This window comes from Acinetobacter sp. RUH 2624 (assembly GCF_000162375.2).
In the GTDB taxonomy this organism is placed as follows: Bacteria; Pseudomonadota; Gammaproteobacteria; order Pseudomonadales; family Moraxellaceae; genus Acinetobacter; species Acinetobacter nosocomialis.
This window is the reverse complement of sequence record NZ_KI391939.1, coordinates 191,952-249,622: the sequence shown is the minus strand read 5'-3', so window position 1 is coordinate 249,622 and position 57,671 is coordinate 191,952. Positions and strand designations below refer to the sequence as shown.

The 57,671-nt window shown below is 39.8% G+C and carries 53 protein-coding genes and 1 pseudogene (1 of these 54 only partly in view); 17 read left to right on the top strand and 37 right to left on the bottom strand.

The genetic code is table 11. From position 1 onward, the window contains the following. Positions 1–249, top strand: the final stretch of a protein-coding gene (locus HMPREF0014_RS07905) for an MFS transporter (protein WP_004888255.1). It extends 1,050 nt beyond the left edge of the window; the window shows 249 of its 1,299 coding nt (coding positions 1,051–1,299); its start codon lies beyond the left edge, outside the window; it ends in the stop codon at positions 247–249. 61 nt (positions 250–310) lie between these two features. Here HMPREF0014_RS07905 and HMPREF0014_RS07900 read toward each other — a convergent pair whose 3' ends face one another. The 14 genes from HMPREF0014_RS07900 to HMPREF0014_RS07835 form a co-directional block, all read right to left on the bottom strand. Then, entirely contained in the window at positions 311–1,507 is a 1,197-nt protein-coding gene (locus tag HMPREF0014_RS07900) for a hypothetical protein (RefSeq protein ID WP_002054411.1), read from the bottom strand. Between the two features lie 155 nt (positions 1,508–1,662). After that, positions 1,663–3,303 carry a thiamine pyrophosphate-binding protein gene (locus HMPREF0014_RS07895; protein WP_004888256.1) on the bottom strand — a complete coding sequence of 547 codons (1,641 nt, stop codon included), beginning with the start codon at positions 3,301–3,303 and terminating at the stop codon, positions 1,663–1,665. A 38-nt stretch (positions 3,304–3,341) separates the two neighbouring features. Continuing rightward, a complete protein-coding gene (locus HMPREF0014_RS07890) occupies positions 3,342–4,808 on the bottom strand; it encodes an aldehyde dehydrogenase (RefSeq protein WP_004888264.1) in 1,467 nt (488 codons plus the stop codon). Positions 4,809–4,821: 13 nt separating this feature from the next. Next, a complete protein-coding gene (locus HMPREF0014_RS07885) occupies positions 4,822–5,613 on the bottom strand; it encodes an aspartate dehydrogenase (RefSeq protein ID WP_000735778.1) in 792 nt (263 codons plus the stop codon). Positions 5,614–5,628: 15 nt separating this feature from the next. Then, the gene (locus tag HMPREF0014_RS07880) at positions 5,629–6,423 is read right to left on the bottom strand and encodes an SDR family oxidoreductase (RefSeq protein ID WP_006581214.1); all 795 of its coding nucleotides are present in this window, start codon (positions 6,421–6,423) and stop codon (positions 5,629–5,631) included. A gap of 15 nt (positions 6,424–6,438) precedes the next feature. Continuing rightward, complete coding sequence (locus HMPREF0014_RS07875; RefSeq protein ID WP_004888267.1) at positions 6,439–7,263, bottom strand: alpha/beta hydrolase; 825 nt, start codon at positions 7,261–7,263, stop codon at positions 6,439–6,441. 36 nt (positions 7,264–7,299) lie between these two features. Next, a complete protein-coding gene (locus HMPREF0014_RS07870) occupies positions 7,300–7,821 on the bottom strand; it encodes a cupin domain-containing protein (protein ID WP_004710136.1) in 522 nt (173 codons plus the stop codon). A gap of 23 nt (positions 7,822–7,844) precedes the next feature. Next, positions 7,845–9,068, bottom strand: a complete 1,224-nt coding sequence (locus tag HMPREF0014_RS07865; RefSeq protein ID WP_004888269.1) for an MFS transporter — start codon at positions 9,066–9,068, stop codon at positions 7,845–7,847. A 42-nt stretch (positions 9,069–9,110) separates the two neighbouring features. Next, positions 9,111–10,322, bottom strand: coding sequence for an FAD-dependent oxidoreductase (locus HMPREF0014_RS07860; protein ID WP_004888272.1), 1,212 nt, complete (start codon positions 10,320–10,322; stop codon positions 9,111–9,113). 29 nt (positions 10,323–10,351) lie between these two features. Further along, positions 10,352–11,281, bottom strand: a complete 930-nt coding sequence (locus tag HMPREF0014_RS07855) for a VOC family protein (protein ID WP_000627784.1) — start codon at positions 11,279–11,281, stop codon at positions 10,352–10,354. A gap of 11 nt (positions 11,282–11,292) precedes the next feature. After that, positions 11,293–12,057, bottom strand: coding sequence for an SDR family oxidoreductase (locus tag HMPREF0014_RS07850; RefSeq protein ID WP_004888275.1), 765 nt, complete (start codon positions 12,055–12,057; stop codon positions 11,293–11,295). After that, positions 12,050–13,117, bottom strand: coding sequence for an aromatic ring-hydroxylating dioxygenase subunit alpha (locus tag HMPREF0014_RS07845; protein WP_004888276.1), 1,068 nt, complete (start codon positions 13,115–13,117; stop codon positions 12,050–12,052). The genes HMPREF0014_RS07850 and HMPREF0014_RS07845 overlap by 8 nt, the downstream gene beginning before the upstream one ends. 16 nt (positions 13,118–13,133) lie before the next feature. Continuing rightward, the gene (locus tag HMPREF0014_RS07840) at positions 13,134–13,433 is read right to left on the bottom strand and encodes a recombinase-like helix-turn-helix domain-containing protein (protein WP_000847096.1); all 300 of its coding nucleotides are present in this window, start codon (positions 13,431–13,433) and stop codon (positions 13,134–13,136) included. 27 nt (positions 13,434–13,460) lie between these two features. Continuing rightward, entirely contained in the window at positions 13,461–13,766 is a 306-nt protein-coding gene (locus HMPREF0014_RS07835) for a non-heme iron oxygenase ferredoxin subunit (protein WP_000118514.1), read from the bottom strand. A gap of 273 nt (positions 13,767–14,039) precedes the next feature. On the opposite strand from HMPREF0014_RS07835, the gene HMPREF0014_RS07830 reads away from it, so the two are divergent. Then, positions 14,040–14,852 carry an IclR family transcriptional regulator gene (locus HMPREF0014_RS07830; protein WP_004888277.1) on the top strand — a complete coding sequence of 271 codons (813 nt, stop codon included), beginning with the start codon at positions 14,040–14,042 and terminating at the stop codon, positions 14,850–14,852. 45 nt (positions 14,853–14,897) lie between these two features. Here the strand turns inward: HMPREF0014_RS07830 and HMPREF0014_RS07825 are convergent, their stop codons facing one another. From HMPREF0014_RS07825 to pnuC, 4 genes are read right to left on the bottom strand one after another with little or no spacing between them, the layout of a single operon-like run. Continuing rightward, positions 14,898–15,197: a hypothetical protein gene (locus HMPREF0014_RS07825; RefSeq protein WP_004888278.1), complete on the bottom strand. Its 300-nt coding sequence runs from the start codon at positions 15,195–15,197 to the stop codon at positions 14,898–14,900. A 22-nt stretch (positions 15,198–15,219) separates the two neighbouring features. Beyond that, a complete protein-coding gene (locus tag HMPREF0014_RS07820) occupies positions 15,220–15,687 on the bottom strand; it encodes a hypothetical protein (protein WP_004888279.1) in 468 nt (155 codons plus the stop codon). A 21-nt stretch (positions 15,688–15,708) separates the two neighbouring features. Further along, a complete protein-coding gene (locus HMPREF0014_RS07815; protein ID WP_004710153.1) occupies positions 15,709–16,308 on the bottom strand; it encodes a hypothetical protein in 600 nt (199 codons plus the stop codon). Positions 16,309–16,354: 46 nt separating this feature from the next. Further along, positions 16,355–16,945: a nicotinamide riboside transporter PnuC gene (pnuC, locus tag HMPREF0014_RS07810; protein WP_004888280.1), complete on the bottom strand. Its 591-nt coding sequence runs from the start codon at positions 16,943–16,945 to the stop codon at positions 16,355–16,357. Between the two features lie 247 nt (positions 16,946–17,192). Here pnuC and HMPREF0014_RS07805 point away from each other — a divergent pair, with 247 nt between their 5' ends. Next, positions 17,193–17,981 (top strand): crotonase/enoyl-CoA hydratase family protein, encoded by a 789-nt coding sequence (locus HMPREF0014_RS07805; RefSeq protein WP_004888281.1) that lies wholly within the window; start codon positions 17,193–17,195, stop codon positions 17,979–17,981. Between the two features lie 106 nt (positions 17,982–18,087). Here the strand turns inward: HMPREF0014_RS07805 and pgaD are convergent, their stop codons facing one another. The 5 genes from pgaD to HMPREF0014_RS07780 form a co-directional block, all read right to left on the bottom strand. Then, positions 18,088–18,507, bottom strand: coding sequence for a poly-beta-1,6-N-acetyl-D-glucosamine biosynthesis protein PgaD (pgaD, locus tag HMPREF0014_RS07800; protein ID WP_004888282.1), 420 nt, complete (start codon positions 18,505–18,507; stop codon positions 18,088–18,090). Between the two features lie 85 nt (positions 18,508–18,592). Further along, a complete protein-coding gene (pgaC, locus tag HMPREF0014_RS07795; protein WP_004888283.1) occupies positions 18,593–19,849 on the bottom strand; it encodes a poly-beta-1,6-N-acetyl-D-glucosamine synthase in 1,257 nt (418 codons plus the stop codon). Positions 19,850–19,862: 13 nt separating this feature from the next. Continuing rightward, the gene (gene pgaB, locus HMPREF0014_RS07790; RefSeq protein ID WP_002054296.1) at positions 19,863–21,857 is read right to left on the bottom strand and encodes a poly-beta-1,6-N-acetyl-D-glucosamine N-deacetylase PgaB; all 1,995 of its coding nucleotides are present in this window, start codon (positions 21,855–21,857) and stop codon (positions 19,863–19,865) included. Positions 21,858–22,093: 236 nt separating this feature from the next. Beyond that, complete coding sequence (locus HMPREF0014_RS07785) at positions 22,094–22,435, bottom strand: FKBP-type peptidyl-prolyl cis-trans isomerase (protein ID WP_002054441.1); 342 nt, start codon at positions 22,433–22,435, stop codon at positions 22,094–22,096. An 87-nt stretch (positions 22,436–22,522) separates the two neighbouring features. Then, complete coding sequence (locus HMPREF0014_RS07780) at positions 22,523–23,053, bottom strand: YaeQ family protein (RefSeq protein WP_002054386.1); 531 nt, start codon at positions 23,051–23,053, stop codon at positions 22,523–22,525. A gap of 189 nt (positions 23,054–23,242) precedes the next feature. Between HMPREF0014_RS07780 and dctA the strand changes: the two genes are divergently transcribed. Continuing rightward, positions 23,243–24,505 (top strand): C4-dicarboxylate transporter DctA, encoded by a 1,263-nt coding sequence (gene dctA / locus HMPREF0014_RS07775; RefSeq protein WP_004888284.1) that lies wholly within the window; start codon positions 23,243–23,245, stop codon positions 24,503–24,505. Between the two features lie 40 nt (positions 24,506–24,545). On the opposite strand, the gene HMPREF0014_RS07770 is transcribed toward dctA, so the two are convergent. Beyond that, positions 24,546–25,544 (bottom strand): GTP-binding protein, encoded by a 999-nt coding sequence (locus tag HMPREF0014_RS07770; RefSeq protein ID WP_004888286.1) that lies wholly within the window; start codon positions 25,542–25,544, stop codon positions 24,546–24,548. Between the two features lie 502 nt (positions 25,545–26,046). Between HMPREF0014_RS07770 and HMPREF0014_RS07765 the strand changes: the two genes are divergently transcribed. Beyond that, a complete protein-coding gene (locus HMPREF0014_RS07765; protein WP_002054416.1) occupies positions 26,047–26,244 on the top strand; it encodes a hypothetical protein in 198 nt (65 codons plus the stop codon). Positions 26,245–26,374: 130 nt separating this feature from the next. Here the strand turns inward: HMPREF0014_RS07765 and HMPREF0014_RS07760 are convergent, their stop codons facing one another. The 4 genes from HMPREF0014_RS07760 to HMPREF0014_RS07745 form a co-directional block, all read right to left on the bottom strand. Next, on the bottom strand, positions 26,375–26,872 hold the full coding sequence (locus tag HMPREF0014_RS07760; protein WP_006581210.1) for an acyl-CoA thioesterase: 498 nt from the start codon (positions 26,870–26,872) through the stop codon (positions 26,375–26,377). A gap of 279 nt (positions 26,873–27,151) precedes the next feature. Next, positions 27,152–27,766, bottom strand: coding sequence for a MarC family protein (locus tag HMPREF0014_RS07755; RefSeq protein ID WP_002054351.1), 615 nt, complete (start codon positions 27,764–27,766; stop codon positions 27,152–27,154). An 11-nt stretch (positions 27,767–27,777) separates the two neighbouring features. Then, a complete protein-coding gene (locus HMPREF0014_RS07750) occupies positions 27,778–29,844 on the bottom strand; it encodes a choline transporter (protein WP_004888290.1) in 2,067 nt (688 codons plus the stop codon). A 117-nt stretch (positions 29,845–29,961) separates the two neighbouring features. Then, complete coding sequence (locus HMPREF0014_RS07745) at positions 29,962–31,584, bottom strand: BCCT family transporter (RefSeq protein ID WP_004888292.1); 1,623 nt, start codon at positions 31,582–31,584, stop codon at positions 29,962–29,964. A 265-nt stretch (positions 31,585–31,849) separates the two neighbouring features. Between HMPREF0014_RS07745 and betI the strand changes: the two genes are divergently transcribed. From betI to HMPREF0014_RS07715, 7 genes are all read left to right on the top strand, one after another. Next, positions 31,850–32,473: a transcriptional regulator BetI gene (betI, locus tag HMPREF0014_RS07740; RefSeq protein WP_000166965.1), complete on the top strand. Its 624-nt coding sequence runs from the start codon at positions 31,850–31,852 to the stop codon at positions 32,471–32,473. Further along, on the top strand, positions 32,466–33,938 hold the full coding sequence (gene betB / locus HMPREF0014_RS07735; protein ID WP_004888293.1) for a betaine-aldehyde dehydrogenase: 1,473 nt from the start codon (positions 32,466–32,468) through the stop codon (positions 33,936–33,938). Before betI ends, betB begins: the two co-directional genes overlap by 8 nt. Before the next feature lie 95 nt (positions 33,939–34,033). Next, positions 34,034–35,692, top strand: a complete 1,659-nt coding sequence (betA, locus tag HMPREF0014_RS07730; RefSeq protein WP_004888295.1) for a choline dehydrogenase — start codon at positions 34,034–34,036, stop codon at positions 35,690–35,692. Between the two features lie 511 nt (positions 35,693–36,203). Beyond that, on the top strand, positions 36,204–37,844 hold the full coding sequence (gene mqo, locus HMPREF0014_RS07725; protein ID WP_004888296.1) for a malate dehydrogenase (quinone): 1,641 nt from the start codon (positions 36,204–36,206) through the stop codon (positions 37,842–37,844). Between the two features lie 91 nt (positions 37,845–37,935). Further along, on the top strand, positions 37,936–38,406 hold the full coding sequence (locus HMPREF0014_RS0206110; RefSeq protein ID WP_006581207.1) for a hypothetical protein: 471 nt from the start codon (positions 37,936–37,938) through the stop codon (positions 38,404–38,406). Between the two features lie 216 nt (positions 38,407–38,622). Further along, positions 38,623–39,501 (top strand): homocysteine S-methyltransferase family protein, encoded by an 879-nt coding sequence (locus HMPREF0014_RS07720; RefSeq protein WP_004888298.1) that lies wholly within the window; start codon positions 38,623–38,625, stop codon positions 39,499–39,501. A 5-nt stretch (positions 39,502–39,506) separates the two neighbouring features. After that, a complete protein-coding gene (locus HMPREF0014_RS07715; RefSeq protein WP_004888299.1) occupies positions 39,507–40,841 on the top strand; it encodes a basic amino acid/polyamine antiporter in 1,335 nt (444 codons plus the stop codon). Between the two features lie 54 nt (positions 40,842–40,895). Here HMPREF0014_RS07715 and HMPREF0014_RS07710 read toward each other — a convergent pair whose 3' ends face one another. The 9 genes from HMPREF0014_RS07710 to HMPREF0014_RS07670 all read right to left on the bottom strand — a co-directional run bounded on the left by HMPREF0014_RS07710 (position 40,896) and on the right by HMPREF0014_RS07670 (position 51,974). After that, the gene (locus HMPREF0014_RS07710) at positions 40,896–42,809 is read right to left on the bottom strand and encodes an alpha/beta fold hydrolase (protein WP_020992194.1); all 1,914 of its coding nucleotides are present in this window, start codon (positions 42,807–42,809) and stop codon (positions 40,896–40,898) included. A 148-nt stretch (positions 42,810–42,957) separates the two neighbouring features. Next, a complete protein-coding gene (locus HMPREF0014_RS07705) occupies positions 42,958–43,665 on the bottom strand; it encodes a YoaK family protein (RefSeq protein ID WP_004888302.1) in 708 nt (235 codons plus the stop codon). Positions 43,666–43,856: 191 nt separating this feature from the next. Further along, the gene (locus HMPREF0014_RS07700; RefSeq protein WP_004888305.1) at positions 43,857–45,533 is read right to left on the bottom strand and encodes a DUF2235 domain-containing protein; all 1,677 of its coding nucleotides are present in this window, start codon (positions 45,531–45,533) and stop codon (positions 43,857–43,859) included. After that, the gene (locus tag HMPREF0014_RS07695; RefSeq protein WP_006581205.1) at positions 45,534–45,959 is read right to left on the bottom strand and encodes a hypothetical protein; all 426 of its coding nucleotides are present in this window, start codon (positions 45,957–45,959) and stop codon (positions 45,534–45,536) included. It abuts the gene before it with no gap. A 202-nt stretch (positions 45,960–46,161) separates the two neighbouring features. Then, on the bottom strand, positions 46,162–46,593 hold the full coding sequence (locus HMPREF0014_RS07690) for a hypothetical protein (RefSeq protein ID WP_004888312.1): 432 nt from the start codon (positions 46,591–46,593) through the stop codon (positions 46,162–46,164). Between the two features lie 14 nt (positions 46,594–46,607). Then, positions 46,608–47,036, bottom strand: a complete 429-nt coding sequence (locus HMPREF0014_RS07685; protein ID WP_004888313.1) for a hypothetical protein — start codon at positions 47,034–47,036, stop codon at positions 46,608–46,610. Positions 47,037–47,044: 8 nt separating this feature from the next. Continuing rightward, positions 47,045–47,950 carry a DUF4123 domain-containing protein gene (locus HMPREF0014_RS07680; RefSeq protein ID WP_004888314.1) on the bottom strand — a complete coding sequence of 302 codons (906 nt, stop codon included), beginning with the start codon at positions 47,948–47,950 and terminating at the stop codon, positions 47,045–47,047. After that, positions 47,951–50,581, bottom strand: coding sequence for a type VI secretion system Vgr family protein (locus HMPREF0014_RS07675; RefSeq protein ID WP_004888315.1), 2,631 nt, complete (start codon positions 50,579–50,581; stop codon positions 47,951–47,953). It abuts the gene before it with no gap. A 502-nt stretch (positions 50,582–51,083) separates the two neighbouring features. After that, the gene (locus HMPREF0014_RS07670) at positions 51,084–51,974 is read right to left on the bottom strand and encodes a LysR family transcriptional regulator (protein WP_004888317.1); all 891 of its coding nucleotides are present in this window, start codon (positions 51,972–51,974) and stop codon (positions 51,084–51,086) included. Between the two features lie 187 nt (positions 51,975–52,161). On the opposite strand from HMPREF0014_RS07670, the gene HMPREF0014_RS07665 reads away from it, so the two are divergent. The 5 genes and pseudogenes from HMPREF0014_RS07665 to HMPREF0014_RS25865 all read left to right on the top strand — a co-directional run. Then, positions 52,162–53,106: a dihydrodipicolinate synthase family protein gene (locus HMPREF0014_RS07665; RefSeq protein ID WP_000050871.1), complete on the top strand. Its 945-nt coding sequence runs from the start codon at positions 52,162–52,164 to the stop codon at positions 53,104–53,106. A 172-nt stretch (positions 53,107–53,278) separates the two neighbouring features. Next, positions 53,279–54,664 carry an MFS transporter gene (locus tag HMPREF0014_RS07660; protein ID WP_004888319.1) on the top strand — a complete coding sequence of 462 codons (1,386 nt, stop codon included), beginning with the start codon at positions 53,279–53,281 and terminating at the stop codon, positions 54,662–54,664. 79 nt (positions 54,665–54,743) lie between these two features. After that, positions 54,744–56,090: an OprD family outer membrane porin gene (locus HMPREF0014_RS07655; RefSeq protein ID WP_004888321.1), complete on the top strand. Its 1,347-nt coding sequence runs from the start codon at positions 54,744–54,746 to the stop codon at positions 56,088–56,090. A 636-nt stretch (positions 56,091–56,726) separates the two neighbouring features. Continuing rightward, positions 56,727–57,011: a hypothetical protein gene (locus HMPREF0014_RS07650; protein ID WP_004888322.1), complete on the top strand. Its 285-nt coding sequence runs from the start codon at positions 56,727–56,729 to the stop codon at positions 57,009–57,011. 273 nt (positions 57,012–57,284) lie between these two features. Beyond that, positions 57,285–57,671 (top strand): annotated as a pseudogene (locus HMPREF0014_RS25865) (transposase); the annotation flags it as partial.

The following is a 57,671-nucleotide window of genomic DNA, read 5'->3' as shown; positions in this document are numbered from 1 at the left end:
TGCTCAGGTACTGTCGGCATGGTGTCGAGCAGTATGGTTAAAATGTTCCCCGCGCCTGTTCGCTTCTCTGGCATTTCGTTTTCTTATAATTTGTCTTATGCAATTGTTGGTGGTATGACCCTACCTTTAGTTCATTGGCTCAGTCAATACAGTGATATTGGTGCGATGTATTATATTTTCGCGCTAACAATTTTGGCCTTTGTAACTGCCTTTGTGTTTTGGAATAAGTTTGAAAAAAACAGGTATTAAAAATTTTCACTTATTAAATAAAAAACCACGCCGATTGCGTGGTTTTTTAATACTGCTTACTTTAGAAAGTAAACCCGATATTAAAGTTAATACGGTATAGCCATTTATCACTGTTAGGTGAAGTGGCAGAGGTATACCCTGTTGAGTTGGTCGAGCCACCAATAATGTTGGAGTTTTTACCCCACGTATAGTCTGCCCAAACCATAAATGGCGAAGCAATAAACATCATGCCTGTAGTGTTCATTTGCGAATCTGACCAATCATCACGTTTTTTATCGAGATAACTATAGTCATTATAAAACTTAATGGCTTTTAGTTTGCCCATATTGGTCACAGGTAACGTATAAGCAAGGTTTAAACTGGCAATCGTACCTTCTGAAGCAATGAAATAAGCAGGTGTAAAGCCATTATTACCCATTAAAGTCATGTCATTATTTACACCATCTGGGTTTTTAGCATCATATTGATAGTGAATGACAGAACTTTGTAAATTAAAGCGATTGTAGTTGTTTTCGGTATGTAAACCGACTGCATAATATTTGCCGTCTTTATCGGTCACTTTGTTATGTAACTGTGCAATCGCGCCAGAAACACCAAACTCCTGCTTACCAAAATCGGTTTCTAACTTGCGAACAATGCGGGTATTGATTTGATTGCGCTTTTCATTTTGATAGGCTTTTTGAGATGGAAATGCATTTCCTGCCAAATCATCATAAGTTGCACTCTCAGGTGAATAACGCAAGTTGGTCTCTAACATTTGCGGGTAGTAACCGAGTTTTACATCCCAATCTTTGTCGTGATAATTCCAGTTAAGTCCCGGCGCAATGTTATTTCCATACCCTAAAAAGAATGGAATGTGATAGGTCCAGCCATTTTGCGGATAGGGATAAATTGTAAAAGGTTTATAAACCAGACCTGCTTCAATGCTGTTATTGGCATTTAAGTTATAGCCAACGTATGCCTTTTCAATAGATGTTTTCTGCTGATCTTGAAATAGATAGCTGGCATTGATGTAAGCATCATCAAACTTACCTTTTAAATCGACTCTGAAAATATCAAAATAGAGCTTACCGAAACCGCGGTTTGGGCCTTCCCAATCTTCATAGCGCTGATTTAACCGAACCACCCCACCTAACTTTAATGAGTCGGTGCCGTCATCACTTTTCCATTCAAGCAATGAGTCTTTTGCAAATGCATTGACGCTTACCCCCATCGTAAGCTGCGCAATGAATGCCATGATCAATGAAGTCTTTTTCATCTCTACATCCTTGATTGAGTTCCAGCGTCCTGCTGGAACTTTATTTGTTTTACCTGTAAAACTTCGTTTTTATTGTTTTTTAGACAAAAAAATTTATCTAAAAAAAGGATGGCTTAGCAGCTCCCATCGCATATGTACTAAACCATCCAAACTGGTTAATACAGTTTCTTTTGCGGTGGACCCGCGAAGTTTAATGGTCCAATCGAGTTCATATCGAGCTCGATCACTGTTGGCCCTTCAAAAGCGACAGCCTCTTGAATAACCGTTTTAAACTCTTCTGCACTACCCACTTTCCAGCTTTTCACACCCATTGATTCACCAAGAAGTTTGTAGTCTGGAGTATGCAGTTCGTTGAAATACTGGCGACCACCGAAGTAGTTATTTTGAATGCCACGCATTACGCCATAACCACCGTCATTCATAATCATTAGGACCATATTGGTGTTTTCTTGTACCATAGTTGCAATTTCACCAATGCCAAGCATTAAGCCGCCATCGCCGACTAAACCAATTACTTTTTTGTCAGGGTTAGCAACTGAAGCACCGATTGCTGTTGCAAGGCCTAAACCAATTGCACCCGCAAGTGAGTGGATGTTTTGGTTTGGTGCTTGTACAGGGAATAAACGACTGCCCCATGTACTACCCGACATAGTGATGTCACGTACAAAAATACCGTCTTGCGGTAAAGCCGCACGCAAGTGATCACAAATTAATGCATACTGATCGATTTGCTTGCGCAGTGCATCAATGGCAGCTTGTTTAGCCGCCACTACAGCAGCATCGTAATCGGCATCAACTTTTGAAGTACCTTGAAGTTGTTCTAACACACGTGTTAAGACATCTTTGGCATCGCCACAAATGAAGTTACGAATTTTGTAATTACGTTGCTGAGCCACTGGGTTGGCATCCACCTGAATAATGTTTTCAGGGAATTCAACCGAATAAGTTTTGGTTTCATTACTACGTAAACGAGAACCCAACACAACCATTAAGTCAGCATCTTTTAATAATTGCTCAACGCCTGCCGAGTTATGGAACGCACCTAAACTACGTGGATGATCATCTGGCAAAACCCCACGAGCATGAGTCGATGAAACAACCGGAATACCTAAATCTGCAATTGCTTTAACTTCAGCAACGCTATTTAAAGTTCCACCACCAATCCAGAAAATCGGACGTTTTGCTTTTTTGATTTCGTTTACCAGAAGATCAATTTCTGCTTGCTCTGCCTGTGGTAACTCAAGTGCTTTGACTGGTCCTAAGTTAAGTGGCAAATCAATTTCTGCTGCCTGCACATCAATCGGCAGCTCAACACTTACCGGTCCCATTGGAACTGTGGTTGCTACACGGATGGCTTCACGAATCACACCAACAGCATTGTCTGGGCTGGTAATACGGAACGCCGCTTTGCTTGATGCTCGTAAGAATGTAAGTTGGTCTTTGGTTTCATGAATGAAGCTTGCATCACGGTCAAGATATTCACGCTCAACCTGACCAGTTAAATGCAATACAGGGCTACTCGCATTCATTGCTTCAATCAGTGAACCCACCGCATTACCTGCCCCAGCACCCGTACTGGTCAGCGCTACACCTAAGCCTTTAAAACGTGAGTGTGCATCTGCCATGGTGACTGCACCCGCTTCACCACGTGCTGCAACAAAGCGCATTTTTTCACGGCGCCCAACTGCATCAGCAATAGGTAAATTGTGGATGGAAATAACACCATAAATACTATCAACTTGGTGCGCTTCTAATACTCTTGCGATTGCTTCGCCTACATTTACACGTTCAGTCATGTCTGTTCCTCAAAATTTGTTTTCAGTCCTTGAATTTATTAATCGCACCAAGGGTTGGGCTGTTCATTCAGCCCCATATAAATACTCTTTTGTTGCATGTACGATAAAATGCCCAAACGGCCTTTTTCGCGCCCAATCCCACTGTCTTTAAAGCCACCAAACGGCGCACTAATCGAGAATTTTTTGTAGGTATTAATCCATACCGTTCCCACTTCTAAAGCACGTGCAATTCGCCAAGCTTTGCGATAGCTTTCAGTCCAGATACCTGCGGCAAGACCAAAACAACTGTCATTGGCTTGGGCAATTAAATCTTGCTCATTGTCATATTTCATAACGACTAAAACAGGGCCAAAAATTTCTTCCTGACAGGTTTGAGCACTGTTATTTAAACCCGTAATAATCGTTGGTAAGTAATAGCTTCCTTTGGCATAGTCACCATTCGTAAGTGCCTCACCACCAATCAGAACTTGACCACCTTCGCTTTTGGCAAGCTGTACATAGCGATCAACTGACTGCAAATGCTTGTCATTGACCAGTGGTCCTAAATGCACACCAGCTTGTTCTGGATGGCCCACACGTAAGCCTTTAGTAATTTGAACCAAACGCGTTAAAAACTGATCGTAAAGACTGCTATGAATAAATAAGCGAGAACCTGCGATACACGCTTGGCCTGCCGAGCTAAAAATACCGTACGCGACACCTTTAGCTGCCAGTTCGACATCTGCATCCGGTAAAACGATGGTTGGTGACTTACCACCTAACTCAAGCGAAGTGGTAATGAGTTTATCTGCGGCAATGTGTGCCAAATGACGACCCGTGGTTGTTCCACCTGTAAAAGAAATTTTACGAACCAATGGGTGCTGAGCAATTGCATCACCAATCACAGAACCGCGCCCAACTAGCACGCTGAGTAAGCCTTTTGGTAAACCTGCTTCTTCAAAAATTTTGGCAAGCTCTAAAGCAATCAGTGAAGTTGCTTCTGCTGGTTTTAACACCACGGCATTTCCTGCTGCCAAAGCTGGAGCAAGCTTTTGAACTTCACTCGCAATTGGAGAGTTCCAAGGGGTAATGGCTGCCACAACGCCCACTGGTTCATGCACACTCATGGTCATAAAGTCTGGAGCACGCTGAGTGGTGAGCTCATCATTCAACGTTTCACATGCCGCAGCAACATAGCGTGCAGTTGCCGCCGCGCTCATCACTAAACCACGAGTTTCGGTTAAAGGCTTTCCATTATCGCGGGTTTGTAGTTTCGCTAATTCATCTACACGCGCTTCAATAATGTCTGCAACTTTATAAAGAATACGTGCACGCTCATGCGGCAAGCTGTTTCTCCAGCTCGGTTCACGCCAAGCCTGATCTGCCTTTTCAATTGCTTCATTTACATCTTCAAGCGTTGCTGTTGAAAGCTCAGCGTTTACCGACTGATCTGCCGGAAACAGGCTTTGAATGACTGCACCACGGCCTAATCGCCATTCACCCGCAATATAAATTTCCTTTGCCATGATCAAATCCTTCTTAAATCTGTATTGCTTCTACACTATTGCGACAAGCACGAATCACGCTAAGCGCAGCCAAAGTTGATGTTTTCGGGTTACTTGGCAACGGTACTCCCACCAGTTCAATGGTCATTTGTCCAAAACCACCTTCTGCTACAATGGTGTGTTTATTTTTGTTGATGGTTGGATCAACAGTTAACTCAACCATGGTTTCATCCATTCCAAGCCCTGCAAGTGCAATGGTTGCTGCAACATTGGCGTTGGCAGGAAATTTCATGGCAGCTTCACGGGCAGTTCCTGTAAAAAAGACCGTAGGTTCTGAAACATGGTCTAAATCGACTAATTGCTCTGCATAACTGCCCTTCCAACTTTTTGGACTTTTACAGCCTTTATAAGTGACCTTTTGCAAGCCACCTTCTTTAGCAGCAGAAATACCGTCAATACCTGCGATAGCCCCTGCAAGTAAATGCAGATGGGCATCATTTTTTTCGGCAGTTTGCTTAAGCTGAACCAAAAATTCACTATCAGCCAAAGTACCCACCGAAATCAGTCCAATGGTCCAGCCTTTCGCTAAAACTTTTTGAGCATGCTCTTTCACTGCTGCTTGACCTGCCACCTCAATGACATAGTCTGGCGTACCATCACATTGCTCAATATCTGAAATCACCTGAATGTCAGATGAGACTTGTGATTGAACTTTCTCAATGCTGCGAGATGGCACTACAATCCATTTGAGTTGCAGATCTTGAGGCAAATGGGCATACACTTCTGCTGCCATTGCGCCAAAACCAATCATCATCAACTTTTTCATGACAGCACCTGATATTTATAAATGTTTGTTAAAACCACCTGAGACATCTATTGCCGAACCTGTGGTGTAAGATGCCAATGGTGATGCCAAGAAAACTAAAGCACGTGCAGGCTCTTCCGGGCGGCCTAAACGCTGCATTGGGATACCACGGTTTTTTGCGATATTGCCTGTCCACTCTTCCCATGACAGATTTAAATCTGAACGGGTCTCATAACGGCGTTTCCACTGCGCAGATTCGACCATACCGAGTAAAATCGAGTTCACACGAACGCCATACTGAGTAAACTCATGCGCCAAAGAATGGGTTAAATTCAACAGTGCAGCGCGTGCAGATGAAGTCGCAATCATGTGCGGTTCTGGTTGCAATGCCAGTAACGAGTTCACATTGGTAATTGAGGCATTTGCCGACTGTTTTAAGTCGTCAAGAAAAGCACGTACCGGATGTAAAACACTGAAATATTTCAGTTCAATTTCTTTCATCCAGTCTTCATCTTGTGTGTTTTCAAAATTTGAAACACGACCTTGCCCGGCATTGTTAATGAGCATGTCTACATTGCCCAAATTGAGTTTGACCTCTTTGGCAAATTGCTGAACTTCTTCTTTTTTCAACACATTACATGCTTTGGTAAAAATATTGGCATATGGAAATTTTTCTAAAATATAGTGCTTAGAAGCATTTAAACGTTCTTCATCGCGACCACACCAAGCAACTTTTGCATCCTCTGCAACCAGTATTTCAACAGCAGCCAGCCCAATCCCAGATGAGCCACCGGTAACAACTGCAACTTTTCCTTCAACTTGGAAGCTCATAATCCTTAATCTCTCTTACGATTGTTCCTGAATCGTCAACATAATTTGGTTAAATGCTTGCGGTTGGTCGACATAACTTAAATGTCCTGCATCTTCTATGACGAAGCGCTGTTCCAACTGCAATTCCTGAGCAAGCTCTTGTATACCTAACGCAGGAGTGATTTGATCTTGCTGCCCTGCAATCACTGTGCATGGGACTTTTAAATCGGTTAAGTAATTACGTATTTCGTCATATGCCAGTAAGTACGATGCATGTGTGAAACCCTGTAGGGTCAACTGTTGCATCACTTCTGAAACTAAAGCTAAGGCTTGTGGCTCTTGTTTATAAATCAAATGAGGTCCACGGCTTTGGGCCATTCCTTTAGCACCGAGTTCTTTCAACATTTTTGGTCTTTTTTCAAAAACCTGAATTTGTGTTTGTTCATCGTGACGTTGGTAGCCTTGAGCTAAGTTAGCAACAACCAAGTGTTCCACTCGCTCTGGGTAAAGTGCAGCAAATGCACTGGCCTGTAAGGCGCCTAATGAGTGTCCGACCACAATCGCTTTTTTAATTTTTAAAACATCGAATAACGCTGCCAAACGCTTTGCGTAGTCGGTTGCATTCGGTTGATCCGTTAAAAGTTCATCTGATTTGCCATAGCCCGGTGCATCCCAGGCAATGACATGAAAATGATGAGACAGCACTTCAAGTTGGTTTACCCATGAAGCAGAACCTGAACTAATGCCATGCAACAGCACAAGGTATTCGCCCTGACCAGCTTCCCGATAGGCTTGCTGCTGGCCTTGAACATTGACCGTTTTCACCGGAAATTCTGCTAACTTTTCAATGAGTGTCATCATTTTCAATTCTTTCCCTTCATTCACTTCATCAAACAATTAACGTTTGATTTGAGACAATGGATGCTCTGGTGGATAATTAGGAATTGTTGGTTTACCTGTTCCCAACATCACGCACATCAAGGCATCTTCTTGACCTGGGTTAAACAAACCACGGTAGATCCCCGGTGGAATTGAAATCAGATCACGCTCTTTTAAACGGGTCTGGAATTTCTCGCCGTTGTGCTCAATAAACAAATCAATTTCGCCGCGGAGCATAAAGAAAACTTCTTCAACGTCGTGGTGAATGTGCAAAGGACCTTCACACTGTGGTGGTAGCACCATAGTCGAAAACGTAAAGTTCTCTGCAGGTACAGTGTTGCTGTCATTTGCAACACCAGTTGCACCCGTACCCATATAGCGCATTTGAGCACGACGATATTTCGGGTCGTAATCGGCTTGAAACTTCAAAGCCTCAAAGTCATATTTACGAGTCTCAAAGCGAGCAATACGTGTGTTTAACCAATCTTCTAAAGAAGCGCCTTCCGGCTGTTTCCACGTTTCGAATTGTTGTGTAGTCATTTTTTAAACTCCTATACAGTGAATTAATAACGTTTTAAAAGAGGAACCAAGAACAACGACCCAATGACAGCGACTGCAGCCAAGAAGGTAATTCCCAAATTAAAACTATGTGTTTGCATCACGATGTAACCGATAAGAACAGGCGCAATTGCACTTGCAAAATTGCCTAAACCGTTAAATATTCCACCCGCAGTCGCCCCTACATTTGAGGTAGTTACTCGGGCAAGCAGAGCAAATACCGCAGCTACTCCAAAGCCCCACGCCATCGCACTTAAAGACATGGCAGCAATAATCAATAATGGCTGGGTCATAATGACCATCACATACATGAAGATGCCCGCCAGTAATAAACCGCTAAATACCTGAATAGCGCGGCGGCCTAACTTGTCAGATAAAAACGCACCCACCACCTCGCCAATTAACATGGCGATGAATGGAAAGCTTGAATACATCCCAAACTCTTTGAGATTGAATCCTTTGTCTTGCATAAGATAAGAAGGAACCCAACTGTTTAAGCCCCACAAATAAGTCATCAATGCAATGTTAAAGAGGCAAACCAACCAGAATGCGCTGTTGCTGAGCAGCAATTTAGTATTGGCAATGTGACCCTTGAAGTTGGTGCGTTTACTCTCGCCCTCAATTTCGACAGTTTTCTTGAGCTGTAAGTTACGTAAACCAAAAACAATGCTAAAAATAGCGATCAGTGTTAAACCAGCCATCACAAAAAAAGTGGAGTGCCAGTCGTGATGAGCTAAAACATTTGCAGTGATCGGGAAACCAAGGAATGCACCAATCGGTGTACCCAGTAAGAACATGGTTGAGGCACGTGCCTGCTGACGGTCTGTGTAAGTCTGTTTAACAATGGTGTATGCCAAAGCAAATAGCGGACCTTCTGCCAAACCAAGTAAAACCCGTAAAATCAACATGCCTGAGTAGCTGGTGGTAAAGCCCATGCAAAGCATGAGTAAACCCCAAGAGGTCACACTCCAGAACAGCATTTTCTTTGGGTTAAAAATGTCGCCTAAAAAGCTTAGAAAGACTGATGAAAACCCATAAGCAAGTAAAAAGCTTGTCATGAGCCATCCGAGCTTGGCTTTATCTTCAGCAATTCCCATCGAGCTTTGAAAATGGGGGTCTGAAAATAAAACCGCAATACTGATCTTGTCGAAAAAGGCCAGTACTACACACACCATAAGGACAAAAGCAGGCACCCAATGCTTTAATCCACTTTTTTCTTCATTACTCATGTGTCATTCCTTCGATTTGGTAATGAGAACCAGATTTAATGTTTACGGTTTTAACTTCATGACATTAAATTCAGCATCTGCTAATAATTTTGGATCTAAAACGGTATTGGCTTGCATCCAACGCTTTGCCAGCTTGATTAACTTCGAGTCATTAATGGCAATCATATTCAGCAAGCGATTTTCATGGTCCAGATATAAATAGCTCACCTGATCTTCACCGCCTTGGCGAATCACCATTTCTTTGGTTTTTTCAGGTTGATACGTTCCTAAAATCTGGATATTAAAGTGGTATTGATCAGACCAGAGCCAAGGAATATCGGTATATTCAGTTTCAATTCCGAGCATTGATTTCGCAGCTGCAATCGCCTGATTTTGTGCATTTGCCCAAGACTGAATGCAATAACCCAAGCCCGGATGAATCGCGACATCACCTGCGGCATAAATGTCTTGATCTGAGGTCTGTCCAAAACAATTCACCACAATGCCATCTTTCACATCGAGCCCAGCATGCACGCCTAACTCTTTAGCAATTTCGGCACCTGCACCCACTACAACACAATCAAATAACTGGCTATGTTGAGGATGGTTCACCACTTCAACTTTTTGATCTGGTGCTTCCACCAAATGAAGGCTCTTGCTGTCTAAATGAATTTTTGTACCTTGGGTCTCATGCATATTTTTTAAAAATGCAGAAACTTCCGGACTCACACTTCTTGCACACAAACGGTCGCCATATTCAAAAATATGAACCTCTTTGCCTTGCTTACGTGCGGTTGCAGCGATTTCCAAACCAATCCAGCCGCCGCCAATCACAGCAACATTTTTTGCATTCTTTAAAATTTCAGCCAGACGTTCACAGTCACGTACATTTCGTAAAGTCACAACATTAGGAATGAACTGCCATGTATTGACGGGTACACGTGCACGGCTTCCAGTTGCAATCAGCAATTTGTCATACGGCAAAATCTGACCACTTTCTAAATGAACCTGCTTTTGCTCGCGATCGACTTTTGTTGCAATTTCTGGTTTATGCCATTGAATGTTGAACTCTTGGACCTGTTCTGGGGAGAACAGATTCAAACTTTCATACGTTGCTTCTTTTGAAAGTACTTGCTTAGACAGAGGCGGACGCTCATAAAACACCTGATCTTCATTTGAGACCACATGAATTTCACCCACATAACCATTTTGACGTAAGGTGCTGACTGCCCAACCTGCAGCTTGCCCCGCCCCTACAATTACAATCTTTTCCATAGCCTTTCTTCCTTGTAAAGCAATACCTGTTACACAGGCTTTACCTGACGGCGGGTTTTGTCATCAAGACCACCTTCAATCGCCCACTCAGTGAAAAGCTCTAGACGATGTTCTTCTACACGTGGCTGCCATTCTTCAGTCAAATAATCATCGTTGGTGTAATATTCAAATGCACCACCCAATGGTGAGTTGACGTACCAGAAATAAGCAGAAGAAATTGGATGACGTCCCGGTCCAATAAAGGTTGACCACTCTGAACGGTTCATATGTAATCCGCCTCCAATCACCTCATGAATATCACGAACAACAAACGCAACGTGATTTAGACCAGCAGGTTTATTTGGAACGCTAAGTAAGAATAAATCGTGGTGATAACCTTCACCGCGGCAACGTAAGAATGCACCGCGATTTTTGTAAGCATCAGATAAATGAAAGCCTACTTTTTCAATATAGAAGTTTTCAGTAGTTGCTAAATCCGGTGTGAAAAACACCACATGTCCAATCGCAACAGGTTGACCTTTTTCATAAACAGGACTTGCTGCATTAACACGTTGAATGTTGCCGTATTGGTTAATGCCTTCCGTTTTAAGTTCTGGTACTTCTTTTACAAAACTTTGTTCAAAACGAATAGTCATGCCATTTGGGTCAAGACACTGAACTGTATTTTCAGTACGTTTAAAACCGTCTACATCGGCCAAACGAGCTGCCAAGTCTTCAAGGTCTTGAAGACTATCAACACCCCAAGTGACTTCACGTAAAGTTGAACCTTGCTCAATAGCAGGCGGCAAACGGTTATCATCACAATTAAATAGATAAATCTTGCTGCCGTTTTGAGTCTGGTATAAATCTGCACCTTCAATATCTGAAGTACTTTGGCTTAAACCAAAATCTGCCAAAAATTTGTTTGAAGCGGCTCTATCTTCAACTCCAAACTTTAAAATCTCGATCCCTGTAATCATTTGACTACTCCTTAGTTAAAGACAAAACCGCCATTGACCGGAATATTTTGACCTGTCACAAAAGAGGACAAATCCGACAGTAGATACAATGCTGTTCCATTTAAATCTTGTGGAAGTTGCTGGCGTTGAATCGCTCTTCCGTTGACATATAAATCATGACGTTCCTGTGGCACATACTCGGTTGCTTCAACCAGAGTCAGCCCCGGAGACAAAGTATTGACACAGATATTGAACTGACCCAACTCTCTTGCCATTGAACGTGTCATGGCAACAATTGCACCTTTACTCGCCACATAAGCCATCAGGTTCGGTGCGCCCCAAAGTGCTGTATCTGACGCAACATTAATAATCTTGCCGGCAGCCGATTGTTTTAAATGTGGAATACACGCTTTTGTAATTAACCATGTGCCTTTCACATTAATATTCATAACCCGATCCCAAAGTTCAGGATCGTAATCAATCATATTTTTTCCACCCACATTGGTTGCAAGCGCTGCACAGTTCACAAGACCATCCAAACCATTTAACAGTTCAACGCTTTTTGCGACAGCATTTTCAATAGAGTCTGCATTGGCAAGGTCAACAGTGACTGCATGGACCTTGAGTCCTTGTTTTTGTAAGGCTTGTGCTTCTTGTTGCACGAGGTCAGATAAAATATCTGCCATTACAACTTCAGCGCCCGCCTCAGCAATGGCTTGAGCGAAATCTCGCCCTAAACCACGTGCGGCACCAGTCACTAAAACTTTTTTGCCTTGCAACAACGCTACATTAGCCATGAGCTTCTTCCTGCATCTCGATACGGTTTGATGCATTTAGTGCAGCAATTTTCTTTAATTGCTTCTCAGCTTCTTTCTTCATTAAACGGCGTAAACGTGCAAGCCCAACATCGTGTTGATATAAGAATTCTCGTGCACGTGCATTTGGCGCAAGGTTTTCTAAAATAATTCGGTCTTGTTCCAATACATCCCAATGCAATTGTTCTAAATGATTGCGATATAAGAAGCGCCATACATTACGTTGCCAACCACTCACCTTACGGCAGCGCCAGAAAAATACACGGGTATTGTTGGCATCAATTGGCGTTGCGTAACCCACAATCCAGAATTCACCACCCGGACCAAACTGTTTACGGTAAGGAATTGAAAGGCGTAACCACCTTGCACCAGTCGAACCATATTCAACCCAGTCAAAGTTCACACCTGTTTGGCCTTCTTTTTCAAAAACAAAACCATTTTCAGTTGTGCGGTGTTTCATCTCTGCGGTACGTTCACCTTCTGCCATTGAGTGTGACGTACAGTGCAAATATGTACCGTGCATTGGGTCCATGACGTTATCAATGGCATATTGATGGTTTACTTTCCAGTCTGCTTGGCAAAGGAATGAACTCCACTCTTCGCTTGCCAGTTGTTCTGGGAACTCAAGCGGTGCGGGTTGTTCATTTGCATCAATCCCAAACCAGATGAAGATAGCACCATGCTGTTCAATGACCGGATAGCTCTTTAAACACTTGGTTCCAGTCATTGGGCATTCATGAACGGCTGGTACATCGGCAACCACACCATCGGCACGAACTTCAACACCGTGATACCAGCAAGCAACTCGATCACCCAAGTTCCAGCCGAGTGAAAGACGAGCACCGCGGTGTGGACAGCGATCTTCAAGTGCATGAACCTGACCTTCGGCATCACGCCAAACCACAATGTTTTCACCTAAACGGGTAATCCCAACCGGATTAGCAGCGACTTCCCAACTTGCTAACACCGGATGCCATTGGTCACGTAAACCAAGTTCTAAATATTCTTCAGCGCTTTGTGAAGTTGATACGATTGCGTTCATTTTATTCTTCCCTGAATCAATAACCTAAACGTTGCATTTCTTCTGTAAAGCTCTCAGAAGTCCATTCATCACCAGATTCACAACGGAAACCTTGCTGATTAAGTGCAGAAACAACCTCATCTAATTCTGTTGCGCCCGCAGAAAATGCCTGAATCAAGTTCTTTACAAAGTCTTGTTCGTAGAGAGTCGGTTCTTTATAACGTGTTTGCCAAACCAACAATTCAGATTGACCTGGAACTTGAATATTGTTGATACCTGCTTCGGTTGCCGGCGTTGCATGAATCCAGCTTGCCAACTTTTCATTAAATGTCTTCATTGTTCTGCTTCCTTGTACATGTGAGGACTAGAGTTGAATTTGAATATCCTGTCCTTCAACACGAACTGGGTACGTACATAGGTTTCTACACCCGGGTCCACTTTTTAGCTCACCTGTCTGAATGTCAAAAATTGCTTCGTGCAATGGACATTCCACAGTTTGATCTTCAATAAATCCTTCCGTTAATAAGGCATACGCATGAGGGCAAACATTTTCGATAGCGAAGTAATTTTCATCGACAAAAAAAACACCAATTTTTTTCCCTTCAACTTCGACGGCTTTCGGCTCATCTTCGCTAACGTCACCCTGCTGACAAACTGAGATCCAACTCATACCTTGCGTCCTCATTTTGTTTTATATACAAAACATAATTTGATTTTCAAAACACAAGCTAAGCATAATCCTCTTGGTTATTTTTTGTCAAAGTAAAAATAATTATTTAAATCAATTAATTAATAAATTTTAAATAATTTGTTACGTTTAAGAATGGAAACATTGTTTTAAATATAAAAATTGTTTTATGTAATCTTTATAATTACAATTGTTCTAAAATAAAGCATAATGCCCTAATTCGAACCCTGTTTTATTTATAGGAAAACAACACGAATGAGCCTAGAGATTGAAGAAGATTTGCAAGAATCAGAAACAACAAAAAATGATGATCGGTATTTAGTACCAGGGCTTGTGCGTGGTTTAGCCATCTTGCAAGCATTTAATCAACAAGCACAAGAAATGACGATTACAGAAATTGCCGAAATTTTGGAAGTGAACCGTTCTAGTGCATTTCGACTTATCTATACACTTGAAGCTTGCGGTTACTTAAGAAAAGCTTCACAAAAAACATATGCGCTTGATTCAAAAGTTATGGAGCTTGGTTTTAACAGTTTATCAAAGCTTTCATTACTTGATTTATCGACTCCTTTAATGAAAGAACTACGTGACCAGACCAAACTTGCAGTACACCTGACCGTTTTAGAAGGTACACACATTGTTTTTGTAAATAACGTTCAATCTATGGGGACATTTACCAGCAATATTAATTTAGGTACTCGCTGGCCTGCCCATGCAACAGTTATTGGTCAAATGTTATTGTCAGATTTACCAGAAGCAGAAGTACGCCAACGCTATCGTAATTTCAATGACTGGGATAGTTACTCAGAACTGACCCCAACCAGTTTAAAAGCGTTATTGCAAAAATTGAATTATGTAAAAACTCAAAAGTCGATGGTGAGCTGGGGTCATTATAACCATGATATGGCTGCTTGTGCTGCCCCTATTTTCAAACAATCAAATGGAAAAATGGTGGCTGTCCTTTCGGTAAGTTGCCCAATTACCACTTATGATGAAAAGACCTTTAAAGAAGATATTGCCGCTCTGGTCATCGCAACGGCAGATAAAATTTCAAAATTTATCTATTAAAAAAAGCGACGTTAAGTCGCTTTTTTTGTGCTTTGATTTCATCAATTAAAAATTACACTTAAAAGTTTCACCATTTATATTCTGAAAACTCAGTGTCGAATGATTTTCTTTAATATCAAATTTTAAATACTGCTGTTTAAACTGTACTACTGCATAAAACTCTTCGGCTCCATCATCTAAACCTGTCGCAGAGAACTGAGTCCCTTGGGGAAAGTCCTTGAGCCAAACAGCATTATAAAAATCCGATACTGAATTAAAATCTATATATTTTGCAGGCTCAGCCATAATTTTTTGGGCCATCGCATCAAACTGTTGCTGTTTATATATGACTAAATTCAGGATCATGGCTATTCTTAAAGATTAATCATTAACAGTCATCAATAGAGTACGTATAGTAATGTAGTTTTCCATTACGGAAATGAAAGTGCAAGCCATCATTACTACCTTCCCAAGGAAATATAGAGTAAGTATGATTTTCAGATATAATTATTTGTTTACCAAAAAACTTTTTAAAATCATTCTCGGTAGTTAAATGATTAAATAATCGAGAACCATACTTTAGACCATTTTGCTGGCTTACATATACCTTATCTAAAGATCCCGTAGAGAGTATCACTCCATCTTCATATACCCATTGATCTGGAAAATAACCACCATTGCATTCATCAGCCTCACCTTTAATAAACTGCTTTGGCTTTTTCAGGTTATTTAAAGGAATATCAAAACTGTTCAATACTTTACCATGCCATAAAGGTTTAATATTTACTTGCGCATAAGAGGTAGTTGTTACTAAAAAGCCAATACAAAATAAAAATATATGAGTTAAATTTTTCATAAAAATCCAGAAATTAATGATTTAAAAGTTTTGTGCCTTACTCTTATTTATGATCAAACCTTTTTGTTTGTCTTTCATAATGATTAAAGGAGATCCAACTTTTTTAGTTTTGGTATTATCCAAATATTTTTTCTTCTGTAAATAAATCTGTCTGTCTTTAATAAAACTATCTATGGAAGTTTCATCATCCGTATAGTAAGAAATATCTTGTGTATAAATATTTGACCAGTCCGCTATCCAAAAAATAATAAAATTTCCACCACGCTCCTGATAATTGTCTATTGCAAAGGTTTCAGAATCAATTTTATGTATAGTCTGACCTGCTATTGAGGATATATCCTGAGTTTGCGCTTTAAAATAATAGGTTTTATTTTTATCTAAATTGATAGCAAATACGTTATAGCCTAGCGCATCAGCTATATCAGGCTTAAAGCAAGAATAGCTTTGTATTTTTACCTGTGCCGTCTGTATAGCTAATTTATTATTTTCAACAGCTTCATCTTTCTGACATGAATCCGGTAATTTACTAAGCTGCTTTAAAGGAACAGCGTTAATCTGAGCATTTGCATAACCAGAACAAAGAAATAAACAAAATAAAAGTTTTTTTAAAGTATGAGTCATCAAATAATTTCCAAACAGGATTATTGTTTTAATATTTTCTCATACATTAAATAGTTTTTTTTAAATCTATATGATCAACCTGCTTTCTTTTAACCTTTTCCCATTGATACCAACCATAAGCTGCCATTAATACAAAGGCTGCATATAAAGCAGAAGTTAAAAACAGATCTTTATAAATAAACATTCCCACATAAATAATGTCGACAAATACCCAAAGTATCCATGTCGCAATATGCTTTCGGCTGGTCCAGTAAGTGGCAAGCAAACTAAATGCCGCAAGCTGAGAGTCGAGCATCGGCACCGCTGCATCGGTAAAGTTTTTAAGAACCAAACCAAAGAGCAAACCACCTACCGCGGCAATAATCATTTGAATAATAGCGGTTTGAACTGCAATAGGCTCGATTCGAATGTCATGATCTTGCTGCTTTCCTTTGAGCCAATAGTAAAAGCCATAAAAATTTACAGCCATAAAAAAGAACTGCAAAATCGTTTCACCATAAAGCTTAAATTCGTAAAACAAATAAGCGTATAAAACAAAGGCGAAGAAATTAAACAGCCAGCACCACATATTACGGATTACCGTTAATCCGACTCCAATGAGGCTAATTAAGACTGCAAAAATTTCTAGAGGTGACATAAGAGAAGCTGCTTATTGAGATCAATTTAACAGCGTATTATGAGAAAAATATGAGACTAAGCAAACTGCTAATTTAAATAAATCATGAAAATTGACATTATCTTAGGATCTGTCTTTTCGTATGAAATTGATTTACTTCAATACATAGACAAAAGAAATACTGATCAAGTCACTAACAATTTCTATTTGCTAGTTTTTAAATGATTGTTTAAAAGATAATGAGAGACAAATAAAAGAGCTTGAAAATATGTCAAATCAAGAAGGAAAAGTCAGCCGTGAAACTCGCGGACATATTTTTTTAATTGGCTTAGATCGCGCAGCAAAACGTAATGCCTTTGATAGTCACATGATTAAAGACTTATCACTAGCGCTCACCGAATATGAAAATAATGATGTCCTGCGCTGTGCGATTGTTTTTGCTCACGGTGACCATTTTACAGCTGGCTTAGATTTAGTTGAGTTACAACCTAAGCTTGCTACAGGTGTTTTTGATTTTAGTGAAAATGAAATTAACCCGTGGGGCACAATAGGTCGAAAGCTGAGTAAACCTTTGATTGTGGCAGTACAGGGTTATTGCTATACCGCTGGTATAGAACTCTTTCTCAATGCAGATATTGCGATTGCAAGTGAAAATACTCAGTTTGCTCAAATGGAGGTTCAACGTGGCATCTTACCTTTTGGCGGAGCAACTGCACGTTTCACTCAAGCCGCGGGTTGGGCCAAAGCCATGCGCTATTTGCTTACAGGTGACTCTTTTGATGCCAAAGCAGCCTTGGATATGAACCTAATTACAGAAGTTTGCCCAGAAGGTACGGAGCTTAAACGTGCCATAGAACTCGCTGAACATATTGCTCAAGCAGCGCCCCTTGCCGTAAAAGCCACTCTTGCCTCTGCACGTGAAGCAATTAATGAAGGCTACGAGGCGGCCTTTAATCAATTGCAAAACCATCTTCAACCTTTACTAACTACAGAAGACGTTCAAGAGGGTGTTTTTGCTATGCTACAAAAAAGACCTCCAGTGTTTAGAGGCAAATAAAACCGATTCAAACACTACGCTTCGGGGTCTAAATTTATAACTTACTAAGAGTGAATATGCAAAAAAGAAAGCCCACATGATGTGGGCTTTCTTTTATTTATTAGATTTATTCAACTCTAACGATTTTACCAAATTCATCATGGTGAACGACCGTAATTTTTTGGCTACGGCCCTGTTCAATTTCTTGTTCTGGCAAATCAAAGTAACGTGCATAATCATCTGTCTGTTTCATGTTAAGTGCATTCCCTCCAACACGGCGTTCAGGCAACACATGACTCCAGAGCAGCAAGCCAATTGCACAAGCAATCAGAGCAGTAATGCCATGTTCAATTCCTACACCAAAAGCACTAAACAAACGATGTACTAAATGAGTTTTTTGGAGCTCTGCCAATACCCAGATAAATACAAACGGACGCCACAACAACAACCAACCGCCCCACATCATGGCTGTGCTTGTTGTAGAAACATAGCGTTTGTGCCATGGTAGTTGACGACGTAAATCAATAATCAACGAATTTGTCTTCATTTCTCTTTACCTAACGAAGTGCTGCGGTTTTCCCCAGACATCAATACAGCACGATCTTTAAAATCTCATGACTCTTGCATTTCATCTAACGAATGCCCCGATCCGGGCTCACCCAACGTGCTCGTTTCTCATCTCCACGTCGTAAGACCTTTGGAAATGCCACAATGGTTGCCGAAATGGTGATTAGCCAAAAGACCAATGGATACCAGATCATCCAGAAATAATTTTTTCCTAGATGTGGTTCATAGCGACTATCCATCCATTTGCTTAAAGCAAACTGAATTAGACAGGTTGCCCCCAATAAAATACCGCTACCATACGGTAAAAATGGGGAACTCACAACGGCTAAAGCAGGGATTGGTAAAATAAAATGTACCAACCACAATAAAGCCATTGCCAGCATTAAATATGACCATACTAAAGTTAAGCAAAGCTCAAACATGAGAGGCCATAAAAAATTCAATTTTGGTTTGGTGAACACATCAATGTTTTTAATTAAAACCTGTGCTCCACCCATTGCCCAACGTAAACGCTGTTTCCATAAACCATTTAAAGTTTCAGGCATCAAAATCCAAACCAAGGCATTCGGTTCAAAACGAATGTCCCAGCCTGCACGCTGCAACTTCCAAGTAATGTCGATGTCTTCAGTCAACATATTTGGTGACCAATAATCGACTTGATGAACAGCACTTTTACGGAAAGCTGTAATTACACCAGACACTGTAAATAAACGACCAAATGTACGCTGTGCACGTTTAATCATTCCCACAATCGAAGAAAATTCACCGACTTGAATACGGCCTAACAAAGTTGAACGCGTACGTATACGTGGGTTTCCAGTTACAGCTGCAACCGTTGGGTTCTGAAGAAAATGACGAATCATCCATTTTGCTGCATGTGGGTCAAGCAAAGCATCGCCATCGATACCAATTAAAAATTCGGCATCGGTCATCAGGCTGCCCGCCTGTAGCCCCATCGCTTTTCCTTGGTTTTGTGCAAGATGAACAACACGAAGTTTTTCGTATTGTTCAGCTAAACGATCGAGCACTTCACCCGTATTATCCGAACTACCATCATTAATCGCAATGACTTCAAAATTTGGATAATCCAATTTTAAAGCATGGCTAATGGTTTCCTCTGCATTATCACCTTCGTTAAAGCAAGGGATGAGTACAGCAACTTTCGGATAGCTTTCTAATGGAGCGGGTTGATCATAAGGTGGAGCCTTACGTTCCTTCCAATAGAAAATGATCGCACCAATCATCCATAGATATGACATAAACAATGGATAATAAAAAACGAATTTTAGGGCGTGCGACCATATTGCAGCAAAGATTGTCATGTTTCAGCCTCGTCTATGGCACAAGACGAGATGACTTTTCAGCAAATGCTTTATGCATTACGTTCACGTCCGGATGATCTTTAATTGGGTCATCTGGATAGTATGCAACATGCATTGCACCTTGTTCATAGAGAGAATGAATCGTCGCAGCCATTTCAGTTGAAGGTACCTTTTCGTTATTACGCCAGTTTGTTGCCTGTAGCTCAAAAACTGTTTTCTTAATGCCATTTGGATATTTTTTCACGCGATCAACCATATCTTTATAGAATTGATCTGGATTTTTCACTTGCTCCATATAAGGCATCGCCATAATAGCAGTAAAATCATAACGGTTTAGTGACTCTTCAAGTGACTGAGAGTACCAGTTTTCCGCATATGGTTTTAAAGCCACTTGCGCATATAAATTACGTGCTGTTAACAGGAACGGTTCATATTGACGAACCTCATCAACAAGCTGCATTGCAAAATCATCTAAATATCTTGTTTTAAATGCAGTCCACTTTTGCAAATCTTCGTCATTCGCACGAATTTTTGCCAAGTCTGTTGGTAAGCCTTGTTTTGCATAAGCTTTTAAAGCATCTGGACTTGCATCTTCATAATCAGACAAGGTCACATCGTCATGGAATAAAATTCCATTAAAAGACGATGATTTTGCTAAATCTTCATATATTTCACGGATAGTTTGACGCGCTTCTGGTGAAAAAGGACTTAAACGAATGTATCCCATATTGAGGTGTCCACTCGTCTTATCCTGTTGGGTCACAACCAAGTCTTTTGATACTGGATCAGTTTTTGGTAGTTCCCATGCCAATAATGGCATCCACGCATAAATACGGCTTACAGGAGTACGTGTTTGAATTTGCCATGCAACACGGTTGAATAAATCAGCACGCATAGGAATATGTCGATTTGGGAAGTATACCATATCGGCAGAACCATTCGCATCTGCATCAGAGAAAGCCTGCAAATAAACTGTATTTACACCCATTGCATTAATACGGTCGAGTAAATTACCTAAATTACGCTCTTGTTGTTGCGGGTCTGGATCATAAATATAGTCGAGATCCACATGCATGATTTTTTGCGGACGATTATTATCCGTTAAATTTAACTCACGATTTTTAATTTCTTGAGCTAAATCATTTGTGCTCATTCCACCCTCGACCAAAATACGACTCATATTTTGTAGAGACTGTTTTGCATGATCGGCCCCATCATCAAGTGTGATAGTAATTGGCATACCAAGCTTTTTAGCAATTTGAACAGTTTGCATATTATAGCGACCATATGGCCACACCATAATACGTGGTGAACGTATACCATGTTCTTTAAGCAACTGATTATTCTTTTTTAAATCATTATAAATTCGGGTCTGATATTGGCTGTCGTTTTCATACGTTTTAGTTTTTACGTCATAAAAACGAGTTGTCGCTGCAGGTTCAGAGTTGCCTTGAGGGTTACCGGTAATACCACGGTGTAAATGATAGCTGTGGCTTGCAATTTCAACAAAACCGCTGTCTTGCATTTCTTTAAGTTCAGGCCAGCTTAAGATTTTATCACGTGAAATTTCTTCGCCAGAAAAATCTACTTTTTGATTTGCTTTTGGCTCTAGCCATGAACCGACAACAGCAAGCACTACCGGGATTTTTTTAGCCTTAATAACTGGATAGGCATTTTGATAAAAAGACTGATAACCGTCATCTACAGTTAATAAAACTGGCTTGGTCGGCAGTGCAGCTTTGCCCTGATGAGCGCGAATCAACTGATCTACAGTAATAAAATGGAAACCATTTTTTTGCAGCCAATCGATATGCTCACCAAATTGTTTTGTGGTCACTGCATATTGAGGAATTAAGGCATTTTTAGTATCGGTAATTTCATGATAGCCAATAACAGTAAGTTCTGAAGCATCTATTTTAGGAGGCTTAGCTAGTGCCATACCTGACAAGCCTGCTAAAGCTAAGCCAAGCGTTAGATTCAACAAAGGAGATGCAAAACGGGTAATCATGAAATAGCGTCTCAATAGCAATATAGATTATTTATGTGAAATTTAAACTTAAGAACTAAAACTCTTATTTATTTAGTTCTTAAGCTCAAACTGCCCCAAAAGAACAGTTTTTCAGTTCACCTTTATAATGAAATAAACTGAAAATAATCTTAAATATTCAAAAAGCTAAAATATAAATAACGAATATATTCATATTTAAAGCTTATATAAAAAAATCAAACGGTAAAATTTTGATTTCATTCATCACGAGTTTTTACATCAAACAATTCAATTTCAAAAATCAAGTTTGAGTTTGCCGGAATAATTTTACCCATTTTGCGTTCGCCATAAGCCAAATGCGCAGGAACAATAAGTTTACGTTTACCACCAACTTTCATTCCCATGATGCCTTGGTCCCAACCTTTAATCACACGGCCTGTACCAATGACACATTCGAAATAATTTCCGCGATCAATAGAAGAGTCAAATTTAGTACCATCTTCTAACCACCCTGTATAGTGAGTGGTAATCAAGGCACCTTTAACTGCTTCTTTACCTTCGCCTACTTTTAAATCGATAATTTCTAATTCAGTGATCATAACATTTCCGTTTCATTTAATTTCACAGCTCAGACTCAATCTTTAGTCTAGCAAGTGAAGTTGTAAAATTTGTTGCGCTTTTCAGTTTTACTGTAATTGTGTCCACACTACATTTGCTTGGCCCTTGTCACTTAACAAAGTCCATTCGTTATCCATAACATTTAACTGTAGCTGCATCGTACGTTCACAAAGTTGTTCTAACTCTGCTGTACTTTCAGGCGCGATTTGCCATACCTGAACATTACCCAGTGTTTTAATTTTACTGTTTCTCTTCCACCAGTCTTCGACTTGGGAACCATAGGCAACAATTGCCACAGTTTTACAACGAGCACTGGCTTTTCTGACTTTATCTTCAGATGGTAAACCAACTTCAATCCAGGTTTCTAACTGCCCTGTTAAGTCTTTTTGCCAAAGTGCCGGCTCATCGGTTTCAAAAAGGTCTTTGGTGAATTCAAGACTATCACTGGCAAAGCGTGCAAATGCCATAACACGAACCATTAATCGTTCTAAAGTTTCTGAAGGATGTAAGGCAAGAGTCAATTGATAATCGCCATAAATATGGTCATCCATATTGGCAATATTCAAGTCTGCCTTATAAATTGTTGCTTTAAGCGCCATAGTTGAGATGTCCAAAAATTTGGCGCTAAGAATACTCGATTTTAATTAAAAAATTATAGAAAAAACTCAGTAATACAACACTTCTTTCATGCTTCATTTGCATCTTATTCCAAAACAGCCGAGTACTTACAAAGTTGGCGGGCTTTTTGCTTTAAAGGGTTGTACTCCTCTCTTTTGATTTGATGACTTATGTGGCAAAAACTTAAACGTAGTTTATTTCTACAAGTCCTCTGCTCTCTCTTCCTTGGTATTGCAGTGGGTCTTGCTTTTCATGATTTCTCCCTAGCTTTAAAACCTCTTGGTGATGGTTTTATTTCTCTCATTAAAATGTTGATTGCTCCAATTGTATTTTGTGTAGTAGTACTGGGAATCTATGGTGCGAACGACATTAAAAAAATGGGCAAAGTCGGTGCAAAAACCATTCTTTATTTTGAAGTAGTCACCAGTATTGCTTTAATTTTGGGAATTATTGTTGCTTATGTCTTTAAACCGGGCGTCGGCATGAATATTGATATTAGCCATTTAGATGCTAAAGATTTAAGCACCTATACCGAGCGTGCTCACGACATGCATACGGGTTCGGACTTTCTGCTTAATATTATTCCTAAAACATTTACGGCTGCTTTTGCCAACGGCGATATTTTACAGATTTTACTCATCGCAATTTTGTTTGGTATTTCTCTCCTTTTAATTCCTAAACATTTAGCAGAACTGGTACGTCAGGCACTTGAAGCTTTTTCTGAAGTTTTCTTTAAAATTATGGGACTGATTATTCGCCTAGCTCCAATTGGTGTATTCGGTTCAGTTGCCTATACCACTGCAAAATTTGGATCAGACTCACTCCTGCAACTCGGTTATCTGGTTTTACTCTTTTATGCAACCTGCATTTTATTTGTTGTGATTGTTTTAGGTTCAATTCTAAAGCTTACCGGCCTGAACATTTTCAAGTTTGTGGGCTATTTTAAAGATGAGCTCGCGATTGTATTAGGGACCGCCTCTTCTGACTCGGTACTTCCTCAAGTCATGAAAAAGCTTAAAAACCTAGGCATTAAAGATTCAACAGTCGGTCTGGTCATCCCAACCGGTTATTCTTTTAATTTAGATGGCTTTTCAATTTACTTAACTCTAGGGGTGATCTTTATTGCACAGGCCTGCAATATCGATCTTTCTATGCATGACTTGTTGGCTATTTTGCTGGTTTCGCTCATTACCTCTAAAGGCGCACACGGTATTCCAGGATCTGCCTTAGTGATTCTTGCTGCAACACTTTCAGTCATTCCAAGCTTACCTGCAATTGGTTTAGTACTTTTACTGTCTGTAGACTGGTTTATCGGGATTATCCGTGCCTGTACCAACCTCATTGGTAACTGTGTTGCGACCGTAGTCATTGCCCATTGGGAAAAAGACATCGACCATGCACAAGCAAAACAAGTACTTGATATAAAAAATTGAATTTCTTATGGAGAATATTGAACTATCTTTTCAATATTCTCTATTCAGCAATTCTGCACGCTAATAATTCAGTTTCAAAGGCCAGCCAGTCGTGGTCATGTTGACTAATCATTTCAATACGATTATCAATCCCTTCTTCACCAGACTTATAGTTAAACTGTTCAGGATTAAAGTTAAAGGTCTTCCATCCCTGATCTGTATTAAAAATTCCTTTAATACGTAGCCAGTCTTTCTGTGCACATAACACATCGAGCAGAGCATAAAATTCAAATTTCCAACGTTTAGGTAATTTCCAACCCGCCACAATATAACCTTGTGCCGACTCAACATAGTGATATGGCAATTGATGAATTTCTTTAGCAACTTCAGCTTCGGTCATTTGTTTTTGAAGCTTCAGTAAAGGTTGTATAGAGCGTGCAGTTAAACGAGCAGGCACATCAATTTGTGCTAGTTCAAGTTGACCATGCTCGGTCTTTAGCCATTGCTGCTGATAAGGTTGGTATTCTTCTTTAAGCTCAACCAGTGCCTGTTCATCTTCAAAAGTCATGGTGTCAGCATGAGAGACCACCACAATTTGTGCAGCCTTTAACTGATCTTCATACAGGTTTTGTTTAACCCAATTGGTGTCATGCAAACGGCTACCATCGACAACTGTAATCAATGCACGCATAGCCAAGCTGTTTTGCCAATGCGGTTCGGTTAATTGATCAAATAATTGCGAAGGGTGCCCAAGCCCAGTAGGCTCAATAAAAAGTCGGTCTGGCTTTTGTTCACTTAACAAGCGAGCCAAAGCAATATGCATTGGGAGTTGACTACTACAACATAAACAGCCGCCCAATAATTCCTTTACTGCATAGCCCTGATCTTGTGGTAAAAGCTGTTGATCTACTCCAATTTGCCCAAACTCATTCATTAAAACCGCCCACACTTCATTTTTGGGTTTCTGACTTAACAAATGCTGCAATAACGTCGTTTTCCCTGCTCCTAAAAACCCTGAAATAATATGGGTAGGAACAGTTTTTTGGGCTAAAATTTTCACAGGTGGCTCAAATCAACAAGGTTTAAAAACTAAAAAAGGTATATCACTGTTTAACTACTATGAAAATGTTTTTTCATTTTGAAGCTATAGTTTTCAATTATCCGGCTAAAATAACCTTTATGTGACATAAATCTCATCAATTATTTAAATTAACTTTAGATAAAAAAGAATTAAACGGAATATTCTATTTATAGGCATTCATAATTCATGCCAAAGTGTTTTGTTTACGTAAACAATTTGGCTTTTTTTTACTCAACAAGAAATATTCTTTCACATTTTTAGCGTTCAACTAGCGCTTTAATTTTACAGTAGACGCACATAAACGGCTCGTATATTTCATATTGTTAAGATAGGCGTAATAGATTGTTAAGTTAATTGATGTAATCCAAAGCTCGGCTTAGCATGTGTCCTAGCTTAGTCATTTAGCCATACATGTTTTATCTCCGTTAGGTTGAACGATTAGGTTTGATTTATTTTTTAATGAATTTAAGGATGCCATAAAATGAAATTAGCTAAAACTTTACTCGCTACTACCCTAGCTTTAACTGCTGCTTCAACTTTTGCTGCTTCTAAACATGATAAAGTTCATGCTCCAGCAGAAGATAAAGTTGTAGTTTCAACTCAAGAACAAGCAAACACTGCAAATGCTGCATCTGAAGCGGTAGGTTCTGCTTCTGAAGCTGCTCCTGCTGCTCAATAATTATCTCTGTACTCTCCTCCAAGCTCAGAGATAATTTTGCTGAAACGAAACAGGAAGTTGAATTTCAGTGAATAAAAAAAGATCGAACCATGCTGCGGTTCGATCTTTTTTATTTTAGTCGTTTTTCTTTTTAAGAAGTTTTTTTATACATGCTACAAGAAGGATTATGATTTTCTTGTAGGCGTAATACCTTGCGGTGTTCTGCCGCTTCAAATCGACAGCGTTTCCACTCTGTATCGAGTTTTAATTGAGGCACTTCACGAGGTTTACCATTCTCATCAACCGAAACCATCGTGAAATAACAGCTATTGGTGTGGCGCACGGTACGCTTTTGAATATTCTGTGCTTCTACACGAATACCCACTTCCATTGAAGTACGACCCACATGGTTGACACTCGCTAAAAATGTAACGAGTTCGCCCACATAAATCGGTTCTTTAAAATTCACTTTATCTACAGACAACGTTACGACGTAGCTGCCTGAATAACGACTTGCACAAGCATAGGCCACTTGGTCTAGCAGCTTTAGAATTGTTCCACCATGAACATTACCTGAAAAATTTGCCATGTCCGGTGTCATTAAAACTGACATGGTTAATTCTGACTGATCATCAGTTACGGTTGTCATTTCATCTAATGTAGGCTTGACTCAACTCTGTCTCAAACAAGCTCAGAAAACATTATGGTTGATAATTCACAAAAAAAACATGCTTAAATCCACAACATAGCATCGTATTTTTTAATATTCTTAATTCTTTTTTTGAACGAATATTTTTTAAACTATTATTTTTAATTATTTTTTAGTTTTTCTTAAATAAAAATTTGAGAAGCAGCCAAAAGTAATCAAAAGATGCTATGCCATTTTGTTCCATTTTAAATGACATAGCATCGTTTTATATGAGCCTGACTATACTTTATGGATCAGTCCGGTAATACCATTAATAATCATATCAACAGCAATCGTACCGATTAATAAAGCAGATAAACGCCCGACTATATCAAAATAGCGATCGATGTATTTTGCATGTTTGTAGCGTAAATGATCATGTGAAAATTTCATCAAAATCAAAATACTGCATGTTAAAAACATGGTAAATCCGATCACAAGTGCCGCAGCACCAATCGACATTTCAATACCTGTCACCACAGCCGCACTAATGGTACCCGGCCCGATCATAAAAGGCATCGCGATGGTTCCAGCTAAATGCTCAGGAGCACCGCGCATTTCACCAATGGTGTCGGCCCCCTGAAACACGTAGCGATAGCCAATCACCAAAAAGATAAGGCCACCAAAAATCTGGAAAGCCTCAAAGCGTACATTCAGGTATTTACTAAAGATTGCTTCACCGCCCCATGCAAACAGCATAAAGACGATATAAGCAATCAAGCTCCCCTGAATTAAGGCTTTGTTAAACACCTTGGTTTCTGAATGGCGGATCAGGCCAATCATATAAATGCTCATTAAAAAAGGATTGAGCAAAGAGAAAAATAAAGCAAAAGAATGCAGATATGGTGAGACCATGCATATTCCCCTTAAGCTTGCGGATCTGGGAATAATGGACGGTTCCCAGGGCTAATACGATTAATATGCAAGAACGTCATATGTCGTTCATATTTATCTAAAATATCATTAATGACCTGCTCTTTACTGTAACCAACAAGGTCGTTGTCTTGAGAACCTTCATAAAGATAAGTTTCGAGACGGTAATAGAACTGTTTGCCTCGTTTTACACGTTGACTAAAGTTAGGCGCGCTATAACGGACTGGCCAAATCTGATACACGAAGTTTTGCTCTTCTTCCAAATGAATGGTGATATCGAGGTGATATAGTGCCTCTTCATCTTCAAGTGGGGTTTGCTGCACATCTACGTTCATACCTTGCTTAATGAGTTCGTCAGCTACGGCCTGAACAGCAGGTTTGCAAACGGTATCGAGCATTCGTCTGGTTTCAGAGGTTCCCGGATGATGCATAACCCGACTCAAACGCTGTTTCCAATTGAGAATGTCGACGTTACCCACCACAGGTGCTGCGTTCATACTTCGGCTTGCATGCCTGTAGTCTTCAAGTCTGAGCGATTTATAAAGCCCCGCCATCACAAGGAACATCACGAAACTAAACGGCAGTCCCATAATGATGGTTGCATTTTGCAAAGCGGTAATCCCGTTGGTCATCAGCATAGCGAGCGTTAATAAGCCAATGGCAATTGCCCAAAACACGCTTAACCAACGCGGCGCATCATTATCAATATGGGTAAGCTTGGTCGTGAAGTTACCTAAAACCAATGCCCCCGAATCGGCAGAAGTCACATAGAATAAAAGGCCTGTTACTGTTGCGACTGAAGCAATGAAAGTAAAGCCCGGATACTGCGCTAACAGGTCATAAAAACCATGTGCCGGATTAGATAATACCGTTGCAGCTAAAGTCTGGTTGCCTTCAAAAATCACGCTGTGCAATGCGCTATTACCAAAAATGGATAACCACGTTAAGGTAAATAGCAGAGGAATAATTAAAGTCCCGCACACGAACTCGCGAATAGTACGGCCTCTAGAAATACGAGCCAAAAACAACCCTACAAATGGCGACCAAGCAATCCACCATGCCCAGAAGAACAAAGTCCAACTGCTCATCCAATCTTTAGGTTGCTCAAAAGCAAAACTTTGTAAGGCTAAGGTTGGGAAGCGAGTTAAATAATCACCAATATTTTGTACCAGCGCATTGAGTAAAAACTCGGTATTGCCCAAGAACAAAATAAACAGTAAAAGACCAATCGATACATAAATATTGATTTCAGACAAAATCCGAAGGCCTTTATTTACCCCAGATGTCACTGAAATAATACTAATACCGACTGCAATAGCAATGAGTGCAAACTGCATCCAGATATTCTCTGGCAGTCCTAATAAAACATGTAAACCATAGTTCAGCTGTACCACGCCAATCCCGCAGGTGGTCGCAATACCAAAAATTGTCCCAATGACGGCGGCAGTATCTACACTATGGCCAATTGCCCCATTAATTCTGTTCCCAAAAATTGGGTAAAGTGCAGAACGAATGGTAAGCGGTAAGTTATAGCGATAACTGAAATAACCAAGTGCCATACCAATCAAGGCATACATACACCATCCGGTCAAACCATAGTGAAACAGCGTCCACACCATACTTTGGCGTGCCGCTTCATAGGTCTGGCCTACACCAACAGGTGGCTGCATATAATGAGATAATGGCTCGGCCACCGAGAAGAACATTAAATCGATACCAATACCTGCCGAAAACAGCATGGCAGACCAACTCAGTAAACTAAACTCAGGCTTTGAGTGTTTAGGACCAAGTTTAATTTCACCATATCGTGAGCAGGCAATGAAAATTACAAACACCATATACAGCGTAGCAGCCAGTAAATAATACCAGCCAAAGGTTGACGTTACCCACGCAAGAACGGTGTTAATGGTTCGATTTGCGAAATCGTTAAATAAAAAAGTAACGAGAGAAAAGATTAAAATGATTAGAGCTGAAATATAAAAAACCACACGGTTAAGCGGGTCTTTTTTAGATTTAGATAATGTTAAATCATCAACTGCTCTTGGATTATCTGTTGCCATACAATCCTCAAGGAATAGAAGAAAAATAAAATATTCAATTTAGTCTTTTCACTATTTAACAATAATGAAAAGACTGCTTTGAACGCAAAAAATATAAATAAATGTGATGAACCAAGGTTATAAAACTTCGGTCACTTTGTTCTGGTCACAATTCGATGGAATAGAAATGTCTTTTGAAATAGCTAACTGCTTTTTCGCAACATTCGGGTCAAAATCATCTTGCTTTAGGGCTTTGGCTAGGCCAAACATATAAAGCAAAATAATCACAGAAAATGGTAAACCACATAACACCACTGCACTTTGCATGGAGTTAAAACTACCTGCTAATAATAAGCCGATACTTACAATGGTAATGACCACGGACCAAAAGATGCGTAACCAGATCGGTGAATCACTATCACTGGTGCCCCCTTTCGAGGACAAATTGGCGATCATTAGTGTACCAGACCCAACCGGTGTCAAAAATAAAACGAAACAAATTACAACAACAATCCCGGCAATATACGGATTAAACGGGAGATATTCGAGTAATTTGAATAATGACAACGCAGGGTCACTTAAAACCATATCACCTAAAACTTTCTGTTTCTGGTTAAGAATAAAATGAATTGCAGTATTTCCAAAAATCGAGATCCAAGCCAAGGTAAAACCTAGTGGAATGAGGCATACACCCAAAACCACTTCTCGAATGGTTCGGCCTTTAGAAATTCGGGCAATAAACATTCCTACAAAAGGTGCCCAAGCAATCCACCATGCCCAATAAAACACAGTCCATGAACCCAACCAGCCACTGGCTTTTTGATTGTATAAATACATATCAAAACTTTTACCCATAAAATTATTAAGGTAATCGCCCGTATTTTGTACAAGACCATTTAACAAATGGTTAGTCGGTCCGGTTAAAAATACAAATAAAAGTAAAGCATAGAGCAAACGTAAATTAATACGCGATAACCATGCTAAGCCTTTTTCAATCCCGATCACTGTAGTGACTGTCGCCACAAACATCATGATTAAAACTGCAGTGATTAAAGTTGCAGAGCTATGCGGTATTTCAGGAATTAAATAACAAATACCTGAAACTAACACCAAAGCACCAATACCTAAGTTGGTCACTAATGAAATGACAGTTGCTAAAATACCAAAGCCATCAACAAAATCGCCAACTAGACCATGTACTCGCTCTCCAAAAATTGGATAGAGTGCCGAACGTAGTGCGAGTGGTAAATCTTGTCTAAAGGCAAAATAACCTAATGTCACACCCAGCAAGGCATAAAGCACCCAGCCATGAATACCCCAGTGCAAAAAGCTATAGGTCATGGCATTGCGGGCGGCCTGAATAGTACCGGCCTCACCTTCTGGCGGTCTTAGAAAATGGTCAACTGGTTCCGCAACACCATAATAAAGTAGCGCGATACCAATACCTGCTGAAAACAACATAGAGGTCCAAGCCAAATAACCAAACTCAGGTTTGTCGTGGTCTTTTCCTAAAGGAATCTGTCCCACTTTTGAGAAGGCAAGCCAAGCCACAAAGCCTAAACACAGCACAATGACTAACATGTAATACCACCCAAAAAAGTGGTTTACCTGCTCTTGCACATAGGTCAGCCAAAACTGACTTTTTTCTGGAAACAGTACAAATAATAGGCCAAAAATGCCGATACTGACTGCCGAACTCCAAAATACGAAACGATTTAACCGAATATGGTCTGAAGAATATCCATCACTTTTCAACACCATCTTATTGCTCCTTGCAATCGGTGTATTTTTTCCAAAATAACGTGATAAGTACTGGACTTATGCGCATCATCCTATCCGTAAGAACTTCTGATTCTACCTCTTCTTCCCCGAAGTCAGATTCAAAAATTCATTGATTTTTACACATCATACTTGTTATTGATTGAACGTTCAATCAATAACAAGTATGATAAAAAAAGTGCTATGATGCTCTGCAAGTTAACATGCTGAATTTAAAGCACCCCTAAAAGTGCTGATGTGGAAAATCATGACAAAACGCAGAGTAAAACCAGAGCATGTGCGCCGTGAAGAGATTATGAACGCTGCACTCGACGTAATTTATGAAGTGGGGTTATCCAATACCACCATTGCACAAATTGCAAAAAAAGCCGAGTTGTCGACCGGTATTGTCAGCCATTATTTTGGCGACAAACAAGGGTTAATAAATACCTGTATGCAAGAAATGCTCAATGTTTTGCGTCGGAAAACCGAACAATACAGAGCAGAAGCAGATTCGCATCCGGAAAGCCAGATTAAGGCAATTATTGACTCTAACTTTGACATTAGTCAGGTAAATGAAAAAGCAATGCGGGTCTGGTTAGACTTTTGGTCTGCAAGTATGCATGTACCGGACCTGAGCCGTTTGCAAAAGATTAATGATCAACGCCTGTATTCCAACTTGAAGTTTTATTTTCTCAAGTTAATGGATGAACAACAGGCCAGTGTTGCCGCAAGAGGTCTGGCAGCATTGATTGATGGATTATGGCTACGTGGCAGTTTAAGCCGTCACAATGAATTTGATAGCGAGCTGGCCCGTTCCATTGCTTACGATTATGTAAAAACGCAATTGCAATTTGCGAACAAGCCTTTGCAGGAGAGACAAAATGAGTGATGTACAAGTTTATCAACTGTATATCCATGGACGCTACGTTGAAGCAACCAGTGGTAAAACATTTAATAGTATTAACCCTGCCAACGGCGAAACAATCGCGACTCTTCAACAGGCATCTGAACAAGATATTGAAGCTGCTGTAAAAAGTGCTCAACAAGGACAAAAAATCTGGGCAGCCATGACCGCTATGGAGCGTTCACGTATTTTACGTCGCGCTGTCGATATTCTCCGTGAACGTAATGATGAGCTTGCCCGTCTTGAAACACTCGACACCGGTAAAGCCTATAGCGAAACATCTACCGTCGATATTGTGACTGGTGCAGATGTACTCGAATACTACGCAGGACTTGCAACAGCTATTCAGGGCGAACAAGTTCCACTTCGCGAATCAAGTTTCTTTTATACACGCCGTGAACCTTTAGGCGTGGTTGCAGGTATTGGTGCGTGGAACTATCCAATCCAAATCGCTTTATGGAAATCTGCCCCTGCCCTTGCTGCTGGCAATGCCATGATTTTCAAGCCAAGCGAAACAACGCCACTTACTGCATTAAAACTTGCAGAAATCTATACAGAAGCTGGCTTACCAGACGGCGTATTTAACGTAGTACAGGGTGCTGGTCGTGAAATTGGTCAATGGCTGACTGAACATCCTGTGATTGAAAAAATCTCATTCACGGGTGGTGTGGAAACTGGCAAAAAAGTCATGGCAAGCGCTGCTGGCTCTACCCTTAAAGAAGTGACCATGGAGCTTGGTGGTAAGTCACCACTCATTATTTGTGAAGATGCTGACATTAACCGTGCAGCAGATATTGCGGTTATGGCGAACTTCTTTAGCTCAGGTCAAGTATGTACCAACGGTACCCGTGTATTTGTTCCAAAATCACGTTTAGCCGACTTTGAAAAAGCGGTTGTAGAACGTGTAAAACGCATTCGCATTGGTGACCCAATGGCTGAAGACACAAACTTTGGTCCGCTCACTAGCTTCCCTCATATGGAAAAAGTGTTGTCTTTCATTGAGTCGGGCAAACAACAAGGCGCTAAAGTGTTAATCGGTGGTGGTCGTGCGACCGAAGGCGAACTTGCCAAAGGCGCTTATGTACTACCGACTGTATTTAGCGACTGCACTGACCAGATGGCGATTGTTCAAGAAGAAATTTTTGGACCAGTTATGAGCATTTTAAGCTATGAAACCGAAGAAGAAGTGATTCAACGTGCCAACGACACGACCTTTGGTCTAGCTGCTGGCGTAGTCACTCAAGATATTAGCCGCGCTCATCGCATTATTCACCAAATTGAAGCTGGTATTTGCTGGATTAACACTTGGGGTGAATCACCTGCCGAGATGCCAGTCGGTGGCTACAAGCAATCTGGTGTGGGCCGCGAAAATGGCTTAACCACGCTTGGGCACTATACCCGTATCAAATCTATTCAAGTTGAACTTGGCGATTATCAAAGCATTTTTTAATGCCTCAATCGCACTAAAACCTTCAACCTAAATCACATATGCCGAGCAGTCTTTATAGATTGCTCAGGCAAACTGTTAGTAAAAAAAGGATAGTTATGAATATTAAAGAATATGATTACATTATTATTGGCGCAGGATCTGCCGGAAATGTACTCGCTGCGCGTCTTACTGAAGACAAAGATACCACCGTTTTACTGTTAGAAGCAGGTGGACCAGATTATCGCTTGGATTTCCGTACACAAATGCCGGCAGCTTTGGCCTACCCTCTTCAAGGTCGTCGCTATAACTGGGCTTATTTAACTGACCCAGAGCCACACATGAACAACCGTCGTATGGAGTGTGGTCGTGGTAAAGGCTTAGGTGGCTCATCTTTAATTAATGGTATGTGCTATATCCGCGGTAACGCCATGGATTTAGAACAATGGGCAACCCATAAAGGCCTTGAAAACTGGACTTATGCCGATTGTTTGCCTTACTACAAAAAAGCCGAAACTCGTGACATTGGTGGCAATGACTATCATGGTGATAGCGGTCCTGTATCAGTGGCTACACCAAAAAATGGCAACAACGTGCTGTTCCATGCCATGGTTGAAGCAGGTGTACAGGCAGGTTACCCACGTACTGACGACTTAAACGGTTACCAACAAGAAGGTTTTGGTCCAATGGACCGTACGGTTACGCCTAAAGGCCGTCGTTCAAGTACCGCACGTGGTTATTTGGATATGGCGAAAGGCCGTCCAAACCTGACTATTTTGACTCATGCAACGACCAACAAAATCTTGTTTAATCAAAAGCAAGCGATTGGTGTTGAATACATTATTGGTGCTGACCAAAACAACCTGCAACGCGCATTGGTTAAACGCGAAGTATTACTTTGTGCAGGCGCAATTGCATCACCGCAAATTTTACAGCGCTCAGGTGTAGGTCAAAGTACCTTCTTAAAATCAATGGACATTGATGTGGTTCATGATTTGCCGGGTGTGGGTGAAAACTTGCAAGATCACTTGGAAATGTACTTACAGTATAAATGTAAGCAACCCGTTTCTTTATATCCGGCTTTAAAATGGTATAACCAACCTGCCATTGGTGCCGAGTGGTTATTCAATGGTACAGGTATTGGTGCAAGCAACCAGTTTGAAGCGGGTGGATTTATCCGTAGTTCGGATGAGTTTAAGTGGCCAAACATTCAATACCATTTCTTACCCGTAGCTATTAACTACAACGGTAGTAATGCTGTAAAAGAACATGGCTTCCAAGCACACGTGGGTTCAATGCGTTCGCCTTCACGCGGTCGTATCAAACTTAAATCGAAAGACCCATTTGCGCACCCAAGTATCTTGTTTAACTACATGTCGACTGAACAAGACTGGCGTGAGTTCCGTGATGCAATCCGTATTACGCGTGAAATCATGCAGCAACCTGCGCTTGATCCATATCGTGGTGATGAAATTAGTCCGGGCAAACATTTGCAGACAGATGCAGAGCTTGATGACTTTGTTCGTAACCATGCAGAAACAGCTTACCACCCGTCTTGTAGCTGTAAGATGGGCGAAGACGAAATGGCTGTTGTAGATGGTCAAGGCCGTGTACACGGTATGAATGGTTTGCGTGTGGTTGATGCCTCAATCATGCCGCTCATTATTACCGGTAACTTAAATGCAACTACCATTATGATAGCTGAGAAAATTGCAGACCAAATTCGTGGACGTGAAGCATTACCACGTTCAACTGCACCTTTCTATGTAGCTTCATAAAACCATTTAGGGCATATTTCTTATATAGGAATATGCCCTAAATTTAATACGTAACGCAGAAGCATTAATAAGAACTATGTATGACAAAAAATAAGCGACTATAAGGTGAACATTTACATAAATCGGGTATGAAAATAAAAATTAATTTATTTTTATAGGCATATTACTATTAAGTGATTCAAGTTTAATCAATATTATTTTATTTATTAAATTTCAATTATTTAAATTAAAATAAAATCTAAAAACAATCTTATAAAAGCCTAATTTGATCAAATATAAATCATATTTATGATTTTAATAGAACCCATTTATTATAAAAATTGTCTTGTCAATGCAAAATTAGTCTAAAATATAGAGTGTTTGCGATAATCCCAAGTAATTTTTCTTTTTTCAAAGTTCTCTGTTTTGGAGAATTTTATTTTCGCATTTATATCCGTTTTGTCTGGATACGCTGTCTAGGTTTCCTCACACCTTAAGTGACTCAAATAACTTATTTTAAGGTTCCCCTTGCATGAAAAAGTTTTTGAAATACCTTCTGGTATTAATCATTCTTATTTTAATTGCAGGTATTGTTTTCTTGTTTAGACCGATTGCGTCAAAACAGGTACAAACTGCAAAAGATGAGCCAGTTGTTGATGCCGTTCTTGTTGGCGGCGGCATCATGAGTGCCACTCTCGGTACTTATTTCACTGAGCTTGAACCGAATTGGCAAATTCGTATGTATGAACGTCTTGACCAAGTTGCTCAAGAAAGTTCAAACGGCTTTAACAATGCCGGAACAGGCCACTCTGGCTTTATGGAAATGAACTATACCGAAGAGAAAAACGGTAAGATGGAAATTGCCAAAGCTGAAAAAGTTGCTTCTCAGTTTGAAGTAGCAAAACAGTTCTGGTCATATCAGGTAAAACAAGGTGTTTTAGCTGAACCGAAAACATTCATTAACCCAGTTCCACACATTGCTTTTGTTTGGGGCGATAACGTTCAGTTCTTAGAAAAACGTTATGCTGCCATGATTCAAAGCCCGTTGTTCAAAGGCATGAAATTTACTGAAGACCCAGCTGTAATTAAACAATGGGCACCTTTAGTGATGAACGATCGTGATCCAACTCAAAAAGTTGCAGCGACTCGTATGGAAGTTGGTTCAGACGTAAACTACGGTTCAATCACGAATCAGTTAGTGAAACACTTAAGCCAAAATCCGAACTTCAAATTACAGACTTCAACTGAAGTGACTGGCATCAGCCAAAATGATGACAAAACTTGGACGGTGTCTTTCAAAGATTTGAAAACTGGTAAAACAGACCACGTTAAAACACGTTTTGTGTTTATCGGTGCAGGCGGTGCAGCAGTTAAATTATTGCAACTTACTGGTTTACCAGAAGCAAAACAATATGCTGGCTTCCCTGTAGGTGGTGAGTTCTTAATTACTGACAACCCTGCAATTACTGCTCAGCACACTGCGAAAGTATATGGCCGTGCTGAACTTGGTGCGCCTCCAATGTCTGTACCACATATTGATACACGTTATATCGACGGTAAAAAATATGTATTGTTTGGTCCATTTGCAACGTATTCAAACAAGTTCCTGAAAAATGGTTCTCAGCTTGACTTGCTTGCATCAACAAACAAAAACAACGTCTTACCAATGACGACTGTTGGTTTAGAAAACCTTGATCTTGTTAAGTACTTGGTAAGCCAAGTGATGATGTCGGACAAGGACCGCCTAAACGAACTTCGTAAGTACTACCCAGATGCGAAAGCTGAAGACTGGCGCTTAAGCCAAGGTGGTCAACGTGTTCAGATCATCAAGAAAGAACCAGGTAAACCTGCAACACTTCAATTCGGTACAGAAATCTTTGCCTCTAAAGATGGTGCTGTAACTGCATTGTTAGGTGCGTCTCCGGGTGCTTCGACTTCTCCATACATCATGCTTAACTTGCTTGAAAAAGCTTTCCCAGAGCAAACTGAAGGTAAGTGGAACCAGAAGCTTCATGAAATTGTGGTTTCTTATAAGCAAGACTTAAGCAAAGACCCTGTGCTACTCGACAAAGTTCGTCAGTACACAAGTTCTACGCTTGGCTTAAACTATACATCTCCGTTCAAAGCGGCAAACGATGAAACTGCTGCTGCCCCTGTTGCAAAAGCAAACTAAGTTTGATGATGTATAAGTAAAATATGAAAAGGATGAATTTCGATTCGTCCTTTTGTTTTTTTAGACCTCAGTTGAGATATTTAAACTTGCCATGACGCTTTTAAAATCATCACCTCGCCTCTTAACGTTTTGTTTTAAGCTCGTACTTGTTTTGCTACTGGCTTATCTTTTGTTAAGCGGATTTTATATGTGGATGATTGGTGGTACAGCTATTTACGTCAGCTCAGCCGTATTATTTATTATCACTGCTTATACGTTTAAGCTCGGCAAGTACCAGAAAATCTGTTCAGTTTTAAATATGCTCATGAGCACACTCGCGTTATATTTCAGCACCGCTCATCTATTTTTCTCCCCTATTCAGTTCTTTATATTTTTACCAGCCTTATTTTTTGTTGTGTTGGCTTTTACTCGCCTAAGTAAAGTTCGCAGTTTATCTAAAGTACTCATATTCATTAGTTTATTGGTGTGGTCAGGCATACATTTTACGCAGCTCGAACAACTTAAAGCGTATTATAAAACACAGCATACCGGTGAAAGTTGGCAACAATATGGTGCTTTGTAAGATCATTTTTTATTCTATATTTTCAAATAAATACGTGTTCTTTTTCACATGAAGTTCATCAGTAAAACTGAACAGCATTTGCAGAATTCCTTTTAAGAAAAAATATTCATAACAATCTAATTTATTTAGAAATATAACGAGCATATTAGCGATTGAATAGCATTCATCTACACGCTAGATTAGCTGAATTATTTTTCTCCCTTTACGTTATATTTTATGAAAATTTTAGATGGCGGTTTAGGCCGTGAATTGGCCCGCCGTGGCGCTCCATTTCGTCAACCAGAATGGTCTGCTTTAGCACTTATTGAAGCACCTGAAACAGTAAAAGAAGTCCACCTTGACTTTATCAATGCTGGTGCAGAAGTCATCACGACTAACAACTACGCGGTTGTACCATTTCACATTGGTCAGGAACGCTTTGAAACTGACGGCGTACGTTTAATTAAAGTTGCCATCGAACAAGCGAAAAATGCAGTTAAAGAAAGCGGCAAAAATGTCAAAATTGCAGGCTGCTTACCACCGTTATTTGGTTCTTACCGTGCAGACTTGTTCCAACCAGAACAGGCTAAAAACCTAGCTGAGCCTATCATTAAAACATTGGCACCAGAAGTAGATTTCTGGCTCGCTGAAACCCAGTCTTGCTTAAAAGAAGTTGAAACAGTGCATGCCTTGTTACCACAAGATGGTAAGGACTATTGGGTGTCATTTACGCTGCAAGATGAAATTAAACAAGAACAAGCACTCCTTCGTTCAGGCGAAAATATGCAGCAAGTGGCTGACTTTATTAAGCAGTCAAATGCTAAAGCGGTGTTGTTTAACTGCTGCCAACCTGAAGTGATCTTGCAAGCGATTAATGAAATTAAAGCGCTCATTCCAGTGTCTGTACAAATTGGTGCTTATGCCAACGCTTTCCCACCGCAAGATGAAAGCGCTACTGCTAACGATGGTCTGGATGAAATTCGCAAAGACTTAGACGCTCCAGCTTATCTTGCTTTTGCCAAACAATGGCAGCAAGCAGGTGCAAGTTTAGTGGGTGGTTGCTGTGGTATTGGACCAGAACACATTGCTGAACTTTCTCAATTTTTTAAAGAATAAATACCATGTCTGCTGCCAAAATCGGATTACTGTCTCTTACAGCGCTGGTATTTAGTTCTATGGTGGGGTCAGGCGTATTTAGCCTTCCCCAAAATATGGCTCAAGTTGCCAACGGCTCTGCCCTTCTTATTGCATGGCTCATTACCGGAGTCGGCATTATTTTCTTGGCTCTCTCATTGTTGCATTTAACCCGTCAACGACCAGACCTAGACGGTGGTATTTATAACTATGCACGCGAAGGCTTTGGAGACCTCATCGGGTTTTGCTCGGCGTGGGGCTATTGGTTATGTACTACCATTGGTATTGTCGGTTATGTAGTGATTGCCTTTTCAGGTGTTGGCATGTTTACCGACAGCAAAGACCACGTTATTTTTGGTGAAGGTAATACACTCTACTCTCTGATTGGCTCAAGCATTTTTGTATGGCTGGTACATTGGTTAGTAAGCCGAGGTATTAAGGAAGCAGCCATTGTGAATTTACTGGCGACCATTGCCAAAATTATTCCAATGGTCGTTTTCATCTTCTTTACCTTTATTGCCTTTAAGTTTGATTTATTCAAACTCAACTTAAATGACTTTTCTTTAAAAGTTCCCCTTTGGCAGCAAGTAAAAGACCTGATGCTCATTACCCTTTGGGTATTTACCGGTATTGAAGGTGCAGTAGTTTTATCATCACGTGCCAAAAACCGTCATGACATTGGCAAAGCGACCATTTTAGGTGTGTTGCTGGCATTAAGTTTTTACGTCATGGTCACAGTATTGGCTTATGGTGTGGTGAGCCGTGAAGCGCTTGCAGGCATGCATAACCCATCTATGGCGACCATTTTGCAGCAACTCATCGGTCTACCAGGTACCATCATTATTACTATCGGCTTGATTATTTCAGTTTCTTCGTCTTATTTAAGCTGGACGTTATTTGCCACTGAAATTCCATTTTTAGCTGCAAAAAATGGCGCATTCCCTAAATTATTTTTAAAAAATAATCAGAACAATGTACCGATTTCATCACTATGGCTGACCACTATTGTGGTGCAAGGCTCCCTCATTGCCGTGTATTTTTTCAATAAAAACTACACTCAGCTTTTACTGATTTCATCGGTAATGATTTTGCTGCCTTATTTTCTGGTATCGGCGTTTTATCTTAAAGAATCGATTCGCCATAAACGCACGCCACATATTGCCATTGCAAGTGTCGCTTCAATCTATGCACTTTGGTTGCTTTATGCAGCAGGTTTAGACTTACTTCTGTTGTCTGGTGTGTTGTATTTGGTTGGCTTGGTTATTTTTTCAATTAGCTACTTTGAGCATAAAAAATCGCTCAAACAAAACCAGCTTAATTAATTATTTCAACCACTGTTGAGCCATTTCAGCAGTGGTTTTCTAAAAACAAAATTTCTATTTTGAAGGCTGCGACTGCTTTAAATGCAACCTTAAAATACGACGTAATTCTAAAATTGCCTCTGGGCTAGTTTGAATCGAATGCCCACCTTTAATAATCAGCTCCGACTGCTCCCCACCCAAATGCGAACTTTGATACGGCACAATTCCATCACTCATTTTTGACTTATCTGTGGTGCCATTTATATTGCCCATAATTGAGTGATAGACCACGTTAGACGATGGCTGAATGGCTTGGGTCAACTGCATAAAGTTAGAAGAACGACTTAAATTACTTGCTCCGTTTTCAATTAAACCTTTTCTGAGTTTTGTATTTTTCTCATCTCTCATTTCGACCGCAATAAAAAAGTCGGCGGGTAAACGAATAATACGGCGAGCAATTTGGGTAAACCATCGGTCAGCGTAGTCAGTACCATGATGCGGCGCCGAAACAAAAACAACCCGCTTAAAATAGGGCAAAGTTTTGAACTGAAAACGTTCTCGAATAACCGGATTTTCTTTTAAACGCTTTAGCTGTGCTTCATTCATTTTTTGCATGGCTTGCACTGCAACATCAGCATCGCTTACCAATAGGCGGCTAATCACTCCGCCCATACTATGCCCAACCAACACTGCATCGTGCGCAGCGTAACTGTCTTTGGCGACGTTTTGAAAAGCTTGATTCAGCAAAGAGTAAATCTGAAAACGACTTTCAAAAATCGGCATATTGGTTGAATAAAACACCTGCCAAACTTGATAGTTTTTTCTTAATTCGGCATCGCCCATAATGTCATTGGTTAGGCTTACCCACGCCTCTGGGCTACTTGCCAAGCCATGAATAAATACAATAATTTTTTTATTGGGATTAAAAGGTTCCAGCATATATAAATGCGGCATGATTAAATTGGCTTCTTTATTAATTAAAGACCAATAACCTGCTGCACCTAAATTATATTTTGATAGCCAAAGCCCATAAGGTGCCGAATAGTTGGCAGTGAGCGGATAGTCCACGCCTTCAACTTTTACACGGTCCTGTCGGTATGGGTCAAACATGGCAATTTCTAACTCTGCCCCATCAATGACTTGATCGGCTGTGGCCTTTTGTTTTGGGTAGGCAATGGCCGTGACCGGAAAGAAGCGTGGTAAATGAATATTGGGATTACTCTTGTGAGCATAAAAAGCGTCGGGGTCTAAAATAAAACCATGATTTACATCATGCTCCTTACGCCCCACAATAAATTCAGCGCCTAACCCATCCTTACGGTTGACGGTATTAAACCCTGAAAAGTTCATGTTATAGCTAGAGCGAAAGGTATCGATCTCAATGTTTTGTACATCTACTGCATGGTCAAAATTGACATGGTACTCATGCCCATCTGCTTTTAGTAAAGGTGGAAAATGAAGCGTATTTAAATGATTAAAATACGTGGTCATGAGCTTCGACAAGGCGACGTTATAAAAAATACGTACCTGATTTTGTCGATGGTCAAATACCCGATCAAAAGGCGACTCTTCAGAATCAAACAAATAGACATAGCTATAGCGCAAGCTTTTATCAAACAACGCCAGCTCTTGCTCGACACAACTGTTACTTTTAAGAGTGACATTACACTGGCTACTACGCCCAACATCTAAAGCTTTTGCCAAGTAAATTTCACTGAGCGCAGCATAGCGTTCTTCTCGGCTGCTATTTTCTGACAATCCCTGAATTTTATTTAAACAAACATTAAAATTTTGCAGACAAGACTTTTCATTTTCTTTGACCAAATACAGCAGGTTTTGGGTTTGATGACTTAAAGTATTATCAGTCAAAATACTTTCATTTTTACTTTTTAAAGCACTGCTTAAGTTACTTTCTTTTAAATGAATAACCTGACAACCGCTCAGCAGTCCCATTATAGTAAGCACTAGATAATGGCTGGATTTTGTCATTGTGCATTCCTTTCGCGAATGTATTTCCCCACTCATCATTATGCCCGTAAAGCTGTGAACGAACAATTTCAGCTCAACTTCGATTTTGCTTTATTGAAAAAATAAAACCCCGAATTTATTTAAATTCAGGCTATTTCAATCGCAATGTTTAAGCTTGTTTAAACTTCTGCTGTGAAGCCAAATAAGAAAAATAAAGGATGGGTAAAATAAACGGCGCTACACTCCAAAAGTCAAAATAGACATACAGTACCGCCCCCATTAAAGCACCAATCACAAAGCCAATGACAATACTGGCACTTTTAAACAGACTTGCCCGATTGGCCTCATTATTATTTTTAAGCAAGTTGGCAATATCAATCCCAAGCTGGGTGGTGTTGCCTGTCATCATGGTACTTGGGCTAATATTTTTAATGAGTGTTTTACTTGAAGTATTACGAATAGCTAAGGCAATTAAACCGAGACCACCTGTGATTGCAACCGTAATCGCATCGGCATTTTTAAATGGCTCGAAATAAAGCCCAGCAACCATAAAGGCAAAGAGAAAAATAGCCTCAAATAAAAATAAATAAGACAGCGTTTTGTGTTTAGCCTGACTTCGGTCAATTAAAAGTTTGGTAATCACCACCGTCAAAATAAACAATGGAATAGCCGCAAGTTTAATCCAGACACCTGTACCGCCCTTCACTAAAGCCGCTCCTGCCAGTACCAAGTTACCCGTTACGTGCGCGGTAAAAAAACCAAATAACGCAATAAAGCCAATGGTATCAATTGCCCCACCGACCATAGTCAGTAAAACAGGATCTCGACATAGCGCCCATGTGCTTTGTGTTTCTTGTTGAATTGAGGTCTCTGGCATTACCTTTCCTATCAAATATTGGTTTTTAATTAGAAAATTTTTGTCAGAAATTTAATATAAATTCCATTCATTAATAACAACAGATCTTAAAGTAAAAACCTAGCTGTTCATTTTAAGACAGAGTGTATTTATACAAGATACAATGCAATTGGACTTTTTATTTTTAAAGATAAGGGATTTTAAATGCATCACTAAGATGCATTTAAAAAGTTCTCTGTTAGTTGAGCTTGTTCATAAGCATCAATAAACTGCGTTTGCGGTATCTCTTGTTTAGGGGCACTACAAGTTACTTTCTGTTCGGCAGCTTTTTTATCCCGCTCTTCTCCACTGGCACTACGACGTGACTCATAGACCCTTCTTTGACGGAAATAACTAAATGGTTCTACGTTACTTAAAAAACCATACTTAGAGTCATGAACATAATTTAAATAGAATTTTTTAATATCATCACTGACATTTGTATTCCAACTCTCAAATTGCCAATCTTCGATACTAATCATATATTCATATGCAGTTGAGACAGGTGAAAAAACTCTAAAAATATTAAAACCATCTTTCTTAGAAGCAGTTGCTTCTTTTAGTTTCTTCAACCTTTGCATTTCAGTTGCCATATCGGATGGGCCAACTGGTATGTATTCACGAAATTTATTTTCCTGACGTACACGCTCACTCACAGAAAGTTCTTTTCCAGCACGGGCAATGGTACCATATGCACTGTAATAAAGTTTCATACACCCTTTAATCTGCTCTTGAACACTTCCTTGACTCGGCGTAGCTGCTTTTACAGCATCATAATATTTTTGAGAGTCTGGTTGAATTTCAAACTGTTCTTTGAATAAATCCTTAAAGTTCTGTTGCAGTTCTTCATAACTATACATTCTGACACCTGCTTGTACAGCGTCATCAAGCATATGTTTTAACGGAATTCGGGCAAAATTGTCATTTACTCCCTGACTATCTGGTTCATACCCCCCACCCACGTCAGAATGTACCCCCGGATATACCACCTCTTTCCAGTTAGGGTTTGCTAACTTATTGTCTTTATGAATAACATCTACTGGGAAAGCAAAGCGCAGTTCATTACCAGCGATATAATGTGAACAGTTTTGAACCCGCTCATCTACCACCAAATCACGTTCTAAAAAAGGTAAGCTATTGCTTAAATTTGTAGCAGGCAAACCAAATGAAGCAACCGTATCGAAAATTCCTAAAAACTTAAACTCAATTGGATATTTGCCTTGTCCATAGGTAAGCCCATCGCAGTTTGATTCACACTGCCCTATAAATTGATTTGTAAATGCACGGGCAAGTGCAGCACCACGCGAAAAACCAAACACAGAAATATTAATTTTCTTAATTAGTCTGTGATCTTTTAAATTTTTGTCGACTTCTGCAAAGCTATAATTCTTTTTTTCACCTACATATTTTTTAACATCTTTTTCTGCCTTTTGTGCATTAAAAATTAAGACTTGTTTTAAAGCATCATTTAACTGGTCTTCACCATAATCTAGTCGTCTTGCACCACCTAAACCAACGCCCATACCTAACAGGCTATAGTGATCCTGAAAGTCAGAAATCGCTCTTTGAAAGATATTTAACTCAGCATTAAATCTGGTTCCAACACCAGAGACATATATTGCATAATCATTTTTTGCTTCGTTTTTATCACTATGTGTTCGAGCATTACGCCATAAACGGGCAGGATTGGACCATTTTTTTTCTTTTTTATCAGCATCCTCATTATTTCCAGTACCATCAAAAAAAACTGAAATATTCACGACATCGCGACAATCTTGCTTGCAAGATGGCTGATTATTTGCAACATCATTATTTATATTAACTGTACGTTTTAATTGAACGGCTAACATTTATTGACCCTCTCTTTTTATTTTTTCTCTCCACTTCATCCCCTTTTCTGTTGGGTCAGGCCAATTATTTGAAGTCGTTATTTCTACAGTATCATCAGGATAAATATGAGCTGCTAAATATTTTTTTCCTTTTAACTGTTCTTTCGTAATAATTACCTGATTTTTAGCAGCATGTTTTTCACCCGTATTTGCATCTTTCCATGTAATGATTTGCTCTCCCACTTTAATTGGGTTAGTAGATATTGCTTTACCAAATCCTCCTCCAATTTCAGAGCCATTTACTTCCATCATATAATCTGTATATCGAGGATCATATTTAAAAGATGTTGTCGCCATATAATAAGTTGCATTTGGACCAATACCTGCACAACCAGCTGCACTCAACATTAGACTTACTGGTAATAACAATATTTTCTTTAAACTCATTTCATTAAACCTCTCTCTGTAACCCAATTATTAAATTTATAAAAACTTATGATTCTTATAAATTTAAGAACTTACAATAAGTTTATTTACTCACTAATTAAAAAGTGAAATATATACCACCTTACGAAAATAATATTTATGAATTTCCTCATCATTTAATATTTTTATCCTATTTAAATTTTATATTCATTGTATAAGTCTTTTAATTTATATGAATCTTCTTCCAGATTTCAGTTCGCCAATCTAATCCCTTTTGAATAGGTTCAGGCCAATCATTTGAAGTTGATATTTCAACCGTATCATCGGGATATAAGTGAGCTGCTAAATATTTTTTGCCTTTTAACTGCTCTTTGGTAATAATGACTATATTTTTTGAAGTATGTACTTCCCCTGTGTTTGCATCTTTCCATGTAATTGTTTGTGGTCCCAATTTTACTGGTTCTGAACTCATCCCCCCACCAAAACCAGCTCCAATTTCATAACCATTTAATGTCACGTCATAGCTTGTATAAGCAGGATTATAGTTAAAAGATGTGGTTCCCATATAATAAGTTGCATTTGGACCAAAACTAGCGCAACCAGCCATACTTAACATCAAGCTCATAGGCAATAGTAATATTTTCTTTAAAACCATAGTATTTAATCTCTTTACCGTCTGAATTGGTCTAATAAGCTAAGACCTTTTTCAGTTGGCATAGGCCAGTTATTTGAAATCGTTATTTCTACGGTATCATCAGGATAAAGATGTACAGCTAAATACTTTTTACCTTTTAACTGTTCTTTTGTGATAGTCACTTGATTTTTAGCAGTATGTTTTTCACCTGTGCTTGCATTTTTCCATGTAATGACTTGTTCTCCTACTTTAATTGAACTAGTAAGGGTTGCATTCCCAAATCCACCTCCAATTTCAGAACCATTCATCTTAACCATATAACTATTATATGAAGGATCATAATTAAAGGATGTTGTACCCATATAATAAGTCGCATTTGGACCAAGGCTAACACAACCTACAAGACTAAATATCAAACCAAGTATTAAAAATAATCTATTCGACCGTTGCATTTTATTCATCATAAAATTTATTAGCTCGCATTTGCTACAAGTTGGACCATCACTTCATCCATAGATATTTTTTTATCTTTTAAGCGTTCTAGTTTTTGATTTAACCCTTTATCTGTTAAAAAGTTTTCTTTATAAATCAATTTTAAACAAATAAAATTTAAAATATCTCGTGTACCAAATAAGTTATACGCTCTAGCCTCAGGAATAGATTTAATAACAAATTGATATAATTCATTATCTGTCATATCACTAATAAGAAATTCATTATTGAGTTTTAAATAATAAATAAGATTATCAGGGAAAGTTGCCTCAACCATCATTTCTTCTTGTTCAACGGTAAAATGTAAAGGAACTTGCACATAAGGTAATTGTTCAACCCGTTCGTTTATTCCCCAAATTACTTGAAGTTTTCCTAACCTATCCCAATACCACCAACTTTGAAGAGGAGTAAGTAAGTCTTCAATCTGCTGAGCATTAAATACAGGCCCTTCGACATACAAAGTTTTATTTTCTTTATGGCCAACCAAGGTAGCTAAGATTACAGGGTCCCAAAATGCCAAAAACATTTCGAGTCCACCTTCAAATTTTACTTCTAAAAATTTTCGTAGGTGGTCAAACAAATAATTGAAGGACAAAGGGCTTACTATAATTGTCATGCGAGGCGTGCCTGCAATATTTTGTTGTATCCATTGCCATTCTTGTGATGAAAAATCTTGAGGGAGTTGAAGTAAATGAGGAGACACCGCTTTTGCTTCCTCACCACTCGCTTCTAACAAAAGGCATTTTTGACGTAGGTGCTCAAATTTCTTTAAGAAACTATTATCTTGTGCAGCATCTGCAAGTGTAAAAACGTTTAATCCAACTTCTGCTAAAGAGTGTTGCTGGAATGTTTTAAAAAATGTCTGAAGCGGTAATTTAGCAGCCATTTATTGACCATCTCCTTTGTTTATAAATGCACCTTTTTGTGCTGCTCGTCTCGCCAAACATTCCCAACACACGTTATTTGGAAAAATCGGTAAGGTCGGTGCTTCACTTGCTCCAGTTGTAAAAAGATGCTGACCAGCTTTAGCTGTAAATTTTTGCGGAGTAATTACTGTTACACCTGATGCATCAATTCTTAGTGCACTCTCTTTAGCCCTTAAGACAATTTCTTTAGGACTATTGATTTCAACTTTTCCTTCTGATGAAGTAATTTTGATATCTAATCTTGCAGATGCATCTAGTACATTATCTTGAGCCTGAATATCAAACTTACCTTTAGCAGCATAAATTTTTAAATCTTCTTGTCCTGCAAATAAGCTTACTTTTTTCTTCGCATTTAAAATTAGATTTTCATCTGTACTTGTATTAATAGATTTTCCACTACCAAGCGTAATGCTTTCAGATGCTTGAATATGGATATCTTTTCCTGATGTTAAACCAATACTTTCAGGAGCAGCTAAAAGTATGAGTGCATCTTTCATGGCTTTTAGGTCTTTCCATTGAGATTCTATTTTTTTGATATAGATCTCAACATTTTGAAGCATATCTGCTGCCTCAGCTTGCTGCTTACCTGCATATTCAGATAAAGCTTTCATACGCTCCAAGCCCTCGGAAAGATTTTCAATCGCTTCCTTTGCTTCGAGTTGTGTTTTTTGAGCACCCGGTTGAATGAAAGTTGAAACATATAGTCCTTTACTACGAATCGCACCAGATAAATCAGACCTTAATTCAAATCCCTGACCTCTTCCATCACTTTCAGCCTGCTCTTTAGGATGACTTAAATTACCTAAATTTAATTGACTTGCCCCATGACTACTATGGAGCTGAGTACTAATTTGCCCAGTCGTATCATCAAACCGAAGTTGGTTAAAACCAGACCCACTTACTTCTTTAGTACGAATACCACTTAACTTTTTGGTATCCGGTAGCTGGCCTTTAATATCAAATTTGGTAGGTGACCGTTGCCCTTCATGGACTCGCCCTGTAACAAATGGACGGTCAATATTTCCATCAAAAAAGTCAATTACGACGATTTCACCCACTCGTGGCAAAAAGCGTGCACCGTATCCTTCCCCTGCCCATGGCGTTAATACATCTACCCAAGCCGAGTCAGTATCATTGTCATTGCTTCCTGCACCTCCATCATGTTGATGGTCATCGGTACGGGTGAATAAAAAACGAACCTTGATACGCCCCCATTCATCTACATGAATTTCTTCTCCATCTAAACCCACTACTTTGGCCCGTTGCACATGGGCCGAGGGACGATGTATTAATGGGTCAAACTCTGGAACAATATCGATATAGCGGCGTACAACCATGAGTTCATTGGCTTGACGTTCTTGCGCTCGATCATGACTGACTTGCCAATGGCTCAAACTTAATAGTTGTTCAACTTGATCACGTATATCTTTTGGTAAATTGTTCTGGTTATAAAACCGCTTACTTAAAATCAAAAACTCTTTATCAGAACTTTCATGATTTCTTTCAAGTTCAGGATGTTCATTTAACTTGAACCAATAACCAACTTGAGCATCTCGTACGCTGCTTCGAGCAATAAAATACTTTGCCTGCAAAGCTTGATATTGATTTAATTGTTTATTTAGTTTTTCAATCTGACTATTGCTTGAAGTGGTTGCCTGATCTTCTCCGTTCAAGTCCGTAATCCAAGCAGGTGCAATTGTCCATGCCTGTTCAAGACTTAAACTTTCATTATCACGTTGTGAACTATGCTGATGTGCGCTTAAAACACTTCCACTTGCATCTTCTTGACTTAAGTTATCTGCTTGCCAACGTTGAAGATGGATTGCCGTGGGCTGCAGCTGTCTTTGTGCAATAAAACTGGTAATACTGTCATTTTGTTCAGTTGCATCGCTTCTATGATAGCGAATAGCTCGACGCTCTAAGACTTTATATTCATTATTATGATCAATAAGGCGTAGTTTTTGAGGCTCAATCGTCTGGCTATTACTCAAGACCATAGACTCTGATTCATCAATTAACCAGTTGATACCCTCTTCCCGCATGAGACGGGTTAAATACGCATAATCACTTTCATTCGACTGCATAGAAAAAGGTCGAATATCATAATTCTTAGTTAAGCCACTGCTATCTAGTTGTAAGCTTGCGGCAAATAAAGAACTTTTGTTTTGCCACTCTTTAAAAATAATCTCAATAATTTCTACTGCACTTTTATTCATAAACACCCGACTATTACGTCGTTTGTGCCATAAACTGGTCGCATCTTGCATAGTCAGTTTATATAAACAAAGTGCGCCATCACTTTGCCCTTGACTCGCCCCTATGATAATTCCTGTCGTTCTAAATAATTTGCCTGAATCTGTTACTTGTTCTACGGCAACTTGGCATCCAATAAATTGTTTTAAAGAAATATAAGGGTTTATTGATAAGCAAATAAGCTCAGCAGAAAGCCCTTCATTTATAGAATGAAAGCCATCAATACGTTGTAAAAAAACCTGATTATTTATTTCAGGATTAGTAAAATAAATATGTAGAGCCCGTTTTTGTGAAGCAAAACCAATTTTATCTAAGAAATCAAAAATATTATTTAACATTGTTATTTTAACCACAAATTAACTTACTCATATTAACAAACAGATACAAAACCATCAAACAAGTAAACATGCGAATTTTTAGTAAATTTTAATAAAATCAAAGATATAAATATAATAATATTTTTGTATTAAAAAGTTATCTTAAATAAATTATTTCACTTTATTGAATAAATATTCTGCAATATTTTTATTATTAATTAAAAATAAAATATTATTAAAATTTTACTTAATAATATTCATTTCAAAAACATAAATGCTTCTATCGTCAAATCAATTTGGCCTCTAAAACCGCTCCGACTATGATGAAACAGTGACTTTTACTTAAAATTTATAGTTGCGCGACCTGTCTGTGTATTTATCATCGTTTAGAACGCCAATACTCCCCAAAACTCATGCAGAAGCTTGGAAGGTTAAGTCTACAAAGCCCAGAAGTGCCGCGTGATTTTGTAAAAACCATGCTGCGTACGATGCAGCAGTGCCAGTCATGAAGTTACAAGTTTTTTTAAAGCAAATCGGCAAGATTCCTGATTTCTTCCATCACCGCCTTACACGCAGGCGTTAAATAGCCATGTTTAGAAATAGACAAAGAAATATAACGCTTGAGCGCGGGGTTAATAATTTTTGCAGCTTGAATTGGAGTGTATTGGCTAGCTTTCTTTAACGCTTGCGGCCCCAGCATGGTATACATGCGAGACTCGGAAACCAAATGGGTTTGTAAACTAATCGAATCGGCTTCAAACACAATATTCAGCTCTACCCCATTTTCATAAGCCATGTGGTCTAAAAAATTGCGCCAGTTACTTGGCCTGCAAAACGTGACCAGCGGTAACTGGCTTATCTTTTTAAAGTCGACTTCATTTTCACGAGTTAACACATCTCCTTCACAGCCGACCAAATAGGTATCGGCTTGGGTAAGGTAAACATCGCCCTGTTTAGGCGTTGGGTTAAAGCGATAGAGTATGGCTAAATCGACGCTGCCATCTTCTAGCCATTTTTCTAAATGCACGCCTTGCCCTTCACGTACTGAAAGTTTAATTAGGGGATATTTCTCTTGAAGCACTTTATACAAAGTCGATAACAACGGATGTGCTGTAGACGGTAAGCTAGCTATGCGCACCGTACCAATTGGGGTGTCGGTCGAGTGCAAAATTTCATTATTCAGTTGGTCGGTTACGTTCAGCCATGAACGAATTTTAGGAAGTAAATGCTGGCCTAAATCGGTGAGTTCTACGCCGCGTCCAGTTCGGTTAAATAAACGTCCGCCACATTGGGCCTCAAGCTCGTTCATTTGCCGACTGATTTGCGGTTGGTTGGTGTTATGCAGCATCGCGACTTTACTTAAGCTACCGAGTTCCACCGCATCTAAAAATATTTTCCATAATTCATAATTCATCGATTCTTCCTAAATCGTAAATAGGCAGCATTTTGAGCCATACATTTTCAGTATAACTGAAATTCAAGAATTGGTAATTCCTACATAGCTCACCTATTTCTATACTCCAATCATGTTCTCTACAACACGATTTAAGTCAGATTAAGAACCAGAGAATATTTAATTACACTGTATAGGAAGTACGATTATGAGTTTAGATTTACGTGGATTAACCCCAGCACCTGTGACTCCTTTTACCCGTGACGGACAAGTAGACCATGATGCAATTCAACGTTTAGGTTCATGGTTAGGCAGTATTGATGGTGTGAAAGGCTTGGTTGTTCTTGGGCATGCAGGTGAAGGAACATTCTTGTCGCAAAAAGAACAAATGCAGGTCATCGAAAGCTTTGTTAAATCGGTAGATGACAAAATTCCGGTAATCGCAGGGATTACGCTCGAAGGTACTTCGGTTGCAGCAGAAGAAGCAAAACGTGCAGTGAGTGCAGGTGCTTCAGCAGGTTTGATTTACCCTTCACATGGCTGGTTGCGTTTTGGCTATCAAAAAGGCGCACCACAAGACCGCTATAAAGCGATTTATGAAGAAAGTGGTTTGCCATCTATTTTATTCCAATATCCAGATGCAACGAAGGCCACTTACGACCTAGACACTCTACTTGATATTTCTGCACAGCCGGGCGTATTTGCCATGAAAAATGGTGTGCGTAACATGCGCCGCTGGGATGTCGAAATTCCGATTATTCGCCGTGAACGTCCAGACTTACAGGTGTTGACGTGCCACGATGAATATTTGCTTCACACCATGTTTGATGTAGACGGCGCTTTGGTTGGCTACGGCAATATTGCCCCTGAACTATTAATTGAAATGATTAAAGCAGGTAAAGCCAAAGATTACGCCAAAGCACGTGCGATTCACGACCAATTATTACCAGTGACTCGCAATGTTTATCACCGCGGTTCACACATGGAAGGAACAGTCGCACTTAAACATGCACTGGTTGCTCGCGGAATTTTGGACCATGCCACTGTGCGTTCACCTCTGCTTCCACTAGCAGATGGTGCTGAGCAAGAAATTCATGATGCAATGCGTCAAGCCGGAATTGGCAAGGTCGATTTAACCCAAGCCGTTGCTTAAATTCCATTCGGGCTAGCATATACGCTAGCCTTTTTTTCCTGTACGCTGCCTGAGGCCAAACATCGGGCATGTCTCTTAAAAACAATAATAAAAAGCATGCAAACTGTGGTGAACAGGTAGTGCGAAATAGAACAACAAAACTACGAGGAATGTAGTGATAAGGAGATATAAGATGACAAATCTAGCGGATGTAGAACAAATTAGTCATCATCAAAAAAATGCGGAAATTATTGCAAGACTCGAACGGCTACCCGTCACCGGACGATTGCAATTTATGCGAATTACCATCGGTATCGCGACCTTTTTTGACGCTTATACTGTTCTTGCGATTGCCTTTGCTTTACCCCAACTCATTACCGAATGGCACCTCACGCCTGCCTATGTCGGTGCGATCATTGCCGCGGGCTATGTCGGGCAACTGGTCGGTGCGATCTTTTTTGGTTCTCTTGCCGAAAAAGTCGGTCGTTTAAAAGTGCTGTCTTTTACCATTTTACTGTTTGTGGCAATGGATATTTCTTGTCTGTTTGCGTGGAGCGGAATGTCGCTGTTAATTTTCCGTTTCTTACAAGGCGTTGGTACAGGTGGCGAAGTGCCTGTTGCGAGTGCCTATATTAATGAGTTTATTGGTGCAGAAAAGCGCGGTAAGTTTTTCTTGCTCTATGAAGTTTTATTTCCACTCGGTCTTATGTTTGCAGGTATGGCAGCGTTTTTCCTGATGCCAATTTACGGCTGGAAAGTCATGTTTATTGTGGGCTTAATTCCATCAATCTTGGTCATTCCTTTACGGTTTTTCTTACCTGAGTCACCGCGTTGGCTTGCCTCAAAAGGTCGTTTTAAAGAAGCCGATCAAGTCGTCAAAAGCTTTGAAGACGGTGCCATCAAAAGCGGTAAAACTTTGGCTGAACCTGTGGTTAAAGAAATTAACCCGCAAGGCATGGCAAAAACCGACTGGCGCGAGCTATTCCGTGGTATTTACCGTAAACGTACCTTTACCCTGTGGGGCATGTGGTTTTGCGTATACATGGTGAACAATGCCATGGTGACTTGGCTGCCATCTCTCTACAAACAACACTTTGGTCTGTCGCTGCAAACCAGTTTGGGTTATGGCTGGATTACTTCGGGCGTAGGTGTGATTGCTTCTATTATCTGTGCGTTAATGATTGATAAAGTCGGTCGCCGCCCTTGGTACAGTGCAGCATTTTTCTTGGCGATTATTCCACTCATGAGCCTTTCGATTTTAGGCGCAAAATCGGCCATGCAAGTGGTGATTTTAGCAACGCTGAGTTATGCCATTTTGCAGACTATTTCATTCTCTTTATATCTTTACGCTGCCGAACTTTACCCAACTCGCCTCCGTGCGATGGGCATTGGTTTTAGTACTGCTTGGCTTCGTGCTGGCTCTGCAATTGGGCCTGTGATGGTGGGCCTCGTGGTTGGTGGCTATGGCATTCAATATGTGTTTAGTGTGCTGGCTGTTGTGGCACTCGTTGGTGGTCTGGTGACATTCTTGTTTGCCATTGAAACCAAAGGCCAAGTGCTCGAAAAACTATCTCCTTAATTCATCCATTTCATAAAAAAGCTTGCCTAACCTCAGCGTTAGGCAAAGGGCTTATTCATGCTTAAAAAAGGAATTTAAAATGAATAAATATTTGCTATGGGGCTGTATCGGTTTAGGCAGCGTGAGCAATGCTTATGCAGAGCTTCCTCAAGAATTTGGCAAGTTAGAATTAAAACTCAACACCCGTTACTGGAACGATGAAGGCACCGCCCACCCCACGCTTGCGAACCCTTCGCCTTCGTCGAGTGAATATGAGCAAAGTGCCTTAGGCCTGGAGTTAAATTATCAGTCACCTTACTTGTGGGACTGGCTTGGGGTAGATGGTTCAATCTATGCAGTCACCAAGTTATTTGACTCTGGCAAGCCTAGTGCTCAGCTTTTAGAAGTCGAAAATAACGGCAAGCTTGATCAAAACTTTGCAACTTTAGGGCAGCTCTACATCAAAGCAAAACTCGGCGACAAAGGTGAAATTAAGTTAGGCCGCCAGTTGTACGATTCGCTGTTGCTTAAAAGCACCAACAACCGCGCGGTACCCGACACTTTTTCGGGGGCGAGTGGTCAGTTTCAGCTGAATGATCAGCTACAGACTTACATCGCCTACTATGATCGCTGGAAACCGCGCAGCATGGACTCATTTGAAAAACTGGTGACTGAAAATGACGAGCGAATTGATTATGTCGGTTTGCTTGGTGCCAAGTATCAATACAAAAACTGGAGCGTGAATGCCGAATATTTAAATAGCAAAGATTATTTAAAAAAGTACGGGGCGATTGCTCAATATAAATTGCCTCTGCATAGCCTTGTGTGGACATTCAACACGGGTGCTTTTTTCTCGCGTGATGATGGCAAGCTGTTTAAATGCAGTGCCGAGTCCGAGCTGGACTGTGTCAAAGGCCAAGACATTAACAACCGTGGCAATGGTTACTTTGTCGATGTAAATATGGCCAAGAATAATCTCGAAGGTGGCATTGCCGTTTCAAAGTTTGATGGCTTTTGGATTGAAGATAACTTTGCCGTGCATTCCGACCGTAACTCGGTTTTAACGCAAGACCACGGCACCAACCCGTTTCCGACCTCGGCGACCATTGGCCCTGATTTTACCAATAACGATGAAACCGCCGTTGCCCTTCGCTTGAAATATAACTGGAAAGACTACGTGAAAGGTTTAAAAACCGAGGCGAAGTATATTTATGGCTTTGGCGCGCACCAAAGTAACATCAGCAGTGATATTGAGGGTAAAGAGCGTTACTTTGACTTTACGGTGAGTTATGCCTTGCCGTGGGTGAAAAACTTAGATGTGCGTTATTCATTTTTGCATTATGAGTCAAAATTTGAAAATGCAAACCTAGGTGAAAAAATAAATGGCATGTCTCGGAAAGATTGGGACCAGCACCGTGTATTTATTAATTACCGTTATATATTTTAAGAACAAGCTAAACGTTTAGTTTAGCTTTATTATTTTTATTAATTTACGGCTTTAAATACATTAACTTTTGAGCTTAATTAAAATATAAATTTATATTTAAAATTTTTATAATATTTTATTTAAATTGAATTGACCTATTAAAAACTTATGATTATTATGGTCTCGCTGGCCTACATTGCCAGACGGTTTTAGCAGACCGTAGATCCACGGCGGGTTATAGTTCTACTATAAGTCGTTAGACCCTTGCGTCCCTTTTCTTTGCGGTAGGACGAGAGGGGGACGCGCTTGCGCGTGCTGGTTCCATGGATCCCAGTCTGCTAACCCCTTTTCGTTCTACCACCCTAATCAATTGACGGTGATTTTCGGTGGTAGAGCTCCATAAATTCTAAGGAGTTGACCATGCCACTATATAAACTTATCCCCTCTCCCTTATAAACTTTTTATTTATTTAAAATTTAGGTTTTCTATTATCTAAATTTTCAAATTTATAAATTATTTTTATTTTAAAATTTTAATCATTTTATTTTATTGCTTTTATAGGCAGGTTAACTATTGCCTAAAAAATGATTTTAAAACTTAAAATATAGCAGTTTATTTTTTCTCATTGAGATATCCCCAAATCATCACGAGAATAATATGAAATTTTATAAAACTATTTTGGTTTTAGGCCTTGTTGTCGGCGATTACGGCGTTTCGGGTTGTGACCTCCGCACGCAGCAGGAGTTTGAAAAAATTTGCCTGTCGGGTGGGCACACCCAAGCCAGTTGCGACTGTATTTACCAACGGCTTGAACAAGTGTATTCACCTCAGCTTATGCAACGCCTAGAACATGTCAGTTTGCAAAGTCCTGCTCTCCCACAGGACTTTGCCCCTACTTTTTTTAGTGTGATGCGGCGGTGCGATAAAAACGACATGGGCTAAGCGTTTGGCTTAGCTCCCTTATCTCTGTGTCGCAATGGTGGATGACTTTAAATCAGCGCAAAAAATTAAAGTTCTGTTGTGGCACGGGGGCCTTGGGGGGAATTTCGTTACTTCCTTTTCTAAGGATTTATTCCTACCATTTGTCTTGAAGTATCTAGGTTAATCAAAAAACTTAGTCTATTCTTTTTACATAGAAAGAATTGATCCTAGCCAAAATAATGGACAGTACTTCCCTCTAAAGATAACGTAACGTTAACTTTGGAGATCCAAGAAATGGCCAAACGTTTTAGTGCTGAATTTAAACAGCAAGCAATTGATTATGCACTTTCAAACTCACACGAGCCTATAGCTGCAATCGCCCAGAAATTAGGTGTGGGTTATTCAACTTTAGACAAATGGATTCGTGAAACCAATCCAGTGGGTTCAAGCAAACGTCAACTTTCACCAGAACAACAGCGGATCTTGGAATTAGAGAAAGAAGTCAAACAGCTCAAGGAAGCCAATGACATCTTAAAAAAAGCGCATGTGTACTTTCTAACAGATCATGCCAAGAAAAGTACACGGTAATTCAAGATCTAGATATGAATGAAGTCACGGTATCTTCTGCCTGTAAATACCTAGGTGTCAGCACTTCAGGCTATTATGCCTGGCGAAAACGTC

What these genes read in the sequence shown, in the direction of transcription:
- HMPREF0014_RS07900 (WP_002054411.1), bottom strand. Translation starts at nt 1,507, where the DNA reads ATGAAAAAGACTTCATTGATCATGGCATTCATTGCGCAGCTTACGATG.
- HMPREF0014_RS07895 (WP_004888256.1), bottom strand. Translation starts at nt 3,303, where the DNA reads ATGACTGAACGTGTAAATGTAGGCGAAGCAATCGCAAGAGTATTAGAA.
- HMPREF0014_RS07890 (WP_004888264.1), bottom strand. Translation starts at nt 4,808, where the DNA reads ATGGCAAAGGAAATTTATATTGCGGGTGAATGGCGATTAGGCCGTGGT.
- HMPREF0014_RS07885 (WP_000735778.1), bottom strand. Translation starts at nt 5,613, where the DNA reads ATGAAAAAGTTGATGATGATTGGTTTTGGCGCAATGGCAGCAGAAGTG.
- HMPREF0014_RS07880 (WP_006581214.1), bottom strand. Translation starts at nt 6,423, where the DNA reads ATGAGCTTCCAAGTTGAAGGAAAAGTTGCAGTTGTTACCGGTGGCTCA.
- HMPREF0014_RS07875 (WP_004888267.1), bottom strand. Translation starts at nt 7,263, where the DNA reads ATGATGACACTCATTGAAAAGTTAGCAGAATTTCCGGTGAAAACGGTC.
- HMPREF0014_RS07870 (WP_004710136.1), bottom strand. Translation starts at nt 7,821, where the DNA reads ATGACTACACAACAATTCGAAACGTGGAAACAGCCGGAAGGCGCTTCT.
- HMPREF0014_RS07865 (WP_004888269.1), bottom strand. Translation starts at nt 9,068, where the DNA reads ATGAGTAATGAAGAAAAAAGTGGATTAAAGCATTGGGTGCCTGCTTTT.
- HMPREF0014_RS07860 (WP_004888272.1), bottom strand. Translation starts at nt 10,322, where the DNA reads ATGGAAAAGATTGTAATTGTAGGGGCGGGGCAAGCTGCAGGTTGGGCA.
- HMPREF0014_RS07855 (WP_000627784.1), bottom strand. Translation starts at nt 11,281, where the DNA reads ATGATTACAGGGATCGAGATTTTAAAGTTTGGAGTTGAAGATAGAGCC.
- HMPREF0014_RS07850 (WP_004888275.1), bottom strand. Translation starts at nt 12,057, where the DNA reads ATGGCTAATGTAGCGTTGTTGCAAGGCAAAAAAGTTTTAGTGACTGGT.
- HMPREF0014_RS07845 (WP_004888276.1), bottom strand. Translation starts at nt 13,117, where the DNA reads ATGAACGCAATCGTATCAACTTCACAAAGCGCTGAAGAATATTTAGAA.
- HMPREF0014_RS07840 (WP_000847096.1), bottom strand. Translation starts at nt 13,433, where the DNA reads ATGAAGACATTTAATGAAAAGTTGGCAAGCTGGATTCATGCAACGCCG.
- HMPREF0014_RS07835 (WP_000118514.1), bottom strand. Translation starts at nt 13,766, where the DNA reads ATGAGTTGGATCTCAGTTTGTCAGCAGGGTGACGTTAGCGAAGATGAG.
- HMPREF0014_RS07830 (WP_004888277.1), top strand. Translation starts at nt 14,040, where the DNA reads ATGAGCCTAGAGATTGAAGAAGATTTGCAAGAATCAGAAACAACAAAA.
- HMPREF0014_RS07825 (WP_004888278.1), bottom strand. Translation starts at nt 15,197, where the DNA reads ATGATCCTGAATTTAGTCATATATAAACAGCAACAGTTTGATGCGATG.
- HMPREF0014_RS07820 (WP_004888279.1), bottom strand. Translation starts at nt 15,687, where the DNA reads ATGAAAAATTTAACTCATATATTTTTATTTTGTATTGGCTTTTTAGTA.
- HMPREF0014_RS07815 (WP_004710153.1), bottom strand. Translation starts at nt 16,308, where the DNA reads ATGACTCATACTTTAAAAAAACTTTTATTTTGTTTATTTCTTTGTTCT.
- pnuC (WP_004888280.1), bottom strand. Translation starts at nt 16,945, where the DNA reads ATGTCACCTCTAGAAATTTTTGCAGTCTTAATTAGCCTCATTGGAGTC.
- HMPREF0014_RS07805 (WP_004888281.1), top strand. Translation starts at nt 17,193, where the DNA reads ATGTCAAATCAAGAAGGAAAAGTCAGCCGTGAAACTCGCGGACATATT.
- pgaD (WP_004888282.1), bottom strand. Translation starts at nt 18,507, where the DNA reads ATGAAGACAAATTCGTTGATTATTGATTTACGTCGTCAACTACCATGG.
- pgaC (WP_004888283.1), bottom strand. Translation starts at nt 19,849, where the DNA reads ATGACAATCTTTGCTGCAATATGGTCGCACGCCCTAAAATTCGTTTTT.
- pgaB (WP_002054296.1), bottom strand. Translation starts at nt 21,857, where the DNA reads ATGATTACCCGTTTTGCATCTCCTTTGTTGAATCTAACGCTTGGCTTA.
- HMPREF0014_RS07785 (WP_002054441.1), bottom strand. Translation starts at nt 22,435, where the DNA reads ATGATCACTGAATTAGAAATTATCGATTTAAAAGTAGGCGAAGGTAAA.
- HMPREF0014_RS07780 (WP_002054386.1), bottom strand. Translation starts at nt 23,053, where the DNA reads ATGGCGCTTAAAGCAACAATTTATAAGGCAGACTTGAATATTGCCAAT.
- dctA (WP_004888284.1), top strand. Translation starts at nt 23,243, where the DNA reads ATGTGGCAAAAACTTAAACGTAGTTTATTTCTACAAGTCCTCTGCTCT.
- HMPREF0014_RS07765 (WP_002054416.1), top strand. Translation starts at nt 26,047, where the DNA reads ATGAAATTAGCTAAAACTTTACTCGCTACTACCCTAGCTTTAACTGCT.
- HMPREF0014_RS07760 (WP_006581210.1), bottom strand. Translation starts at nt 26,872, where the DNA reads ATGACAACCGTAACTGATGATCAGTCAGAATTAACCATGTCAGTTTTA.
- HMPREF0014_RS07755 (WP_002054351.1), bottom strand. Translation starts at nt 27,766, where the DNA reads ATGGTCTCACCATATCTGCATTCTTTTGCTTTATTTTTCTCTTTGCTC.
- HMPREF0014_RS07750 (WP_004888290.1), bottom strand. Translation starts at nt 29,844, where the DNA reads ATGGCAACAGATAATCCAAGAGCAGTTGATGATTTAACATTATCTAAA.
- HMPREF0014_RS07745 (WP_004888292.1), bottom strand. Translation starts at nt 31,584, where the DNA reads ATGGTGTTGAAAAGTGATGGATATTCTTCAGACCATATTCGGTTAAAT.
- betI (WP_000166965.1), top strand. Translation starts at nt 31,850, where the DNA reads ATGACAAAACGCAGAGTAAAACCAGAGCATGTGCGCCGTGAAGAGATT.
- betB (WP_004888293.1), top strand. Translation starts at nt 32,466, where the DNA reads ATGAGTGATGTACAAGTTTATCAACTGTATATCCATGGACGCTACGTT.
- betA (WP_004888295.1), top strand. Translation starts at nt 34,034, where the DNA reads ATGAATATTAAAGAATATGATTACATTATTATTGGCGCAGGATCTGCC.
- mqo (WP_004888296.1), top strand. Translation starts at nt 36,204, where the DNA reads ATGAAAAAGTTTTTGAAATACCTTCTGGTATTAATCATTCTTATTTTA.
- HMPREF0014_RS0206110 (WP_006581207.1), top strand. Translation starts at nt 37,936, where the DNA reads ATGACGCTTTTAAAATCATCACCTCGCCTCTTAACGTTTTGTTTTAAG.
- HMPREF0014_RS07720 (WP_004888298.1), top strand. Translation starts at nt 38,623, where the DNA reads ATGAAAATTTTAGATGGCGGTTTAGGCCGTGAATTGGCCCGCCGTGGC.
- HMPREF0014_RS07715 (WP_004888299.1), top strand. Translation starts at nt 39,507, where the DNA reads ATGTCTGCTGCCAAAATCGGATTACTGTCTCTTACAGCGCTGGTATTT.
- HMPREF0014_RS07710 (WP_020992194.1), bottom strand. Translation starts at nt 42,809, where the DNA reads ATGACAAAATCCAGCCATTATCTAGTGCTTACTATAATGGGACTGCTG.
- HMPREF0014_RS07705 (WP_004888302.1), bottom strand. Translation starts at nt 43,665, where the DNA reads ATGCCAGAGACCTCAATTCAACAAGAAACACAAAGCACATGGGCGCTA.
- HMPREF0014_RS07700 (WP_004888305.1), bottom strand. Translation starts at nt 45,533, where the DNA reads ATGTTAGCCGTTCAATTAAAACGTACAGTTAATATAAATAATGATGTT.
- HMPREF0014_RS07695 (WP_006581205.1), bottom strand. Translation starts at nt 45,959, where the DNA reads ATGAGTTTAAAGAAAATATTGTTATTACCAGTAAGTCTAATGTTGAGT.
- HMPREF0014_RS07690 (WP_004888312.1), bottom strand. Translation starts at nt 46,593, where the DNA reads ATGGTTTTAAAGAAAATATTACTATTGCCTATGAGCTTGATGTTAAGT.
- HMPREF0014_RS07685 (WP_004888313.1), bottom strand. Translation starts at nt 47,036, where the DNA reads ATGATGAATAAAATGCAACGGTCGAATAGATTATTTTTAATACTTGGT.
- HMPREF0014_RS07680 (WP_004888314.1), bottom strand. Translation starts at nt 47,950, where the DNA reads ATGGCTGCTAAATTACCGCTTCAGACATTTTTTAAAACATTCCAGCAA.
- HMPREF0014_RS07675 (WP_004888315.1), bottom strand. Translation starts at nt 50,581, where the DNA reads ATGTTAAATAATATTTTTGATTTCTTAGATAAAATTGGTTTTGCTTCA.
- HMPREF0014_RS07670 (WP_004888317.1), bottom strand. Translation starts at nt 51,974, where the DNA reads ATGAATTATGAATTATGGAAAATATTTTTAGATGCGGTGGAACTCGGT.
- HMPREF0014_RS07665 (WP_000050871.1), top strand. Translation starts at nt 52,162, where the DNA reads ATGAGTTTAGATTTACGTGGATTAACCCCAGCACCTGTGACTCCTTTT.
- HMPREF0014_RS07660 (WP_004888319.1), top strand. Translation starts at nt 53,279, where the DNA reads ATGACAAATCTAGCGGATGTAGAACAAATTAGTCATCATCAAAAAAAT.
- HMPREF0014_RS07655 (WP_004888321.1), top strand. Translation starts at nt 54,744, where the DNA reads ATGAATAAATATTTGCTATGGGGCTGTATCGGTTTAGGCAGCGTGAGC.
- HMPREF0014_RS07650 (WP_004888322.1), top strand. Translation starts at nt 56,727, where the DNA reads ATGAAATTTTATAAAACTATTTTGGTTTTAGGCCTTGTTGTCGGCGAT.